Genomic DNA, 57671 nt, shown 5'->3' on the forward strand with positions numbered 1-57671 from the left:
GGTTCGGGCGCAGGCGGGGGTGTCCGCCTTTAACCCCACCATATCTGCCCCCCGGGCGCCGGCCGCGCCCACGGGTCCCGTAAACGGGGGGGGCGGCCCCGGCACTTCGCTGCCCGGGGCCGCCCCCCTGTGAAGCTGCGGCAGGCTCAGCTGTCCGCGCCCGCGGTCTGCTGCAGCGGCTCCCCCGCCGACTTCGGCTGGCCGAGGCCCATCTGACGCATGACGCCGCCGACGACGCCACCGAGGGCGATGATCACCATGCCCGCCCAGAAGCCGACCGGCTGGGCCATCACGGTGAAGGCGCCCGCGACGCAGAAACCGATGAAGGCGATGGTGACACCGGTCCAGGCGGCCGGGGTGTGACCGTGGCTGCTGCCCGCCATGACTTGCTCCTCGTTAGCTGTAAGTGCGTGGGTGAGCCGGAAGCTCGGCGCCCATTGTCCCGCACGCGTGCGTATGACGTGAGCGCGGGGTCGCTCGAAGTGAGCGCGGCGTCGCGTGTGGGGGGTGGTCAGGCTCCCGTGGGGTCCTCACCACGGTCGAGGGCCTTCCACAGGTCCTCGGGGCGGTCCGGGTCGACGGGCTTCGCCTTGCGCGGCCGGGGCGTGCCGTCGCGCTCGTAGCGGCCGGACATCGCGGGCCACAGCCGGCCGTAGCGCAGCGCCAGCAGTCCGGCGAGGAGGATCAGCGCGCCGCCCAGGGCCGCGACGTACGGCCAGGCGGTGTGCGTGAGCGAGACGGCGGTCGCGGAGGTGTCTCCGGCCGCCTGGGCCGCCTTCTCGTCAAGTGCCGAGCTGTCGGTGGCGCCGAGGAGCGCCGCAGCGACAGTGCCCGCGCCGGAGAGCGCGAGCAGTCCGGAGACGAGGAGGCGCCCGCTCCTGCGGACGGCGAAGACGGCGACGAGCGCGGCGAGGCCCACTATCGCAAGGGCCGCGGGCACGCCGGTGACCTCGCTGCCCTTGGCGGTCAGCGGGAAGTCACCGCCTGCCACGGTGACGGTCCCCGCCGACCAGCCCTGCCGGGAGGAGAGCAGTGCCACGGCCGCGCCGACCGCCCCGCACAGCAGGGCGAGCGCGAGGCTGCGGCGGCCTGACCGGACGGGGGCGGCGGCCTCGGATCGGGGGTGAGGTACGGCAGTCACGTACTCCACTATCGCCCGAACCCCGGGCGATCCGTCACCCGGGGCCCCTTTTCGGCTCGGTGGCTCAGCGGCCCAGCCGGTTGGCCGTGTGGACCGCGCGCAGGACGGCAGCCGCCTTGTTGCGGCACTCGTTGTCCTCGGCGACCGGGTCGGAGTCGGCGACGATACCGGCGCCCGCCTGGACGTACGCCGTGCCGTCCCGCAGGAGGGCCGTGCGGATGGCGATGGCCGTGTCCGAGTCGCCCGCGAAGTCGAGGTAGCCGACGCAGCCGCCGTACAACCCGCGCCGGGACGGCTCGAGTTCGTCGATGATCTGCATGGCGCGGGGCTTGGGGGCGCCGGAGAGCGTGCCCGCGGGGAAGCAGGCGGTCAGGACGTCGAAGGCCGTACGGCCCGCGGCGACCCGGCCCGTCACGGTCGAGACGATGTGCATCACATGCGAGTACCGCTCGATGGACATGAAGTCGACGACCTCGACCGAGCCGGGCTCGCAGACCCGTCCCAGGTCGTTGCGGCCCAGGTCGACGAGCATCAGATGCTCGGCGCGCTCCTTGGGGTCGGCGAGCAGTTCCTCGGCGAGGGCCTGGTCCTCCTGCGGGGTGGCGCCGCGGTGCCGGGTGCCCGCGATGGGGTGGACCATCGCCTGCCCGTCCTCGACCTTGACCAGCGCTTCCGGGCTGGAGCCGACGACGTCGAAGCCGTCGAAGCGGAACAGGTACATGTACGGGGACGGGTTGGTGGCCCGCAGCACCCGGTAGACGTCCAACGCGCTTGCCGTGCACGGCGTTTCGAAGCGCTGCGACGGGACGACCTGGAAGGCCTCGCCCGCGCGGATGCGCTCCTTGATGTCCTCGACGGCTTCCTGGAAGTCGGGGCCGCCCCACAGCGCGGTGTACTCGGGGAGTTCGGAGGGCGGGAGGTGCGCCGGGGGCTGGGCGACCGGGCGGGAGAGGTCCGCCTCCATGGCGTCCAGACGGGCCACCGCGTCCGCGTACGCCTCGTCGACGCCCGTGTCGAGGTCGTTGTGGTTGATCGCGTTGGCGATCAGCAGGACCGAGCCCTCCCAGTGATCCATCACGGCGAGGTCGCTGGTGAGGAGCATGGTCAGTTCGGGGAGCCGCAGGTCGTCCCGCTCCCCCGGGCCGATCTTCTCCAGGCGGCGCACGATGTCGTAGCCCAGATAGCCGACCATGCCTCCGGTGAAGGGCGGCAGACCGTCCTGGTGGGGGGTGTGCAGGGCCTCGATGGTGGCCCGGAGCGCGGCCAGCGGGTCGCCGTCGACCGGGACGCCGACGGGCGGGGCGCCCAGCCAGTGGGCCTGGCCGTCCTTCTCGGTGAGGGTGGCGGCGCTGCGGACGCCCACGAAGGAGTAACGAGACCATTGATACGCCGTCCGTCCGTTCTCCGCGGACTCCAGCAGGAAGGTGCCGGGGCGCTCCGCGGCGAGTTTGCGGTAGAGCGCGACCGGGGTGTCGCCGTCGGCGAGGAGCTTGCGCGTGACCGGGATGACGCGGCGGTCGGTGGCCAGCTTGCGGAACGTCTCGAGATCCATGGCGGCTGACCTTACTGATCCGCGGACGGTACGCCGGAATCGGCGTCCTTGAGCAGCACGTCGGCGTCGAAGCACGTCCGGTCGCCGGTGTGGCAGGCGGCGCCCACCTGGTCGACCTTGACCAGCAGGGTGTCGGCGTCGCAGTCGAGGGCGACCGACTTCACCCACTGGAAGTGACCGGAGGTGTCGCCCTTCACCCAGTACTCCCGGCGGCTGCGGGACCAGTATGTGCACCGGCCGGTCGTCAGGGTGCGGTGCAGCGCCTCGTCGTCCATCCAGCCGAGCATCAGCACCTCGCCGGTGTCGTACTGCTGGGCGATCGCGGGGAGCAGCCCGTCGGCGCTGCGCTTGAGGCGCGCCGCGATCTCGGGGTCCAGGCCGCTGGGCGTGCTGGGCGGAGGCGTGCTGGTCATGCCGACCATTGTGCCGCGCCGCACCGGCATCCCCGGCCGCCGTCCAGTGGGCGGACCGTCCCCCCGGTCGTAGGCTGACTGCATGTCGACCCATGCGAAGCGTGAACGACTTCTTCTCGCCGACCTGTTGGAGGCCACGGGCCCGGACGCACCCACGCTGTGCGAGGGCTGGAACACCCGTGACCTCGCCGCGCACGTGGTGGTGCGCGAGCGCCGCCCGGACGCCGCCGGGGGCATCCTGATCAAGCAGCTGGCGCCACGCCTGGAGAAGGTGATGGCGGAGTTCACCGAGAAACCGTACGAGGAGCTGATCCAGCTGATCCGTACGGGCCCGCCGCGGTTCTCGCCCTTCCAGCTGAAGCAGATCGACGAGATGTCGAACACCGTCGAGTTCTATGTCCACACCGAGGACGTACGCCGGGCGCAGCCCGACTGGACGCCGCGCGAGCTGGACCCGGTCTTCCAGGACGCGCTGTGGTCGCGGCTGGAGCGCACGGCCCGGCTGACCGGTCGCAGCGCGCCTACGGGCCTGGTGCTGCGCCGCCCCGACGGGCAGACAGCGGTCGCGCACCGGGGCACACCGGTGGTGACGGTGACGGGCGAGCCCTCGGAGCTGCTGATGTTCGCGATGGGGCGGCAGCGGGTGGCGGACGTGGAACTGGAGGGCGAGAAGGACGCCGTAGCGAAGATGCAGGAGGCGAAGCAGCTGGGGATCTGAGCCGCGTCCGCCGCCGTGCGGGTCAGCGGGGGAGTTCGGCGCGGCGCAGGACGCGGACGCAGAGGACGAGGACCCCGCCGAGCCCGCAGACCACTGCGCTGACGACGAACACCGGGCCGGTGCCCCAGGCTCCGACGGCGGCGGCGGACAGCGGCATGCTCAGCGGGGCCGGGCCGAGGCTGACCAGGCCCGCGACTGCGGACGCGCGGCCCAGGTGGGCGGGGTCGGCCTGGGTCTGCAGCAGAGCGCCGGACAGCGGCCCCGCCGAGCCCGGCCGGCAGCCCGACGAGCAGGGCGGCGCCGACGGCCGCAACGACGCCGGGAACCTTGGCGAGGGCGGCTCAAGCCGAGTGCGGCGTCACCGCACCGGGTGCCCCGCCTCCCGCAGCGTCTCCTTCACCTCGCCGATCCGCAGGTCACCGAAGTGGAACACGGACGCCGCCAGCACCGCGTCAGCGCCCGCGGCGATCGCCGGCGGGAAGTCGGCCAGCTTGCCCGCGCCGCCGGACGCGATGACGGGGACGGTCACGTGCTTGCGTACGGCCGCGATCATCTCCAGGTCGTAGCCGTCCTTCGTGCCGTCCGCGTCCATCGAGTTGAGCAGGATCTCGCCCGCGCCCAGCTCGGCGGCGCGGTGCGCCCACTCGACCGCGTCGATGCCGGTGCCGCGCCGGCCGCCGTGGGTCGTCACCTCGAAGCCCCCGGCCGGAGTCCGGCGCGCGTCCACCGAGAGGACCAGGACCTGCCGGCCGAAGCGCTCCGCGATCTCCCGGATCAGGTCCGGACGGGCGATCGCGGCCGTGTTGACGCCCACCTTGTCGGCGCCCGCCCGCAGCAGCTTGTCCACGTCCTCGGCCGTACGGACGCCCCCGCCGACCGTCAGCGGGATGAACACCTGCTCGGCGGTGCGGCGCACCACGTCGTACGTCGTCTCGCGGTCGCCCGAGGACGCGGTGATGTCCAGGAACGTCAGCTCGTCGGCGCCCTCGGCGTCGTACACCTTCGCCATTTCGACGGGGTCGCCCGCGTCACGCAGGTTCTGGAAGTTGACGCCCTTGACGACCCGGCCGTTGTCCACGTCCAGGCAGGGGATGACTCGGACCGCCAGGGTCATGAAGCCGGCTCCTTCAATGTCCTCTGAATGCTTCTATTTCCACTTCGACCAGGATGCGCGGGTCGACGAAGCCCTCCACGACCAGCAGGGTCGCGACCGGGCGCACGGCGTCGAAGATCTCCTTGTGGGCCCGGCCCACCTCGTCGACGTCGCGCAGATGGGTCAGGTACATCCGGGTCCGGAGCACCGACTCGGGGCCGAGCCCGAACTCGGCGATGGCCTCGAGAGCGCTGGTGAACGCCACCTTCGCCTGCTCGTACGGGTCGCCCTCGCCGTACAGCACACGGCCCCGGAAGGATGTCGTCCCGGCCACCAGCACACGGTCGCCCACCGCGACGGCGCGTGCGAAACCGAAGGACTCTTCCCAAGGACTTCCACTCTGCACGCGCCGTACGGCCTCGGACGTCATGACACTGCATCCCTTTTCAAGATGTGGCCTCCAGTGCTTCTTCCAGGGTGAACGCCTTCGCGTACAGGGCCTTCCCGACGATCGCGCCCTCGACACCGAGGGGTACCAGTTCGGCGATGGCGCGGAGGTCGTCCAGGGACGACACGCCGCCGGACGCCACGACCGGACGGTCCGTGGCCGCGCAGACGTTCTTCAGCAGCTCCAGGTTCGGGCCCTGGAGCGTGCCGTCCTTCGCGATGTCGGTGACGACGTACCGCGCGCAGCCCTCCTTGTCGAGGCGCTCCAGCGTCTCGTAGAGGTCGCCGCCGTCGCGGGTCCAGCCGCGGCCGCGCAGGGTCGTGCCGCGGACGTCGAGACCGACCGCGATCTTGTCGCCGTGCTCGGCGATGACCCTGGCGACCCACTCCGGGGTCTCCAGGGCCGCCGTGCCGAGGTTCACGCGCGTGCAGCCGGTGGCCAGGGCGGCGGCCAGGGTGTCGTCGTCGCGGATGCCACCGGACAGCTCCACCTTGATGTCCATCGCCTTCGTGACCTCGGCGATCAGCGCGCGGTTGTCGCCGGTACCGAACGCGGCGTCCAGGTCGACCAGGTGCAGCCACTCGGCGCCCGACCGCTGCCAGGCCAGGGCGGCCTCCAGCGGGGAGCCGTACGAGGTCTCCGTGCCGGACTCGCCGTGCACGAGGCGGACGGCCTGGCCGTCGCGGACGTCGACGGCGGGGAGGAGTTCGAGCTTGGCCATGGTCTACAGGATTCCGATCCAGTTGGTGAGCAGCTGCGCTCCGGCGTCGCCGGACTTCTCGGGGTGGAACTGTGTGGCCCACAGGGCGCCGTTCTCGACGGCCGCCACGAAGGGCTTGCCGTGCGTCGACCAGGTCACCTTCGGGGCGTGCAGCCTTGAGCTGAGCGTCTCCATGGTCCAGTCATGCACGGCGTAGGAGTGCACGAAGTAGAAGCGCGCGTCCGCGTCCAGACCGGCGAACAGCTCCGAGTCGGCCGGTGCCTCGACGGTGTTCCAGCCCATGTGGGGCACGATGTCGGCCTGGAGCGGCTCGACCGAGCCGGGCCACTCGTCGAGACCCTCGGTCTCCACACCGTGCTCGATGCCGCGTGCGAAAAGGATCTGCATGCCGACGCAGATGCCCATCACCGGACGGCCACCGGCGAGACGACGGCCGATGATCCAGTCGCCACGCGCTTCCTTCAGGCCCTGCATACAGGCGGCGAAGGCACCGACACCCGGCACCAGCAGGCCGTCCGCGTTCATGGCCTCGTCGTAGTCACGGGTGATCTCGACGTCGGCTCCCGCGCGTGCGAGGGCGCGCTCGGCGGAGCGGACGTTGCCGAAACCGTAGTCGAAGACGACTACCTTTCGCTTTTTGACCGGGTTGCTCAATTCCACACCTCCAGCCGGAGGATGCCCGCGACGAGGCACATCGCCGCGCCGATCGAGAGCAGCACGATGAGGCTCTTCGGCATCTGCTGCTTGACGAAGGAGATGATTCCGCCGACAAGGAAGAGGCCGACGACGATGAGGACGGTCGAGAGGCCGTTCATGGCTCTACAGCGCACCCTTCGTGGACGGGAGGATGCCGGCGGCCCGCGGGTCGCGCTCGCTGGCGTAGCGCAGCGCCCGTGCGAGCGCCTTGAACTGGCACTCCACGATGTGGTGGGCGTTGCGCCCGTACGGTACGTGCACGTGCAGCGCGATCTGGGCCTGGGCGACGAAGGACTCCAGTATGTGCCGGGTCATCGTGGTGTCGTACTCGCCGATCATCGGCGCCATGTTCTCGGGCTCGGTGTGCACGAGGTACGGGCGGCCGGACAGGTCGACGGTCACCTGGGCGAGGGACTCGTCCAGGGGGACCGTGCAGTTCCCGAAGCGGTAGATCCCCACCTTGTCGCCCAGCGCCTGCTTGAACGCGGCACCGAGTGCGAGGGCGGTGTCCTCGATGGTGTGGTGGGAGTCGATGTGCAGGTCACCGTCGGTCTTCACGGTCAGGTCGAACAGACCGTGCCGGCCGAGTTGGTCGAGCATGTGGTCGTAGAAGCCGACGCCGGTCGCGATGTCGGTCCTCCCGGTGCCGTCGAGGTCGATCTCGACGAGGACCGAGGTCTCCTTGGTCGTCCGCTCGATTCTTCCGAGGCGTCCCTCGCGAGTCATGCGCTCTGCTCCTTCGGGGGAGTGGGGGTGTCCCCCACAAAGCTCAGTAGTTCACGTACCGCGTCGAGGAACGCGTCGTTCTCCTCCGGGGTTCCTGCGGTGACCCGCAGCCACCCCGGTACACCGTTGTCCCGGACCAGGACACCCCGGTCGAGGATCTTCTGCCACGCCTCGTGGGCGTCGGCGAACCGCCCGAACTGCACGAAGTTCGCGTCGGACGCGGTGACCTCGTAGCCGATCGCGCGCAGTTCGGTGACCAGCCGGTCCCGCTCGGACTTCAGCTGCTCGACGTACTTCAGCAGCGTGTCGGTGTGCTCCAGGGCGGCCAGGGCGGTCGCCTGGGTGACCGCCGACAGGTGGTACGGCAGCCGTACGAGCTGGACGGCGTCCACGACGGCCGGATGCGCGGCCAGATAGCCGAGGCGGAGACCGGCGGCTCCGAACGCCTTCGACATCGTCCGCGAAACAACGAGATTCGGCCGACCTTCGAGCAGCGGCAGCAGCGAGTCGCCGTGGCTGAACTCGATGTACGCCTCGTCGACGACGACCATCGACGGCTTCGCCGCCTGTGCGGCCTCGTACAGCGCGAGGACCGTCTCGGGAGGAACCGCGTTGCCCGTGGGGTTGTTGGGGGTGGTGATGAAGACGACGTCCGGCCGGTGCTCGGCGATCGCCTTCCGGGCGGCGTCGAGGTCGACCGTGAAGTCCTCGTTGCGGGGGCCCGTGACCCAGCCGGTGCCCGTGCCGCGCGCGATGAGCGCGTGCATCGAGTACGACGGCTCGAAGCCGATCGCCGTACGGCCCGGTCCGCCGAAGGTCTGCAGAAGCTGCTGGATGACCTCGTTGGAGCCGTTGGCCGCCCAGACGTTCCCCGTGGCCACCTCGTACTTGCTGGATTTCGTCAGGTACTCGGCCAGCCTGGTGCGCAGCTCGACCGCGTCGCGGTCCGGGTAGCGGTTGAGGTCACGGGCGGCCTCGCGCACGCGCTCGGCGATCCGTTCGACCAGCGGCTCGGGCAGCGGGTACGGGTTCTCGTTCGTGTTCAGCCGTACGGGGACGTCCAGCTGGGGCGCGCCGTAGGGGGACTTGCCGCGCAGTTCGTCCCGTACGGGAAGATCGTCGATTCCGAAGCTCACTTGCTCGTCGGTACCTTCCACCCGAATCTTGCCTTGACCGCCGCGCCATGGGCCGGCAGGTCCTCCGCCTCCGCCAGCGTCACCACGTGGTGCGCGACCTCGGCCAGCGCGTCCCTCGTGTAGTCGACGATGTGGATGCCGCGCAGGAAGGACTGGACGGACAGGCCCGAGGAGTGGCATGCGCAGCCGCCGGTCGGGAGCACGTGGTTGGAGCCGGCCGCGTAGTCGCCGAGCGAGACCGGCGCCCAGGGGCCGACGAAGATCGCGCCGGCGTTGCGCACCCGGCCGGCGACCGCCGCGGCGTCCGCCGTCTGGATCTCCAGGTGCTCTGCGCCGTACGCGTCGACCACCCGGAGCCCCTCGTCGATGCCGTCCACGAGCACGATCGCGGACTGCTTGCCCTTCAGGGCCGGGACGATCCGGTCCTCGATGTGCCTGGTGGCCGCGACCTGTGGCTCCAGCTCCTTCTCCACCGCGTCGGCCAGCTCGACGGAGTCGGTGACCAGCACCGCGGCCGCCAGCGGGTCGTGCTCGGCCTGACTGATCAGGTCCGCGGCCACGTGCACCGGGTCGGCGGTTCCGTCCGCGAGGATCGCGATCTCGGTGGGGCCGGCCTCGGTGTCGATGCCGATCTTGCCGGTGAAGTAGCGCTTGGCGGCGGCGACCCAGATGTTGCCGGGGCCGGTGACCATATTGGCGGGCGGGCAGGACTCGGTGCCGTACGCGAACATCGCGACCGCGGTCGCGCCGCCCGCCGCGTACACCTCGTCGACGCCGAGCAGGGCGCACGCGGCGAGGATCGTCGGGTGCGGCAGGCCGTCGAACTCCGCCTGGGGCGGGGAGGCGAGGGCGATCGACTCGACACCGGCCTCCTGCGCGGGCACGACGTTCATGACCACGGAGGAGGGGTAGACGGACCGGCCGCCGGGCGCGTACAGACCGACGCGCTGCACGGGCAGCCACTTCTCGGTCACCGAACCGCCCGGCACGACCTGGGTGGTGTGCGCGGTGCGGCGCTGCTCGCGGTGGACGAGGCGGGCGCGGCGGATGGACTCCTCCAGGGCCGCGCGCACGGCCGGATCGAGCTGTTCCAGTGCCTTGTCGATCGCCTCGGCAGGCACCCGTACGGACGCAAGCCGTACACCGTCGAACTTCTCCGCGAAGTCGATCAGCGCCGCGTCGCCCCGATGATGCACGGCTTCACAGATCGGACGCACCTTCTCGAGGGCGGCCTGAACGTCGAAGTCGGCTCGGGGCAGCAGGTCACGCAGGGCGGGACCCTCGGGGAGGGCGTCGCCACGCAGATCGATTCGGGAGATCACGGGGCCAATTCTCTCAGACGGCGACGACCGGCCGGATGGTTGTATCAGTGACTGATACGGAGCGTGGGCGGGTGGACGGGTTCCGTGGCGGGGCAGCGGCAGGGTGGCCGGTTCATGCGGTTCGCGCGGCGCAGCCGTTGGCTGGATCCGGTGGCTGATACCAGACCCGGAAGATCACCTTCACCAGTAGCGTTCGGGTCGTCACACAGCGGGCATGAACGGTTGTACTAAACCCGCGAGTAGTTGGGGAGGAAGGAAGAACCGTGACCGAGGGTGCCGGCATCCGCGCCGGGGACCTGCCGGACGATCTGACCGCCGCCGAGGCCGGGATGTGGCAGGCCTTCCGCAACGGCAGCGTGTACGACCTGCGCAGCGGGGACGCCGCCGTGGACGATCCGCACGGCGGCCACCCCTGGGGGCCCGAGCGCAGCGTGCGGGCGCGGATAGTGGCGTGGCTGCTCCTGGACGGGCCGCACGCTCTGCCGGGGCGCGTCTCCTCGCTGAAGCTGACCGGCGTGCTGATCAGGGACACCCTGGATCTCGCGGGCGGCACGATCGTGCCGTACATGGAGCTGAAGGGCTGCCGGTTCGAGAAGGAGATCCTGCTGCCCGAGGCCCACTTCACGACCGTACGGCTGGTGGACTGCGCGGTGCCCCGCCTGGAGGCGGCCCGGGTGCGCACGGAGGGCGATCTGCATCTGCCGCGCTGCCGGTTCCAGGGCGGAGTACGGCTCACCGACGCACACATCGGCACCGACCTGCTGCTCAACCAGGCCATCGTCTACCGGGACCGCCGGGGCCGCTCGATCACCGCGGACGGGATGACGGTCGGGCAGGACCTGCAGGCGGAGATGCTGGAGTCGCACGGCGAGCTGAGCCTGCGCGGCGCCAAGGTCGGCGTCTCGCTGAGCCTGCGCGGCGCGCAGCTGAACAACCCGTACACCCGGCTGGCGCTGAACGCCCCCCAGCTGACGGTCGAGCGGACGCTGTACCTGACCCCTGCGGGCGTCGGCAATCCGCTGCTGACCAGTGGCACCACACCCGCGCGCGGGACGCGGATCCAGCGGTTCGAGTGCCGGGGCGGGATCCGGCTGGACGACGGGCGGTTCGGGGACGCGGTCGACCTGGAGGGGGCCCGGTTCGTCCTCGACGACGACCAGGGGCTGTCGCTGCTCCGGGTCCAGACGCCCGAGCTGCGCTTCCTGGGCGAGCGGCCCGAGCGCGGCAAGGTGACCCTCTCGGGCGCGCGGATCGTGAACCTGGTCGACCGGTGGGCGAGCTGGCCGAGCCCCGGCAATCTGCACATGGGCGGGTTCACCTACGAGAACCTCGTCCCGCAGGACGCCTTCCCGCTCGCCCGGCGTCTGGAGTGGGTGGCGGCGGCGACCGCCGAGTACAACCCGGAGCCCTACGAGCGGCTCGCGGCGGTGCTCCGCGGCTCCGGGGAGGACGAGGACGCGCGCGAGGTGCTGCTCGCCAAGCAGCGGCGGCGCCGCGAGACCCTGCCGCTCGCGGCCAAGCTGTGGGGGTACGCACAGGACTGGACCGTCGCCTACGGGTACCGGCCCGGCCGGGCGGCGGTGTGGATGGCGGTGCTGTGGGCGGCGTCGGCGATCGCGTTCTCGCACGCGAGCCATCCACCGGTCAACAAGGACGCGCACCCGCCGTGGAACCCTTCCCTGTTCGCCCTGGACCTGCTGCTGCCGGTCATCGACCTCGGCCAGCAGGGCCAGTGGCAGCTGAGCGGGGGCTGGCAGTGGGTGCAGGCGGTGGTGATCCTGCTGGGCTGGATCCTGGCGACGACGGTCGCGGCGGGGGCGACGAGGTTGCTGCGGCGCAGCTGATCCCCGCTTCCCAAGTGGTTGGCGCATAGGCGCCCAACAGCTACAAAACAGTCACATTTTACCCACTCTTGACTATTGAGCATACAACCAAATATGGGTTACGTTTTCGTGCTGGCGCCGCCCCGACCTGCGGCTTTTCAATGGTCGACACCATGTCACTGCTGCGCGCCTTCCTCCGTACGGCACGGATGGTTCGTCACTCCTCCTGCCTCGCCGACGGGCTGCCCGCGGACGACGAGGTCCTGCTCGACGCGCCCGACGAGCGCCTGGCGCCCGCACTGGTCGCGGCCGGCCGCGGCGACCACGGCCCGGCGGCCAAGCTGCTCGCGACCACACGGGAGGCCGCCGAGTGGGAGGACCGCGACCGGTACGTGCGGAGGCTCGCCGCCTTCGCGCGCTCGCGGGACGAGTGGTTCACACACTGGTGCGCCACCGCCCCGCACGATCCCGACGCGCTGCTGGTCAAGGCGGAGTTGGCGGTGACCCGCTGCTGGGAGTCCCCGGCCCGCACCGAACTCCTGCGCCAGGTCGGCCCGTTGATCACGGCGGCGGCCGAGGGCGAACCCCGCGACCCGGTGCCGTGGCGGGTGGCGCTCGACCACGCGCGCGGCACCAACGCGGGCCACACCCGGTTCGAGCGGCTGTGGGGCGAGGCGGTGCGCCGTTCCCCGCACCACTACGGCTGCCATGTCGCGGCCCTCAAGTACCTCTCGGGTTCCTGGTACGGATCGCACAACGAGTGCTTCGACTTCGCCGAGACCGCCGCACAGGACACGCTGCCCGGCTCTCTGGTGCAGGCGCTGCCGGTGCGCGCGGCCTTCGCGTATCTGACGGAGGGCGGCGGGGCCGCCGTGGGCCGCGTCCGGCTGGAGGCGGCGGCGGACCGGGCGATCTCCCTGTCGTCCCAGTACGCGTCCGCCGATCCGTGGCCCGCCGAGGTCCGCAACCTCCTGACCTACGTCCTGGTCGGACTGGAGCGCTGGGAGGACGCGTTGACACAACTGCGCATGATCGGCCCGTACGCCACGTCCTTCCCCTGGGACCGGATCTCCGACGACCCGCTGGGCCGGTTCCTGGAACTGCGGAACAGTGTTCGCATGGAGGTGGCGTCGGCGAGACCCCTCCATTCGGCACGGCCTCTTCTCCCACGAAGTGAGCACGCCGGACACGCGCCCTCCCGCGACCATTAGGCTTTCCCGTCGTGACCACCGTCCGGCTCCCCCTCTTCCCGCTGAACTCGGTACTGTTCCCGGGGCTCGTGCTCCCGCTGAACGTCTTCGAGGAGCGCTATCGCGCCCTGATGCGCGACCTGCTGAAGACCCCCGAGGACGAACCGCGCCGCTTCGCCGTCGTCGCCATCCGCGACGGCCACGAGGTGGCGCCGAGCGCGCCGGGCATGCCGGATCCGACGGCGCTGCCCGCGCGCGGGCCCGCCGCGGGCTTCGGCCCCGACCCGGCCAAGGCGTTCCACTCGGTGGGCTGCATCGCGGACGCGGCGACGATCCGGGAGCGGGCCGACGGCACCTTCGAGGTGCTGGCGACGGGCACGACCCGTGTGCGGGTGCTCTCCGTGGACACGTCGGGTGCGTATCTGACGGCCGAGCTGGAGGAACTGCCGGAGGAGCAGGGCGACGAGGCGGGCGCGCTCGCCGAGGGGGTGCTGCGCGCCTTTCGGCAGTACCAGAAGCGGCTGGCGGGCGCCCGGGAGAGGTCCCTGTCGACGGGCGCGGAACTGCCGGACGAACCGGCCGTGGTGTCGTACCTGGTGGCGGCCGCGGTGATGCTGGACACGCCGACGAAACAGCGGCTGCTCCAGGCGCCGGACACGGCCTCCCGCCTCCGCGACGAGCTGAAACTGCTTCGCACGGAGACGGCGATCATCCGTAATCTGCCGTCGTTGCCGGCGTCGGACCTGACGCGGGGCCCGACGAGTCTGAACTGAAGCGCGACGTTCGAGGAACAGGCCGGGATGGCGAAGAAGACGAAGAAGCAGCAGGCGGGCGGCACCCCGGCGACGGTGGCGCTTACGGCGGCCGGGGTGGAGTTCACGGTCCACTCCTACGACCACGATCCGTCGCACCCCTCCTACGGCGAGGAGGCCGCCGAGGCGATGGGGGTGTCCCCCGACCGGGTCTTCAAGACGCTGGTGGCGGACGTGGACGGCGCGCTGGTGGTCGGGGTGGTCCCGGTGGCGGGCTCACTGGATCTGAAGGCCCTGGCGACGGCGGTGGGCGGCAAGCGGGCGGCGATGGCGGACCCGGCTCTCGCCGAACGCACCACGGGGTACGTGCGCGGCGGCATCTCCCCCCTGGGCCAGCGCAAGCGGCTCCGCACGGTCCTGGACGAGTCGGCGTCGTCCCACACCACGATCTGTGTCTCGGCGGGCCGCCGGGGCCTGGAGGTGGAAGTGTCCCCCGAGGACCTGGCGAAACTCACGGAAGCGACGCTCGCGCCCATCGGCCGGGCCTGAGCACTCGACGAACGGCCCGTCCTCGGCTAGTACGGAAATATGTCGAAGAGGACACGCAAGCGCAAATGGCGCATGAAGAAGGGCCACGCGAACCACGGCCACCGTCCGGCGTAACCACGCCCTGCAACCACGGCCTGGGGGCTGCCCGCCCCCAGGCCCCCGCTTCGGCCTTGACGGCCTCGTCCTCAAACGCCGGACGGACTGGATCTTCCAGCCCGTCCGGCGTTGCCAATGAGCCCCGACCGGGGGAAACCAGCCCCTCCGGCGTTTGTGGAGCGGGGTCCGGGGGCGGGCCCCCTGAACGGGGTCCGAGGCGGAGCCCCAGCGGGGTGCAGGGGCGGAGCCCTGGGAGGGGTGCAGGGGACCAGTCCCTGTGGGGCACAGGGGGCGGAACCTCAGCGGGGTGCAGGGGCGGAGCCCTGGGAGGGGTGCAGGGGACCAGTCCCTGTGGGGCACAGGGGGCGGAACCTCAGCGGGGTGCAGGGGCAGAGCCCCGGAAGGGGTGCAGGGACACAGTCCCCACAGGGGCCAGTGGCGGAGCCCCGGAAGGGGGGTGCAGGGGACGCAGACCCCGTCAGGATCCAGGGGACGCAGCCCCAGCGGGGCCAGGGGGCAGAGCCCCGGGAGGCGTGCAGGGGACGCAGACCTCACAGGGGCCCAGGGGCAGAGCCCCGCAAGGGGCACAGGGGACGCAGACCCCGTCAGGATCCAAGGGACGCAGCCCCAGCGAGGCCAGGGGGCAGAGCCCCGGGAGGCGTGCAGGGGACGCAGACCCAGCGGGGCCAGGGGGCAGAGCCCCGGGAGGCGTGCAGGGGACGCAGACCCAGCGGGGCCAGGGGGCAGAGCCCCGGGAGGCGTGCAGGGGACGCAGACCTCACAGGGGCCCAGGGGCAGAGCCCCGGGCGGGGTGCAGGGGACGCAGACCCCGCCAGGATCCAGGGGACGCAGCCCCAGTGGGGGTCCAGGGGACGGAGCCCCGGGAGGGGTCGAGGGGCGGAGCCCCAGCGGGGTCAGGGGCGGAGCCCCGGAAGGGGCGCAGGGGACGCAGTCCCCGCCAGGGGCGCAGGGGACGGAGCCCCAGCAGGGTGCAGGGGCGGAGCCCCGGGAGGGGGCGAAGGGGCGGAGCCCCTGGGGAAGGGGCGGTGGGGGCGAGAAACCCTCGGCGCGCGCCCCCGCGGGCCCGCGCCCTACACGGCCGGCGGCGCAGCCGACCCGTACGGTGCCGCGTACGGATCCGGATCCCGCGGCCCGAACAGCGCCGTCAACCCCAGGTGCACCACCAGCGCGGCCACCGACCAGGCCAGCAACGCCCCCTTCGCCCCGAGCTTCAGCGGCGCGGAGAACGTCACTCCCTTGCCCACGGCCTTGGCATGCGCGATCACGTTCTGCGGGGGCCCCAGCCAGACCCCCACCCGCCACGCGAGCAGCGACCCGAGCAGCCCGCCCACGGCGAGCGCCACCACCAGCGGCACCCCGCCGCGCTTCCGCACCAGGAAGGCCACCAGCGCACTGACCACGCCGAACCCGAGCGCGAGCAGGGTGAACGTCCCGTCCACCCCGATGGCCTGCTCCCCCTCGGTGTCCTTCAGATAGACGACCCAGCTCTTGTCGACCACGTCCCCCACCAGCGGCACATGCGGCGCCAGCCAGGACCACAGCACCCCGAGCAGCACCCCGGCGAGCGCGACGGCCACCGTGATCACGGCGGCCTCCCGCACCTCGGTCTTCATCCCGGGCCCGTCCTCCCCGTACAGGGCGGTGGCCCCGTGCGGAGCGGGCCCGGCTCCCGGAGGGGCGGACACGGCTTGCCACGCGTCGTGCGAAGAGTGCGGGGACTGTTCATGCGGCGGCGGAGGCGGAGTCAACGGAGCGGTCACCTTCACATCCTGCCAGTCGTGTCCGTCGGCCGCGTCACCGGACGGCCGCCCGGCGGTAGGCCCAGGTCGCCATGGCCAGCGAGGCAACCCCGACGGCGGCGCACACACCCAGGTCACCGAGGACGAGCGCCCAGTCCGGATGCCCGCCGAAAGTCCGCGCGAACGCCTCGACCCCGTACGTGGACGGCAGCAGATCCCGGACGATCTGCACGGCCTCCGGCATCCGGTGGGCCGGCAGCACCCCCAGCAGCAGTGCCGCCGACATACCCAACTGCCCGAGCAGCGTGGCGAGTTCGGGCCGCGGTGCGAGCAGTCCGAGCGCGGCGCCGAGCCCGGAGAGCGCGGCCCCGGCGAGCGGGATCACCGCCACCAGCACCCACAGGTGGGCGAGCGGCAGCCCGAACAGCACGCACCCGAAGACGGCGGTCACCACGGTCCCCGGCACGGTGAAGGACGCATACGCCCCTGCCGCCCCCAGCACCACCGCGGCGGCCGGCACCGGCAGCGTCGCGTAGTGGTCGAGCCCGCCGCTGCCGCGCAGCTGACCGAAGTACTGGGCCAGCAGGTTCAGCCCGACGTAGGCGACCACCAGCACGGACGCGCCGGCGACCACGGACCGCGCGTCGGCGCCGCCGTCCACGACCCCGCGCATCATGACCATGATCCCGATCGACTGGAACGTCGCCACGAACAGCAGCGGAATCCGCGCGACCCGCCCCCGGGACAGCTGCGCCCGGTACACGGCGGCGAGCGACGGCCACAGCCGGGCCCGCGGCCCGAGGGCGGCCTCGTCCTCGAAGCCGCCGTCCGCCGCCCGGGCGCCGGGCAGAACCTCGACGGGTACGACACTCACGTCGCGCTGCTCCTCTTCGCTCCTGCCGCCGCGCCGTCCCCCGCGGACACGGCGCTTCTTGCGCTCCATACGGACACGACGATCCGCGCGCTCATGCCCTCACCAGCCCCTGGGTACTGCCACCGAGCGCCAGATAGACGTCCTCCAGGCTCGGCGTGGCGAGTGTGAAGTCGTCGAGGGCGGCGAAGGCGGCGCCCCCGGTGACGGTGGCGACGGCGGCGCGCGCCTCCTCGGGAGCCATCCGCAGCGACCAGCGGCGCCCGGACTCGACGGCGCGGGCGCGCAGCGCCGCGACCTCGGGCACCTCCAGCGGCGCATGCTCGCGCCACACGAGTTCGACGCGCACCTCGCCCGCGACCTGCTCCTTGAGTCCGGCCGGGGTGTCGCAGGCGATGACGCGGCCCCGGTCGAGGACGGCGACCCGGTCCAGGACGGTCTCCGCCTCGATGACGTTGTGGGTGACCAGCAGTACGGTCGTCCCGCGCTCGGCCCGCCGACGGTCCACGGCGGCCCACACGGCCCGCCGGGCGACGGGGTCCATGCCGGTGGTCGGCTCGTCGAGCACGAGCAGCGGCCGCTCCCCCACGAGCGCGGCGGCGAAGCAGGCGAGGCGGCGCTGGCCGCCGGAGAGCTTCTTGAGCGGGCGGGAGGCGATCGGAGTGAGCCCGAGCTCGTCGAGGGCGGCGTCCCTCTCCTGGCGCGCCTGACGCAGTTCGAGCCCGCGCAGCCGTCCGGTCGTCTCCGCGGCGAGGGCGACGGTCAGTTCGTCGAGGGCGGTGGACTCCTGACCGAGGTAGGCGAGGACCCGGGCGGCGCGCTCGGGACGGCGCACGATGTCGTGGCCGAGGATCTCGACGCTGCCGTGGTCGGGCCGCATCAGGCCGGTCAGTTGCCGTACGAGGGTGGACTTGCCGGCGCCGTTCGGCCCGAGCAGCCCGAAGATCTCCCCGCGCCGGATGTCCAGGTGGACGTCATCGGTGGCCCGCACCTCGGGCGTCCCGGGCGCGCCCCGCCGGCCCCGTACCGCCGGATAGGTCTTGGTCAGCCCGCGCACGGCGCACACGACATCGCGGTCCTGCGGTGTTGCCTGTGCGGTGCGCGTACTCACAAAGAACGAGGGTACGGGGTGCCGCGCGGTACCGAACCACCCGGCCCCGTCGGCTTACTCCCCCGCGGGCGCGTGCTCGGTCGCCGTGCGCTGATCGATCTCCCGCCAGAACCCCGCCCGGATCGCATACCGGTCGTGCTCGTCGATCTGGTCGTCCTTGTGCGCGAGCAGCCCGAACCGGGCCGCGTAGCGCAGCAGTTCACCGTCGATGCGGTGCGGCACCCGCGGATACATGGTCGACAGCTTCTGCAGATGCGCCTGGTCGGCGAGCCGTTCGATCCACCGCCGCGCGAACACCTGCCCCACCTCGTAGGGATCGCCACCGACGGTGGTGATGTCCTCCTCCCGGTCGGCCCACCGCTGCTCCGCGGTCGTCAGCTGCGCCAGCGTCGGCAGCGAGGCGGCCTCCGCCGACTCGGCGGCGACGGGCCGATCCACCCAGCCCTTGTCGGACGACCACCGCAGCGTCGCCCCGGCGGGCTGCTGCACGGCCTGTGTCCCGGGCGCCCGCAGCGCCGCGAGGTCCTTCGGCGTGGGTACGCCCTTGGAGGCCGGTCCCCGCTCCTGGGTGCCGTTCTGCGTCGCGGCGGCCGAGACGTGCTCCGGTTCCGCGGCGGGCCGGTCCGTCGCGGCCGTGAGCGCCGATTCGGGCAGCGGCGCCGACAGGATCGCGGCGATCTCCGGCCGCGGCGCCGGCGGGGGCGCACACACACCGCCCAGCTCCTTGGCCCGTACGGCCTTGGTGATCCACGCCCGGTCGAGCACCCGCCGCTCGTCGGCCTCGGCCACCAGGTCCTCGGACTGGTTGTAGTCGCCGTCCGCGGCCTGCACGGCCCACAGGTGTACGGCGACCCCGTGCTCCTTCGCGGCCATCATGCCCGGCAGCAGGTCCCCGTCGCCGGTGACGAGCACGACGTCCGAGCAGGCGCGGTTGCGGGCCAGCTCGGTCAGTTCGGCGTGCATCGCCGCGTCGACGCCCTTCTGCGCCCATCGCCCGTCACTGCGGGTCAGCGCGCCGAGGCGCACGGTCACCCGGGGCATCACACGCAGCCTGCGGTGCTCGGGCTGCGGGACGCGGTCGGGGGCGCCGTCGAACCAGTAGATGCGCAGCAGCGGCCGTTCCGTATCCGACTCGGCGCGTTCGCGCAGCCCCTGGATGAGGGCGGCGTGGTCGACGGTGATCCGGGACCTGGAGGGCTCCCCGGCGAGCAGGCTGGCGGCAGCCCCGAGCAGATACCCGGCGTCCACCAGGACGATGCAGCGGTCCACGCGATCCACCCTCTTTCCGGGAGGTTTGCTTCGGGCTTGCTTCGAGTCTGCCCGACCGCAGGGAGGTTAACGGCCCGAACTCGATCTTCGGCGTGGCGGATCGCAGTATTGCCCCCTACTGCCGTTATCACACACGGTAATTACCCGATATGCGTTCTTTGTCAGCCTATGTGAATCTGGTTCCGGCCCTGGCCCCTAGATCCCCCACAGGAGGCAGATCACCATGGCCAAGAACAAGAACCGCAAGCAGTCCGGCCCGCAGAACCGCTCCTCGCAGACCGAGCAGGCTCAGGAGCACGCGCAGAGGCCCACGGCGGAGGCGCACCAGTCTGCGACGACGCAGGCCCAGGGCAGCCCCACGGATGTTTCCCGTAAGAAGCAGAAGAGCTTCGGCCACAACTGAGGCCCGCACCAAGGCTCCTGAAGCCGGACGCGGCGGTTGAAGCCAAGGTATGCACAGAGGGGCGCACCCCGTCAGGGGTGCGCCCCTCGCATACGTTGCCGCTCCGAGTGATCAGCCCGCCAGGCAGGACGGGCCGAGCAGGACCTTCAGATCGCCGTAGAGCGCGGGATCCGGCTTGACCCGGTGCCGGTCCAGTCGCAGGACGGTCGTCTTGCGCGGCCCCTGGAGCTTGATCCGCACCTCGCTGTCGCCCTTGTGCTGGCTGAGGATCTCGCCGAGGCGGCTCACCATCGGCGGGGTGACCTTCACCGCCGGGATGGTGAGCACCACGGGCGCGTTGGTGCCCGCGGCCGACAGGTCCGGGACCATCAGTTCCATCGCGACCAGCCGCGGCACGTCCTCGCGCTTGTCGAGGCGGCCCTTGACGAACACCACGGCGTCCTCGACGAGTTGGGTCGACACCAGCTGGTAGGTCGCCGGGAAGAACATGCACTCGATCGAGCCCGCCAGGTCCTCGACCGTGGCGATGGCCCAGGCGTTGCCCTGCTTGGTCATCTTGCGCTGCAGGCCCGAGATGATGCCGCCGATGGTGACGACCGCACCGTCCGCGTGCTCACCTCCGGTGAGCTGGGCGATGCCCGCGTCGGCCTTGTCGGACAGCACGTGCTCCAGGCCGAAGAGCGGGTGGTCGGACACGTACAGACCGAGCATCTCCCGCTCCTGGGCGAGCAGATACGTCTTGTCCCACTCGTCATCGGTGAAGGTGACGTCGAGTCCGAAGCCGGGCTCGTTGTTCTCCTCCTCGCCCATGCCGCCGAAGAGGTCGAACTGGCCCTCGGCCTCCTTGCGTTTGACCGCGACCACGTTGTCGATCATCGGCTCGTACTGGGCGGTGAGCCCCTTGCGGGTGTGCCCCATCGAGTCGAAGGCACCCGCCTTGATGAGCGATTCCGTGGTGCGCTTGTTGCAGACCACCGCCTCGACCTTGTCGAGGTAGTCCGGGAAGGACGTGTACTTCCCCTTGGCCTTACGGGTCTTGATGACCGACTCGACCACGTTCGTACCGACGTTCCGCACCGCGGAGAGGCCGAAGAGGATCACGTCGTCGCCCTGGGCGGCGAAGTTCGACTCGGACTCGTTGACGTTCGGCGGGAGCACCTTGATGCCCATGCGGCGGCACTCGTTGAGGTAGACGGCCGACTTGTCCTTGTCGTCCTTGACGGAGGTCAGAAGCGCGGCCATGTACTCGGCGGGGTGGTTCGCCTTCAGGTAGGCCGTCCAGTAGGAGACCAGTCCGTACGCCGCCGAGTGCGCCTTGTTGAAGGCGTAGCCGGCGAACGGGACCAGCACGTCCCAGAGGGCCTGGATGGCTTCGTCGCTGAAGCCGTTCTTCTGGGCACCGGCCTGGAAGATGGTGAAGTTCTTCGCCAGTTCGTCGGGCTTCTTCTTACCCATCACCCGGCGGAGGATGTCGGCCTCGCCGAGCGAGTAGCCCGCGATGATCTGGGCCGCCTTCTGCACCTGCTCCTGGTAGACGATCAGGCCGTAGGTGACGTCCAGGACCTCCTTGAGCGGCTCCTCCAGCTCGGGGTGGATCGGCGTGATCTCCTGTTGCCCGTTCTTGCGGAGGGCGTAGTTCGTGTGGGAGTTCATGCCCATCGGGCCCGGGCGGTACAGGGCCGACACGGCGGAGATGTCTTCGAAGTTGTCCGGCTTCATCAGGCGCAGCAGGGAGCGCATGGGGCCGCCGTCGAACTGGAAGACGCCGAGGGTGTCGCCGCGCTGGAGCAGTTCGAAGGTCTTCGGGTCGTCCAGCGGGAGGGCGAGGAGATCGATGTCGATCCCCTTGTTGGACTTCACCATCTTGACGGCGTCGTCCATGATCGTCAGGTTGCGCAGGCCGAGGAAGTCCATCTTCAGCAGGCCGAGCGACTCACAACTCGGGTAGTCCCACTGGGTGATGGTCACGCCGTCGGTATGCCTGACCCACACAGGAACGTGCTCGGTAATGGTCTCGCTGGACATGATCACACCGGCGGCGTGCACACCCATCTGACGGACCAGGCCCTCGACGCCCTTGGCGGTGTCGATGACCTTCTTCACGTCCGGCTCGTTCTCGTACATCCCGCGGACCTCGCCCGCCTCCGAGTAGCGCGGGTGGCTGGGGTCGGTGATGCCGGACAGCGGGATGCCCTTGCCGAGGACGTCGGCGGGCATGGCCTTGGTGATGCGGTCGCCCATCGCGTACGGATAGCCCAGCACGCGCGCGGAGTCCTTGATCGCGTTCTTGGCCTTGATGGTGCCGTAGGTGCCGATCATGGCAACCTTGTCGGCGCCGTATTTCTCGGTCACGTACCTGATGACCTCGACGCGCCTGCGCTCGTCGAAGTCGATGTCGACATCGGGCATCGAGATGCGCTCGGGGTTCAGGAACCGCTCGAAGATCAGGCCGTGCGGAATCGGGTCGAGGTCGGTGATGCCCATCGCGTAGGCGACGATCGAGCCGGCCGCGGAGCCTCGGCCGGGGCCGACCGCGATGCCGTTGTTCTTGGCCCACATGATGAAGTCGGCGACCACGAGGAAGTAGCCGGGGAAGCCCATGGAGATGATGACGTCCATCTCGTAGTCGGCCTGCTTCTGGCGGTCCTCGGGGATGCCGCCCGGGAAGCGGCGCTCCATGCCGCGGCGGACCTCCTCCTTGAACCAGGTGACCTCGGTGTAGCCCTCGGGGATGTCGAACTTGGGCATGAGGTCGCGCTTCTCGAACATGCCCGTGGTGTCGATCTGCTCGGCGACCAGGATCGTGTTGCGGCAGCCCTCCTGCCAGGCGTCCGAGGAGTCGATGGCGTACATCTCGTCCGTGGACTTCAGGTAGTAGCCGGTGCCGTCGAACTTGAAGCGGTCCGGGTCGGAGAGGTTCTTGCCGGTCTGGATGCACAGAAGCGCGTCGTGGGCACCCGCCTCATGGGCGTACGTGTAGTGCGAGTCGTTCGTGACCAGCGGCGGGATGCCGAGCTTCTTGCCGATCTCCAACAGACCGTCGCGGACCCGGCGCTCGATCTCGATGCCGTGGTCCATCAGTTCCAGGAAGTAGCGGTCCTTACCGAAGATGTCCTGGTAGTCGGCGGCCGCCTTGAGAGCCTCGTCGTACTGGCCGAGGCGCAGCCGGGTCTGGAGCTCACCCGAGGGGCAGCCGGTGGAGGCGATGAGCCCCTCGGACCACTGGGAGATGGTCTCCTTGTCCATGCGGGGCCACTTCTGCAGCCAGCCCTCGGCGTACGCGTCCGAGGAGAGGCGGAAGAGGTTGTGCAGGCCCGTCGCGTTCGCCGCCCAGATCGTCTTGTGGGTGTAACCACCGGAACCGGAGACGTCGTCCTTCTTCTGGTGCGGCTGGCCCCACTGGATCTTGCGCTTGTTGCGCCGGGACTCGGGCGCGACATACGCCTCGATGCCGATGATCGGGGTGACTCCGGCCTTCTTCGCGGAGTGGAAGAAGTCGTACGCCCCATGGAGGTTGCCGTGGTCGGACATGGCGATGTGCGTCATGCCCATCTCGTTGCACGCGTTGAACATGTCCTTCAGCCGCGCGGCACCGTCCAGCAGCGAGTACTGGGTGTGGACGTGCAGGTGCGTGAACGGCGGCTTTGACACGGCTGGAGCCTCCAGGGGAAACGGTGTTCGACGGGGGTCCGACAGGCTGCGGACAGTCTGGGGGACAGCGTCGAAGTCTATGCCTCGGCACTGACACTCGGCGGGCTTCCCCGCGTACCTTCGTCCGGCGACACGCGGATCCGTGTACTCGTACCTTCGTGCGAGATCCCGGGCACTCCCGCGTACCGTCGTCCGTTGGAACGGGTCGGAGCCATCCGGCCCCGGCGGACGCCACACCTGTCCCACATGTCACGCACCACCTGCACCTGGAGGCACCCAGCGATGTCGGTTCCGCAGCTCAGCGCCGAGCAACGCGGCGAGGAGATCCTCACCGTCTTCGACACCGCCTTCGGCGAGTTGCTCGCCGCCGACCCGGCCGCGTTCCGCGTGAAGTTCCGCAAGATGGCGGCCTCCGCCTTCGCGTTCTACCGGGGCACGGCGTGCCTCTTCTACCACGACCTGGACGCAGAGAAGCGGGGCGGCCCGTACCTGGACGACCGCACGTCGCGCGTGTGGATCCACGGCGACCTGCACGCCGAGAACTTCGGCACGTACATGGACTCCACGGGCCGGCTGATCTTCAACGTGAACGACTTCGACGAGGCGTACGTCGGCCCCTTCACCTGGGACCTGAAGCGCTTCGCCGCCTCCATGGCGCTGGTCGGGTATGCGAAGGCGCTCAGTGACGAGCAGATCACCGAGCTTGTCCGGGTCTACGGGGCGGCCTACCGCGAGCGCATCCACGCCCTGGCGACCGGCGCCAAGAGCGACGAGGTGCCGCCCTTCACCCTGGACACCGCTCAGGGCCCGCTGCTGGACGCGCTGCGCGACGCCCGTTCGCTGACCCGCTTCGGACTGCTGGACTCGATGACCGAGATCCGGGACTTCGAGCGCCGCTTCGCGCCGGGCGGCGGCTCCATCGAGCTGGACGCGGCGACCCGCTACAAGGTGCTCGCGGCCTTCGACGGCTATCTGGAGACGCTGCCGGAGTCGTCCCTGGCCCGCCCGGACTCCTACCGGGTGAAGGACGTCGTAGGCCGCCGCGGCATCGGCATCGGCTCGGCGGGGCTGCCGTCGTACAACATCCTTCTCGAGGGCAACAGCGACGCCCTGGAGAACGACGTGGTGATCTACATCAAGCAGGCCCAGACCCCGGCCGTCTCGCGGCACATCACGGACCCGGCGATCCGCGCGTACTTCCAGCACGAGGGCCACCGCACGGTGATCTCCCAGCGCGCCCTGCAGGCCCATGCCGACCCGTGGCTGGGCTGGACCGAGCTGGACGGCGCGGGACAGCTGGTCGCAGAGGTGTCGCCGTACGCCGTGGACCTGGACTGGAGCGACATCGACGACCCGGAGGAGATCGCGGCGGTCGTCGCCGACCTGGGCCGCGCCACGGCCGCGATGCACGCGGCGGCGGACGACCAGTCCGGCGAGTCCCTGGTGCCCTTCTCCACGGAGCGGGCCATCGACGCGGCGATCGCGGCCGACGAGGAAGGCTTCACGGCCCTGCTGGTGGACTTCGCGCACGAGTACGGGGCACGCGCGCGTGCCGACCACCAGATCTTCGTGGACCTCTTCCGCAACGGCCGGATCCCCGGCCTGTAGGCCGCTTCGATCGCTCCCCCACAACGCTCCCGTAACTCATGGCAACCCTTTAAGGGGCCCTTACGGGAGCGCGTGGGACACTCTCTGCACTATGGACATATCCGGGACCCAGCTCAGAGCCGTACGCGCGGCGCTGTTCACGGCAGTCGTCGTGACGCTCAGCTCCGCGTCGCACGTGCTGCTGTCCGAGGTCCCGCTGCCGATGGGGACGGTGGCCGCGATTGCCGCCACCGTCTTCGTCGTCGCATACGCGCTGGCGAGCCGTGAGCGCGGGTTCGCGAAGATCGCCGCCCTGCTGGTCCCGCTGGAGCTGACCGCGGACACGGTGTTCACCACGGGCCAGCACGCCTGCTATGGCCCGGCGGGCGGCCCGGTCACCGGCCCGCTGCGTTCGGTCGGTCTTGACGTCCTGTGCCGCGGCGGCAGCGTGGGCACCCCGCTCACCCGGGTCACGGGCACCGGCACCGACCGGGTCGCGGCGCTGCTCGCGCACTCCGACCCGGCCACCGCCTGGCTGCTGCTCGCCGCGCATGTGAGCGTGGGGCTCCTCGCCGCCGCCTGGCTGCGCCGCGGCGAGCGGGCGCTGGGCCAGCTGCTGCGCGCGGTGGCGGCGACCACGTTCCGGCCGTTGCTGATCGCGGTCGCCGCGGGGACGGTACGGCTCGCCCCGGTCTGCCGGGCACCGCGCTTCGTCCACCGCGTCACCACCGCCCGTACCCACCTGTTCGTGCACTCCCTGGGACGGCGGGGTCCGCCGTGCTCGGTCGCCTTGGTCTAGAGGCACCGGAGGCACCTGGTCAATCCAGGGGCACCTGGTTCCTCCAGAACCACCCGAGCACCGGAAACCCCCCTATTACGTATCCCGTATTACGTATCCCGCGCACAGCGTGTGTGCGCGTCCCCATGGAGATCACCCACATGAGCAAGCGGAACAGCCAGACGGCAAAAACGGCGGCCCGTGAGCGGCTGCGTCAGGAACGCGAGCGGCAGGCCAAGCGCGACAAGGCGAAGCGGCAGATCATCGTCGCCTGCTCGGTCGTCGGCGTCCTCGCGATCGCCGGCGGCATAGGCTACGCCGTCGTACAGGGCAACAAGCCCAGTCACTGGGAGGCCGTGAAGAGCGACAAGGTCGTCGCCCCGGCCAACACCACAGGCACGAACGGCACCACCGTCGTCATCGGCAAGGACACCGCCAAGAAGACCCTCAAGGTCTACGAGGACCCGCGTTGCCCGGTCTGCGCCGCGTTCGAGCAGGCCGTCGGCTCGACGGTGAAGAAGGACATCGACGACGGCAAGTTCAAGTTCCAGTACGTCGGTGCCACGTTCATCGACAACAAGGACAACGGGCAGGGCTCCAAGAACGCACTGAGCGCCCTCGGCGCCGCGCTGAACGTCAGCCCCGAGGCGTTCCTGGAGTACAAGACCGCGCTGTACTCGACGAAGTGGCACCCGGACGAGACGACCGACAAGTTCAAGGACGACAGCTACCTCATCAAGGTGGCCGACACCGTCCCCGCGCTGAAGGACAACACCAAGTTCCAGGACGCGGTCAAGAAGGGCACCTACGACGCCTGGGCGATGGCCATGTCGAAGACCTTCGACGACAACAAGGAAGGTGTGACCGGAACCCCGGGCTTCGTCATGGACGGCAAGAAGCTCAGCGCCGACAGCCAGGGCAACCCGCCCCTGACGGTGGCCGACTTCAACAAGATGGTGGACGCGGCCATCAAGGGCTGACGCCAACTGGGAAACCGGCCTCCATATGAAGAGCGGGCGAACTCTCGGAGTTCGCCCGCTCTCGCACGTACCGATCAGTAACCTGATCGGTCGTGACCAGTCGATACAGAGCATCCAAGGCCTCCGAGCGCCTCAACTCCCTCTCGCCCCGCCGCCGTACGGTCGTCAAGGCCGCGGCGGCGACCGCTGTTCTGGCCGGCCCGCTCGCCGCCGCCCTCCCGGCCCGCGCCGCCACGGACAGCCCCGCCTTCCTGCACGGAGTGGCCTCCGGCGACCCGCTGCCCGAAGGCATCCTGCTGTGGACCCGGGTGACCCCCACCGCCGAGGCGACACCCGGCTCCGGGCTCGGCCCGGACACCGAGGTGAGCTGGGTCGTCGCCAAGGACAAGGCGCTCACCAACGTCGTCGCCAAGGGTTCGGTCACCGCGACCGCCGCCTCGGACCACACCGTCAAGGCGGACGTACGAGGCCTGGCCCCGGCCACGGACTACTGGTTCCGCTTCTCCGCGGGCGGTACCGACTCCCCCGTCGCCCGTACCCGCACGGCCCCGGCCGCCGACGCCGCCGTGTCCGGACTGCGCTTCGGCGTGGTCACCTGCGCCAACTGGGAGGCCGGCTACTTCTCGGCGTACCGCCACCTGGCCGCCCGTAATGACCTCGACGCCTGGCTCCACCTGGGCGACTACATCTACGAGTACAAGAGCGGCGAGTACGCGGCCCGCGGCACGGTCGTCCGCCCGCACTCACCGGCGAACGAGATCATCACACTCGCCGACTACCGCACCCGGCACGCCCGTTACAAGACCGACCCCGACCTCCAGGCCCTGCACCACAAGGCGCCGGTCATAGCGATCTGGGACGACCACGAGTTCGCCGACAACGCCTGGTCGGGCGGCGCGGTCAACCACACCGAGGGCGCCGAGGGCACCTGGACGGACCGCAAGGCGGCCGCGAAGCAGGCGTACTTCGAGTGGATGCCGGTCCGGCCGGCGATCGAGGGCACCACCTACCGTCGGCTGCGCTTCGGCAAACTCGCCGACCTCTCCCTGCTCGACCTGCGCTCCTTCCGCTCGCAGCAGGTGACCTCGGGCAGCGGCTCGGTCGACGACCCGAACCGTACGATCACGGGCCGCGCCCAGCTCGACTGGCTGAAGGCGGGCCTGAAGGCGTCCGACACCACCTGGCGGCTGGTCGGCAACTCGGTGATGATCGCCCCCTTCGTCATCGGCTCGCTCACCGCCGACCTGCTCAAGCCGCTGGCCAAGATGCTCGGGCTGCCGCAGGAAGGTATCGCCGTCAACACCGACCAGTGGGACGGCTACACGGACGACCGCCGGGAACTCCTGGCCCACCTGCGCTCGAACGCCATCGGCAACACCGTCTTCCTGACCGGCGACATCCATATGTCGTGGGCGAACGACGTGCCGGTGGACGCCGGCACGTACCCGCTGTCGCCGTCGGCCGCCACCGAGTTCGTCATCACCTCGGTGACCTCCGACAACCTCGACGACATCGTCAAGGTCCCCGAGGGCACCGTCTCGGCGGTGGCCTCGCCGATCATCCGCGCGGCCAACCGGCACGTCCACTGGGTGGACACGGACCGCCACGGCTACGGCGTGCTGGACATCACCGCACAGCGCGCGCAGATGGACTACTACGTGCTGTCCGACCGCACGGACGCCAACGCCACGTCGTCCTGGGAGCGTTCGTACCGCACCCTGAGCGGCACGCAGAAGGTCGAGCGGACCTACGACCCGGTGTAGCCGCGCCCTACAGGCTGTCGAGGAAGCCGAGCGCCACCCGCCAGGTGGCCTCGGCCGCCTCCTCGTCGTAGTCCGGCAGCTCGGGGTCGGTGTAGATGTGCCCGGCGCCCGCGTACCGGTAGATCTCCACGTCCGCGCCCGCTCTGCGCATCTGCAGGTACCACGAGCTCAGCCAGTCGTCCGTCTCGAACAGGTCGGGCTCGGCGACATGGAGCTGGACCGGCAGATCGTCCACCGAGGCGCTCGCCGCGATGTCCGACGTGCCGTGCAGCAGCAGGAGTCCACGCGCGTTCCTGTCGCCGAGCGCAAGGGTCTGCGCGATGGAGGCGCCCAGCGAGAATCCGGCGTACACGAGCCCTCTCCCCGAGTACGGAGCGGCGGCCAGGACGGCACGCTTGAGCAGCTCTTCCTTCCCGATCCCGTCCTTGAAGGTCATGCCCTCCTCGACCGTCTCGAAGGTCCGGCCGTCGAACAGGTCAGGAGTCCACACCTCGTGTCCGGCGGCGCGCAGCCGATCGGCGGCGGCGCGGACGGCGGGCCGCAGTCCGTAGGTGGAGTGGAAGAGCATGATGTTCATGAGCCCATGGTGCCAGCCGGGACCGACAACGCCGACGCAGCACGTCTCGGGGCGGATCGGGGCCGCACATGTTCATGATGGGCTCAGCCGGTTACGTTCGAAGGCATGGAGAACGTACTGCGCCCGGTGATCGTCGTCGGTGGCTCGGTCGTGCTCACACTGCTCATCGGGTGGGCCACGGACCTCCTGCTGCGCAAGGCGAACGGCCGGCATCCCGAGACGCCGCTGTGGGGCCTGCTCCGTCGCGGCCGTATCCCCTACCAGCTCGTCCTGTGCGCGGCCCTGCTGAGAGGCTCCTACGACCAGGCGAAACTCCTCCAGGAACACCGGGTCGGCGTCGGACGGATGCTGACGCTGGTGCTGATCGGTTCCGCCGCCTGGCTGGTGATCCGCATCGCGGCCGCGGTCGTCGAGACGTCGTACACCCGTTACGCCCGCGCCCACCGCGATCCGGCCCGGGTCCGGCGTGTGCGCACCCAGGTGTCGCTGATCATGCGGGTGGTGTCGGCGGTCGTCGGTGTGGTGGCGGTGGCCGCCATGCTGCTGACGTTCCCGGCGATGCGGGCGGCCGGCGCCTCGCTGCTTGCGTCGGCCGGCATCCTCGGCATCGTCGCCGGTGTCGCCGCGCAGTCCACGCTCGCGAACCTCTTCGCCGGGCTGCAGATCGCGTTCGGCGACATGGTGCGGCTCGGCGACACGGTCGTGGTGGACGGCGAGTGGGGCATCGTCGACGAGATCACGCTGACGTTCCTGACGGTACGGACATGGGACGAGCGCCGGATCACCATGCCGGTGTCGTACTTCACCTCGAAGCCGTTCGAGAACTGGTCGCGCGGCAGCGCCCAGATGACCGGCATCGTCTACTTCCATGTCGACCACTCCGCGCCCGTCGCGGCGATGCGCACGAGGCTCCGCGACATCCTGCGCGAGTGCCCGGCGTGGGACGGCCGCGACTACGGGCTCGTGGTCACCGACTCGACGCCCAACACCATGCAGGTGCGGGCGCTGGTGACCGCGAAGGACGCGGACGACATCTGGACGGTCAGGGTCACGGTCCGCGAGCAGATGATTCGCTGGCTGACCGAGGAGCACCCGTACGCGCTGCCCCGGGTCAACACGGCGGAAGCCGTGCCGCCGCCGCGCCGGAACGGCCGTGGGACGCCGGACGGACAGGGCCGCAGGGCGCACGAGCCGCCGCTGACGGACCGGGGGTGAGAGAGCCCCGGATTCAGTGCCCGCGCTCGGCCCCGCCGTTGACCTGGATGATCTGCGAGGTGATGTGCCCGGCGCCCGGGGAGGCGAGCCAATGCAGTGTCGCGGCGACGTCCCCCGGCGTACCGGCACGCCCGGTCGAGGTCTCGGCGATGAGCCGCTCGCGCCGCGCGTCATCCATCGCGTCGCCGAAGAACCCGGTGTCCTCGACATACCCGGGCGCGACCACGTTCACGGTGATACCGCGTGGCCCCAGCTGCCGCGCCAGATCGTGGGCGTACGGATGCAATGCGGCCTTGGCCGCCGCGTACGCCCCGCTCCCCGATCCCCGGAAGGCAGCGATGGAACCGATGAACAGCACCCGCCCGCCGGGCTCCGCGAGCCGGTCCTTCAGGGCCTCCGTGAGCAGTGCCGCGGTCAGGGTGTTGAGCCCGAAGTTGAGGGTCCAGCTGTGCAGGACGACATCGAGGGGCTCCTCGCTGTCCACCTTCGGTTCCAGGTGCCCGGCGCCTCCGGCGCTGTGGATCAGTACGTCCACGGTGCCGAACTCGGCGGCCACGAACCGCTCCACCCCTCGTACGCTGCGGGGCTTGCTGAGGTCTGCCGCGTAGGTGAGCGCACCGGGCACCCCGGCCTGCTCCAGCACCTCGGCGCGCCGCCCGAGCAGCAGCACCTGATCCCCGTCCGCGGCGAAGGCCTGCGCCGTCGCCAGCCCGATCCCCGTACCGCCACCACTGATCACCACGTTGCGCGCCATGATCCGATCGTACAAATGCGGTCCCCCACAGGGGTGTCAGCGCAGGCTGCGCACGTCCAGATGGCGCAGCACCCGATCGACGATCCCGGGTCCGCGCCTGGTTCGCTGCGCGCCGCCAGGACCTCGCGCCGTGCCGCGCTCAGCATCTCCCCTGGATGCTGCGCAGCCGCCTGAGGCGAGCGAGACGGTGCTCGTGCGCCTCGCGCCGCTCCTCGTCCCCCGGGTCCGGGCTGATGCGCGCGCCGATCACAAGCACTCTTCCCGTCGGCCCGTCAGGCACCCTGGGCACCCCTCGGTCACAGGGGGCACCCCTCGGTCACAGGGGGCACCCCTCGGTCACAGAGGGCGGCGCATCGCCCGATGCGGGATGCCCGCATCGGGGAACTCCGGCCCGTACGCCTCGTACCCCAGCCGTTCGTAGAACCCCAGCGCATGCATCTGCGCGTGCAGATCCACCGCCGCAAGCCCACGCGCACGTGCCGCGTCCTCGATCGCCCGCACCAGGGCCGCCCCGACGCCCAGCCCGCGCGCCTCCCGCGTCACCGCCAGCCGCCCCAGGGAGCCCACCGACGGGTCGCCGCCGGTCTTCGCCGCGGCTGCCTCGCCGTACAGCAGCCGGCCCGTTCCCAGGGGCACGCCGTCCTCGCGCACGGCCAGTACGTGCACGGCGCCGGCGTCGTACGCGTCGTACTCGATGTCCTCGGGCACGCCCTGCTCGCCGACGAAGACCTCCTTGCGGACCGCGAAGCACGCCTCGCGGTCGGCGGGGTCCTCGGCCACGCGCACCCCGTACGCGGCACTCATGCCCAGCTCTCCTCGCGCACCTTGTCCAGCGCCTTCTGCAGGTCGGCGGGGTAGTCGCTCTCGAACTCCACCCACTGTCCGTCCCCGGGGTGCTCGAAGCCGAGCCGTACGGCGTGCAGCCACTGGCGGGTCAGGCCGAGCCGCTTGGCGATGGTCGGGTCGGCTCCGTACGTCAGATCGCCGACGCACGGGTGACGGTGGGCGGCCATGTGCACACGGATCTGGTGGGTACGCCCGGTCTCCAGCTTGACGTCGAGCAGGGACGCCGAGCGGAACGCCTCGATCAGGTCGTAGTGCGTGACGGAGGGCTTGCCGTCGGCCGTGACCGCCCACTTGTAGTCATGGGTGGGGTGGCGGCCGATGGGCGCGTCGATGGTGCCGCTGGTCGGGTCGGGGTGGCCCTGGACGAGCGTGTGGTAGCGCTTGTCGACCGTGCGCTCCTTGAACTGGCGCTTGAGCGACGTGTACGCGTACTCCGACTTGGCCACGACCATCAGGCCGGACGTGCCCACGTCGAGGCGGTGCACGATGCCCTGGCGCTCGGAGGCGCCGGAAGTCGAGATCCGGTAGCCGGCGGCGGCGAGACCGCCGATGACGGTGGGGCCCGACCAGCCGGGCGACGGGTGCGCGGCCACGCCGATCGGTTTGACGATCACGACCACGTCCTCGTCGTCGTGCACGATGTCCATGCCCTCGACCGGCTCGGCGACCACCTGCACCGGAGCGGGCGCCTGCGGCATCTCGACCTCGAGCCAGGCGCCGCCGCGCACCCGCTCGGACTTGCCGACCACCGTGCCGTCGACCTGGACCTTGCCCGCGGCGGCCAGCTCCGCCGCCTTCGTACGGGAGAAGCCGAACATGCGGGAGATGGCGGCGTCGACGCGCTCGCCCTCCAGGCCGTCGGGCACGGGCAGGGTACGGATCTCGGGAAGGGTGTTCACCCATCGAGTATGCCGGACGGGTGAGACAGCCCCGTACGAGCCTCCCGGCGCTCAGTCCTTGTGGACCGTTCCGTCCGGGTCCAGGCCGCGGAAGGACAGCAGCACGATCAGGATGCCGCCGCAGACGATCGCCGAGTCGGCCAGGTTGAAGACGGCGAAGCCCTTGGGCGCGATGAAGTCGACGACCGCGCCCTCGAAGACGCCCGGCGAGCGGAAGATCCGGTCGGTGAGGTTGCCCAGCGCACCGCCGAGCAGCAGGCCGAGCGCAATCGCCCAGGGCAGGCTGTAGAGCTTGCGGGCCAGCCGGGCGATCACCACGATCACGGCGGCTGCGATCACCGTGAAGATCACGGTGAAGGCCTCGCCGAAGCCGAAGGCCGCGCCAGGGTTGCGGATCGCGTTGAACTGCAGCCAGTCCCCGATGATCCGGATCGGCGGGTGGTGCTCCAGTTTCGCGACCACCATCAGCTTGCTGACCAGGTCGAGGGCGTAGGCGAAGGCGGCGACCCCGAACAGGACCACGATGCGGCGCCCGCCCCGGGGACGCTCGGCCGCGCCCGAGGAGGCCTGCTCCTCGGACTGCTCGGGCCCGGCCCCCGCCGCGTCTGGGATATCCGGCGTACCGATGATGCGCTCCGCCTCTGCCACGTGAGTCCCTCAACCTAGGTGCCTGACTGAGGACGAGACTACGACACGACCCCGTCGGACCACGTGTTCAGGAGGGGATCATTACCGGCGTTCCTGCTTCTGCTTGCACTCGACGCACAGCGTGGCGCGGGGGAAGGCTTGCATACGGGCCTTGCCGATGGGGTTGCCGCAGTTCTCGCAGAGGCCGTAGGTGCCGGTGTCGAGGCGCTCCAGGGCGCGCTCGGTCTGTACGAGCATCTCGCGCGCGTTGGCGGCGAGCGCCATCTCGTGCTCGCGCGTGATGTTCTTGGTGCCGGTGTCCGCCTGATCGTCGCCGGCGCCGTCCCCGGAGTCTCGCATCAGGCCGACGATCGCCTGCTCGGAGGCGTCGATCTCACCGCGCAGCCGCATCGCGTCGGCCTGCAGTTCCGCGCGTGCCTCGGCCACCTCTTCGGGGGTCCACGGGTCCTCGCCGGGGCGCACGGCCAGTTCGCCGGGTTCCGCCGCGGCGATCCGTGCCTTGGGAACCGCGGTGGAGTCCGTCGCCGCCGTGGCCGTGCCAGGAGTCTTCTTCGCAACCACCGTCGTGGCTCCCGTCTGCTTCGCGGCCTCGACCCCGCCCGCCTTCTTGGCCGTGCTCTTCTTGGCCGCACTCTTTATGGGGGTGCTTTTCGTGGTGCCGCCCTTCTCGGCGGCGTTTTTCCCGGCAGCGGCCTTGGCAGGGGCCGTCTTCTTGGCTGTTGCCTTCTTGGCTGCCTTCTTGACTGCTGCCTTCTTGGCTGCTGCCTTCTTGGCGACGGGCTTCTTCGCCGCCGCGGTCTTCTCGGTGGTCTTGGTGGCGGGCTTGTTCGCCGCCTTCTTCACGACGGTGCTGGTCACCGCTGCCTCCTTGGCGACAGGCTTCTTCGCCGCCGCCTTCTTTGCACCGGTGCTGGTCACCGCTGCCTTCTTGCCGGTCGGAGCCTTCTTCGCCGCCGGTCGTCCGGGACCGCCTTCCTCCTGGGCCGCCTTCTTCGAGGGGACCGCCTTCCCGGCCGCCCTCTTCGAGGAGGCCGCCTTGGACGCCGCCGCCTTCTTGGCGACGGACTGCTTGGCGCCCGCCCTCTTCGAAGGGGTCGCTCTCCCGGCCGCCGCCTTCACGGCGGCCGTCGTCTCTCCAGCCCCCTTCGCCGGGGCAGCCTTCTTGGCGACCGCCCGCCCAGTGGCCACGTTCTTGTCAGCCGCCTTGCCAGAAGCAGCACCCTTCGTGGTCACCCCGACGGAGGCAGCCTTCTTGGCGACCGCCTTCGCTGGAGCGGTCTTCTTGGCGACCGCCTTCGCTGGAGCCGTGTTCTTGGCAGCAGCCTTCGCAGGGACTGTCTTCTTGCCGGTCGCCTTCACGGGGGATGTCTTCTTGGCAGTCGCCTTCACGGGGGCCGTCCTGGCGGCCGCCTTCGCAACAGCACTCTGCTTGGCGGCTGCCTTGTTCGCGAGCGCTGTGTCAGAGGCTGTCTTCTCGGTGGCCCCCGTTTTGCGGGCGCCTTCCGCGCGGTCCGCCTCCTTGGACACCGATTTCTTACCGGTGGCCCTCGGGGCAGCGGCGTCCCGGGAGGCGACCGTCCTGCCAGCCGCCGCCCCCGCAGAGACCGCCTCCTTGACGGTCACCTCCGCCGAAGCCGCCTCATCGGACGCCGCCTTCTTGGAATCAACCCTCTTCGCGGCCGCCCTCCCAGAAGCCGCCTCCCGGACTGCCGCCCTCCCAGAAGCCGCCTCCCGGACTGCCGCCCTCCCCGAAGCCACCTCCCCGGCAGCCGCCTCCATCGAAGCGACCCTCTTCGCGGCCACCCTCCCCGAAGCCGCCTCCCCGGACGCCGCCTCCGCCGAAGCGATCCTCCTGCCCGCCGTCCCCCCGGAGACTGCCTTCCCGGACCTCGCCGAAGCCGCGTCCCCAGAGACCGCCTTCCCGGCGGTCCCCCTCGCCGAAGCCGCCGCCCCGGAAACAACCCTCTTCGCGGCCCTCCCCCCAGAAGCCGCCTCCCTGGCTGCCGCCGCGGTCCTCCTCCCGGAGGCCGTCGTCCGGGCAGCCGTCGTCGCTGAAGCCTTCCTCACCATGCCCACCGCCTCCGTGGCGGTCGTTTGCTCGGGCGGCGTCTGCTGGGCCGCCGCCTCCCCGGTGACCGTCCTCTTCCGGCCGCCCCCTGGGGTCCTCCTGGTCGCCTCCCGGTTTGCGGTTGCCGCGCCCCTTCCGGTTGCCGCAGGCCCTGGCCTCGCGGTGGCCTCGGTCGGCGTCGGCCTCGTCGAGCCGACCACCGCCGCGCCCAGCCACCGCACCAGGCCGACCGTCCGGCTTGCCAGTGCGGCATGGGGGCTCCTACTCCCGCGCGCGTCCTTGGCCGCCGAACCGCCGGAGGCACCCGCACCCGTGGATCTGCCGGACGCCGACTGCTGTACGGCGGTCTTCTTCGCCACCATGGCCGCGGCCCCTTCACATATTGTGATCTTGCGCGCGATTCGTGCTGGGACGATAAATCGACTTCTGGCCCGCGGCAACGGGGCACGCCAACGATTTCGCCCACCGCGCGAGTGCCGCACGGCGAGCCTGCATCCGTTGTGCCCAGCTCTCCGCCGGGTAATCCGCAGGGCCCGGCGTCCCGGGATCCGGGGCGCCACCGCCTCGCCATTCGGGTCACCGAGCACCCCTCCGCGACGGAGGCCTCGGGAAGTGGAAAACCGGTCGGCCGCCGTCGGCGCGGCGCCGTACACTGGGCGGAGCGAAAAGCGTGGATGGGGACAAGTAGCGCCGTACGCAGCCATGAGCGATCCGGGGACGGTGGAAGCCCGGGGGCGAGCGCGACGCGAAGATCACCCCGGAGCCGCCGGAAGAACGCCCCAGGGCAGGACCAGGGGCCAGTAGAACCGGCATCGCGATCCCAATGAGGGGGTTCACCGGCGCGTACGCCGCACCGGGGAGCCAAGGAGGGTGGTACCGCGGGAGCGCGCCGCACACGGCGTACGGAGAATTCACGGAATTCCCGGCTCTCGTCCCTCCGACGGAAGGCAGTACGTCCGCCGGAGGAAGATCCATGACGCAGTACCGCCAGGTGCCCGCCCAGGTCGACCTGCCCGCGCTCGAGCACGCCGTGCTCGACTTCTGGCGCGAGCAGAAGATCTTTGCCAAGAGCCTGCAGCAGTCCGAGGGCCGCCCCGAATGGGTGTTCTACGAGGGCCCGCCCACGGCCAACGGTATGCCGGGCGCCCACCACATCGAGGCTCGCGTCTTCAAGGACGTCTTCCCGCGCTTCCGCACCATGCGCGGCTACCACGTGGCCCGCAAGGCCGGCTGGGACTGCCACGGCCTCCCGGTGGAACTCGCGGTGGAGAAGGAGCTCGGCTTCTCCGGCAAGAAGGACATCGAGGCGTACGGCATCGCCGAGTTCAACGCAAAGTGCCGCGAGTCCGTGCTCCGCCACACCGACGCCTTCTCCGAGCTGACGACCCGCATGGGCTACTGGGTCGACCTCGACGACGCGTACGTCACGATGGACCCCGAGTATGTCGAGTCGGTCTGGTGGTCGCTCAAGGAGATCTTCAACAAGGGGCTCCTGGTCCAGGACCACCGCGTCGCCCCCTGGTGTCCTCGCTGCGGCACGGGTCTGTCGGACCACGAGCTGGCGCAGGGCTACGAGACGGTCGTCGACCCGTCGGTCTATGTCCGTTTCCCGCTCACCTCCGGTCCGCTGGCCGGCGAGGCCGCGCTCCTGGTGTGGACCACGACCCCGTGGACGCTGGTCTCCAACACCGCGGTCGCCGCCCACCCCGAGGTCACCTACGTCGTCGCGACCAACGGCGAGGAGAAGCTCGTCGTCGCCGAGCCGCTCGTCGCCAAGGCGCTCGGCGAGGGCTGGGAGACCACCGGCCGGGCCTTCACCGGCGCCGAGATGGAGCGCTGGACGTATCAACGTCCGTTCGAGCTCGTCGAGTTCCCGGAGACCCCGGGCGGCACCCACTACGTGGTCAACGCCGAGTACGTCACGACCGAGGACGGTACGGGTCTGGTCCACCAGTCCCCCGCCTTCGGTGAGGACGACCTCAAGGTCTGCCGCTCGTACGGCCTCCCCGTGGTCAACCCCGTGCGCCCCGACGGCACCTTCGAGGAGGACGTCCCGCTGGTCGGCGGCGTCTTCTTCAAGAAGGCGGACGAACGGCTCACCGAGGACCTCCAGCAGCGCGGCCTGCTCTTCAAGCACATCCCGTACGAGCACAGCTACCCGCACTGCTGGCGCTGCCACACCGCGCTCCTCTATTACGCGCAGCCGTCCTGGTACATCCGCACCACGGCCGTCAAGAACCGTCTCCTCGAGGAGAACGAGAAGACGAACTGGTATCCGGAGACGGTCAAGCACGGCCGCTTCGGCGACTGGCTGAACAACAACATCGACTGGGCGCTGTCCCGCAGCCGCTACTGGGGCACGCCGCTGCCGATCTGGCGCTGCGAGGACGACCACCTCACTTGCGTCGGCTCCCGCGCGGAGCTGACCGAGCTGACCGGCACCGACCAGTCGGAGCTCGACCCGCACCGTCCCTACATCGACGACGTCACCTTCCCCTGCCCCGAGTGCCAGAAGACGGCCACGCGTGTACCGGAGGTCATCGACGCCTGGTACGACTCGGGTTCGATGCCGTTCGCACAGTGGGGCTACCCGTACAAGAACAAGGAACTGTTCGAGTCCCGCTACCCGGCGCAGTTCATCTCGGAGGCCATCGACCAGACCCGCGGCTGGTTCTACACGCTGATGGCGGTCGGCACGCTGGTCTTCGACAAGTCGTCGTACGAGAACGTGGTGTGCCTGGGCCACATCCTCGCCGAGGACGGCCGCAAGATGTCCAAGCATCTGGGCAACATCCTGCAGCCGATCCCGCTGATGGACCAGCACGGCGCGGACGCCGTGCGCTGGTTCATGGCGGCCGGCGGCTCCCCGTGGGCGGCGCGGCGCGTGGGCCACGGCACGATCCAGGAGGTCGTCCGCAAGACGCTGCTGACGTACTGGAACACGGTCGCCTTCCAGGCGCTGTACGCCCGTACGTCCCAATGGGCACCGAGCGAGGCGGACCCGGCCCCGGCCGACCGCCCGGTCCTGGACCGCTGGCTGCTGTCCGAGCTGCACGCGCTCACCGACCAGGTGACCCAGGCCCTGGAGGCGTACGACACCCAGCGCGCCGGCAAGCTGCTGTCGGCGTTCGTCGACGACCTGTCGAACTGGTACGTCCGCCGCTCCCGCCGCCGCTTCTGGCAGGGCGACAAGGCCGCGCTGCGCACGCTGCACGAGGTCCTCGAGACCGTCACGAAGCTGATGGCGCCGATCACCCCGTTCATCACCGAGCGAGTGTGGCAGGACCTGATCGCGCCGGTGACCCCGGGCGCCCCGGAGTCGGTGCACCTGGCGTCCTGGCCGGAGGCGGACCTGACCGCGATCGACCCCGAGCTGTCGAAGCAGATGGTGCTGGTGCGCCGGCTCGTCGAGCTCGGCCGTGCCACGCGCGCGGAGTCGGGCGTCAAGACGCGTCAGCCGCTGTCCCGCGCGCTGGTCGCGGCAGCCGGCTTCGAGACGCTGGATGTGGAGCTGCACACCCAGATCACCGACGAGCTGAACGTCGAGGCGCTCGCCTCGCTGAGCGAGGTCGGCGGCTCGCTGGTCGACACGACGGCCAAGGCGAACTTCCGCGCGCTGGGCAAGCGCTTCGGCAAGCGAGTCCAGGACGTGGCGAAGGCCATCGCGAACGCCGACGCGGCGGCGCTGTCCCTGGCACTGCGGGAGGGCACGGCGTCGGTGGAGGTCGACGGCGAGACCGTCGCCCTCGCCCCCGACGAGGTGATCATCACGGAGACCCCGCGCGAGGGCTGGTCGGTGGCGTCCGACTCCGGCGCGACGGTCGCCCTCGATCTGGAGATCACCGAGGAGCTGCGGCAGGCGGGTCTCGCGCGTGACGCGATCCGGCTGATCCAGGAGGCCCGCAAGAACAGCGGCCTGGACGTCGCCGACCGGATCGCGCTCCGCTGGACCGCGACGGACCCGGCGGTCGTCGCAGCCCTGACCGAGCACTCCGGTCTGATCGCCGACGAGGTCCTCGCGACGGACTTCGCCCAGGGCGAGGCGGACGAGACCTATGGCGAGCCGTTCACCGACGACTCGCTGACCCTGACGTTCCGCCTGCGCAAGGCGTAGCGGCACACGCGAAGGCCCGGGCCCGCCGAAAAAATCTTGGTGGGCCCGGGCCTTCGGCGTTGCGTGCGCACGTACAGCTGCACCCCCGTCCGAACAGAGACGGCAACAGACGGCACAAGGGGGCACAAGGGGGCACGAGCCCCGAACGCTCGTATCACAAGGGCGGGGCCCCGGATTCGAGAATCCGGGCCCCGCCCTGAACGCTGCCGACACCTACGGCGTATTCATCTCCGTCAGTTGTCGTCCTCGTCGATGAGGAACCCGCGCATCGGCGAGGGCGCCTGGCCCATCGGCGACGGGCCCTGCGGACGAACCGGTGCCATCGGCTGGGTCATCGCCGGGGACATCTGCTGCTGGCCGCCGTAGGACGGAGCAGCGGGGGCCGGGGCACCACCCATCGTCTGGTTGCCGCCGTACGACGGGGCGCTCGCGCCCGCCGGAGCCATCGACGGCGCCGACGGCGACGGCAGGGACGCCGTGGCCGGGGTGCGCGGCGGGGCCAGCGAGTCGTCGGCCTGGGTCTCCAGCTGGCGCAGCTGCGACTCCAGGTACGACTTCAGACGCGTGCGGTACTCGCGCTCGAAGCCGCGCAGGTCCTCGACCTTGCGCTCCAGCGTGGCGCGGGCGGACTCCAGGGAGCCCATCGCGACACGGTGCTTCTCCTGCGCGTCCCGCTCCAGGGCGTCGGCCTTGGCACGGGCGTCGCGCTCCAGACCCTCGGCGCGGCTGCGGGCCTCGCCGACGATCTTGTTGGCCTCGGAGCGGGCCTCGGCGATCGCCTGGTCGGCGGTCTGCTGGGCCAGCGAGAGGACACGCGCGGCGCTGTCGCCACCGGGACCCTGGCCGGGCATACCGCCCATGGGGCCACCCATCGGACCACCCATGGGGCCGCCCATCTGCTGCGGCATCTGTCCCATCGGGCCCTGACCCATGGGGCCCTGGCCCATCGGCCCCTGACCCATCGGGCCCTGTCCCATCGGACCCTGACCCATGGGGCCCTGGCCCATCGGACCCTGGCCCATCGGGCCGGGACCCTGCGGACCGCCCTGCCCACTGGGACCGGCGGGCAGCTGCGGTGCACCGCTCGGCAGCTGGGGCGGACCACCCATGGGGCCACCCATCTGCTGCTGCGGCGGGCCCGATATCCCGGCGGGCACCGGAGCCCCCGGACCTCGCATGCCCTGCGGCTGGTCCTGCGGCTCCGGAGGTTTGCGCATGTTCTGCTGGTTCTGCGCGGCGGCACGCGTGGCGGCGGCCAGCTTGGCGCGCAGATCCTCGTTCTCCCGGAGCAGGCGGGTCAGTTCGGCTTCGACCTCATCGAGGAAGGCATCGACCTCGTCCTCGTCATAGCCTTCTCGGAGGCGGACGGTCGTGAACTGCTTGTTCCGCACGTCCTCGGGGGTCAACGGCATCTCTTCACCTCAACGTAGTCATCGGCAGTCGGCAAGACCGTATCGTCCACAGTCACCTCGCGAGGTTGCCCACGATGGAGATCAGGATGTAGACGATGATCATCAGTACGAAGAAGGACAGGTCGAGCGCCACGCCCCCGAGACGCAACGGCGGGATGAACCGCCGCAGAAGCTTCAACGGTGGATCAGTGACAGTGTAGGTGGCCTCAAGAACGACCACCATCGCCTTGCCGGGTTGCCATGAGCGGGCGAACTGGAAGACGTAGTCCATGACCAATCGGAAAATCAGCACGACGAGGAAGCACATCAGCGCGATGTAGACAACCTCCAGGAACACGCCCATGATCCGTGCTTCCCTCTCCCCTGTTCCGTGCCTTTTCCGGTGGTGCGTCTCAGCTCTGGTTGAAGAACCCGCCCTCTGCGATGCGGGCCTTGTCCTCCGCCGTGACATCGACGTTAGCAGGAGACAGCAGGAACACCTTCTGCGTCACCCGCTCGATGCTTCCATGAAGACCAAACACCAAACCGGCCGCAAAGTCGACAAGTCGCTTCGCATCTGTGTCATCCATCTCAGTCAGATTCATGATCACCGGCGTGCCCTCACGGAAGTGTTCCCCGATGGTACGGGCCTCGTTGTAGGTCCGGGGGTGAAGCGTGGTGATCCGGTACGGCTCTCGTTCGGACACGACCTTGGGCATGATCACCGGTGCGTTCTTCTCCAGGCTCTGGCGTTCTTGTGTGATGGATGCCACGGGGGCGATGCGAGCCGGCCGCCCGGATTCCGCGACCGGCGAAGCGGAATGGGACACCGGATCGCGCTGCGCCGGCGGCTGTACAACTCGTACCGATTCGTCCCGTTGGGACTGAAGCGCCTGGTGCGGCTGGTGAGACGGCTCGTGCCGCCTGCGGTCCCGCTCCGGCTCCGGGTCGAGTTCGGGCTCGAATTCGTCGTCGGGGTCGAATCCCCTGCCGTCGTACCCATCGTCCTCCACGAGGCCGAGGTAGACCGCCATCTTGCGCATCGCGCCGGCCATGCTCTGAGTCCTCCGCTCTGTGGTGGATCGGCTGACGACCGCCAAGTGCCCGCGATCCACGAGGTCGTTATGCCCGCTATCAGCGGTAATGACCATATTTTCTGCTGTGGTCCGACTTCCTGGCGACGTTACCCGAGCCTGGGGCGGACTCCGAGTACCGCGGTGCCGACGCGCACATGTGTCGCTCCGGCGGCCACGGCCTGTTCGAGGTCCGCACTCATCCCTGCCGAGACCATGGTTGCAGCCGGGTGGGCTCGGCGCAGGTCAGTCGACAAATCCATCAACCGCTCGAACGCCGCCTGTTGGCGGCCCGCGTACTCTCCGCTCAGCGGCGCGACGGTCATCAGTCCGTCCAGCCGCAGCCCCGGAGCGCCCGCAACCAGGTCGCCCAACTCTTCGATTCCCTCGGGTGCTACACCTCCGCGCTCCCCGCGTCCGCTCTCGCCCGCGTCGAGCGCGACCTGGATGAGACACCCCACCTCGCGCCCGGCCCGCTCCGCCTCCCGCGAAAGTGCTGTGACGAGCTTGGAACGATCGACGGACTGCACGAAATCCGCATAACCGACCACGGATCGCACCTTGTTGGTCTGCAACTGACCGACAAAATGCCATGCAATCGGCAGATCCGAGCATGTCGCCGCCTTCGGCGCGGCGTCCTGGTCACGGTTCTCGGCGACGTTCCGCACACCGAGTTCCGACAGAATCCGCACGTCACTGGCGGGATAGGTCTTGGTGACCACGATCAGGGTCACCTCCTCCCGCTTGCGCCCGGCGGCCCGGCACGCATCCGCGATGCGGTCCTCGACCTTTGCGAGGTTCGCGGCGAGTTGATCCTTACGGTCCGTCATGCCCCATCAGTCCAGCCAGACATAGCCCGCGAGCCGCCCGGTGGTACGGTCGCGGCGGTACGAGAAGTGATCACCCGACTCGAGCGTGCACACCGGCGACTGCGCCCGGTCGCGCACCCCGAGCCGTTCGAGCTGTGCGTGCACACCGGCGGTCACATCGACCGCGGGAGTGCCCCAGCTCGTCTCGGCGTGCGCCGCCGGTTCGACGGCGGACACGTCGGCGCGCATCGCCTCCGGCACCTCGTAGCACCGGCCGCAGACGGCGGGTCCCGTGCGGGCGACGATCCTGGAGGGCTCGGCGCCCAGTTCCATCATCGCGCGGACGGCGGCGGGGACGACTCCGGCGACCATGCCGGGCCGGCCGGCGTGGACGGCGGCCGCGATCCCCGCGACGGGGTCGGCGAGCAGGACGGGCGTGCAGTCGGCGGTGAGCACGGCGAGGACGAGACCGCGCCGGGCGGTGACCATCGCGTCCACCTCGGGCACGGCCCGGGCGCCCCACGGTTCGTCGACCACGGCCGCGTCCGCCCCGTGCACCTGGTTCATCCAGACCACCCGGGCCGGGTCGAGCCCCAGCGACTTCGCGGCCAGCTCCCGGTTGGTGCGTACGGCGTCGGGGTCGTCACCGACCGCTCCGCCGAGGTTGAGCTCCTCGTACGGAGCGGCGCTCACCCCGCCCCACCGGTCGGTGAAGGCGAAGTGCGCGCCGCTCACGGTGTCGCGCTGTCCTATCACTTCAGAAAGTCCGGAACGTCCAGTTCCTCGGCCGCGCTGTCCGAGTAGGTCCGCGACGGCGGGACCACGGGCGGGGCGACCGGGAGGTCGTTCACCGGCTCCGGGGCGGGCTCCGGCGCCTCCTTCGGGGTGACGCTGCCGAGCGAGCCGAAGGTCGGGCGGCTCTCCACGGGTCGGGCCGGCTCCTCGCGCTGCTTGGCCGAGGACGACCCGAGGATGGTCTCCCGCTTGGCCGGGGGCTGTCCGCCGTCGAAGCCGGCGGCGATCACGGTGACCCGCACCTCGTCGCCGAGGGCGTCGTCGATGACGGCACCGAAGATGATGTTGGCCTCGGGGTGGGCTGCCTCGCTCACCAGCTGGGCGGCCTCGTTGATCTCGAACAGACCGAGGTCGGAGCCGCCGGAGATGGACAGCAGCACACCGCGGGCGCCGTCGATGGACGCCTCGAGGAGCGGCGAGGAGATCGCCATCTCGGCCGCGGCCACCGCGCGGTCGTCGCCGCGGGCCGAGCCGATGCCCATGAGAGCCGAACCGGCCTCGGACATCACGGACTTGACGTCGGCGAAGTCGAGGTTGATCAGACCGGGGGTGGTGATGAGGTCGGTGATGCCCTGAACACCGGAGAGCAGCACCTGGTCCGCCGACTTGAAGGCGTCGAGGACGGAGACCTGGCGGTCCGAGATGGACAGCAGCCGGTCGTTCGGGATGACGATGAGGGTGTCGACCTCTTCGCGGAGCTCGGCGATGCCGTCCTCGGCCTGGTTGGCGCGGCGCCGTCCCTCGAAGGTGAACGGGCGCGTGACCACGCCGATGGTGAGGGCACCGAGCGAGCGAGCGATGTTGGCCACGACGGGCGCGCCGCCGGTGCCGGTGCCGCCCCCTTCACCGGCCGTCACGAAGACCATGTCGGCCCCCTTGAGGACCTCCTCGATCTCCTCGCGGTGGTCCTCGGCGGCCTTGCGGCCGACGGCCGGGTTGGCTCCGGCGCCGAGTCCGCGGGTGAGTTCGCGGCCGACGTCGAGCTTGACGTCGGCGTCGCTCATCAACAGAGCTTGCGCGTCGGTGTTGATGGCGATGAACTCGACGCCCTTGAGACCGACCTCGATCATCCGGTTGATGGCATTGACACCACCGCCGCCGACACCGATGACCTTGATGACTGCGAGGTAGTTCTGCGGTGCTGCCACGTCGAAGGCCTCTCGCCTCGAATTACGTTGCCGTCGTCTCGCGGGTGCCCCGCGGTCCGACGGCTGATGCCGAATGGGACGGTCCGAACGCCGACCCGAACCCTAACCCTGAAGTTTAGGGTTACCAGTGTGTCTGTTCCTTGGACTCTTCCGAACAGGACACTAAGTCGACAAGTGGCGCACGTTCAACGAACACGCCGAACCTCCCGTTTTTCTTTTCACCCTATGTGATCAGCCATAGCAGTGCCCAACCAGGGTGCTGGCCTGCGCGGATGTGCGTCAACTCCCCGATGACGCAGGGGCGGTGGGAACGCTGACGTCGAAGTACCGGGCACGGGGTGCGGCTTTCATCAGTGCGCTCAGCGTGGCCGCCTTCGCGCGACCCTTCTCGCCGCTGCCCCACATCACGGTCCGACCGCCGCTCAGCTCCAGCGAGATGGAGTCGTACGAGCGGACCTTGACGGTTCGGGTGTCGCGCGCGACGGCGGCCGGGATGTCCCGGGCCACGAGGACCGCCTCCCGCACCAGCCGGTCGGTGCCGAAGCGGCGTGCGGCGGCCGAGTGGGACACCGTCAATTCCAGTGTGGGGACGGCCTGCGGAGGCTGCGAAACCGTGGCGAACCGTACGCCCTCGCTGTCCACTTCGATGAACTTTCCGCCGTTTCTGACAATCAGAACCGGAGTACGTTCGGTCACTTTCAGCCCGATTCCATGGGGCCAGGAACGGGTGACGTCAATCGAGGCGATTCGGGGCAATTTCCGGAGCAATCGCGCCTCAATCGCATCGGTGTCGAGGGAAATGAGGGGGGTTCCGGGCGAAACGCCGGCCGCCTCGCGCACCTGCTCCTCGGTCAGAACCCGCGTCCCGGAGACGGACACACGCTGCACGCGCAGCCACGGGGAGCCGTACAGCAGCCAGATGGAACCACCGCCCGCCAACACCGCGGCGAGCAAAAGGATGATGAGCATACGAGGGCGGAGCAACCGCCCGAGACGGGGCGGCCGGGGCGGGCCGGACCCCAGCTGCTGCCGTTCACCGCGCTCGGCGGTCGTGGGTCCGGCCACGCGCGCTCCTTCTTTCTGGCTCGGCTCTCCCCCAGCCTTCGGCCGGGGGCACCCCCACCGGGGCGCTCAAGCCGGTGTGGAGAGCGCGACCGTGCTCAGCCCTTCGGGCTTCCGCGCTCCCCCGAGCTCTTCGAGCAGGGGGGACCCCAGCGCTCTCGACACCGGCGCGCCCCTTCGGCTCACTCGCCGATGCGTTACTGGTGGTGGCGCGAGGCGATCGCCTCGTACACCATGCCGACGAGCAGGTCGTCGGCGTCCCGGCGGCCGAACTCGCCGGCGGCGCGGGACATCTGGTACAGCCGGTGCGGGTCGGCGAGCACGGGCAGGACGTTCTGCTGGACCCACTCGGGCGTGAGTTCCGCGTCGTCGACCAGCAGTCCGCCACCGGCCTTGACCACCGGCTGGGCGTTCAGCCGCTGTTCGCCGTTGCCGATGGGCAGCGGGACGTAAGCGGCCGGGAGCCCGACGGCGGAGAGCTCCGCGACGGTCATCGCGCCCGCGCGGCAGAGCATCATGTCGGCCGCGGCGTACGCGAGGTCCATTCGATCCACATACGATACCGGGATGTAAGGGGGCATTCCCGGCATATGGTGCACCTGCGGCAGTTCGTTCTTCGGGCCGACCGCGTGCAGGATCTGGATGCCGGCCTGCTGGAGGTAGGGCGCGACCTGCTGGACCACCTCGTTGAGCCGGCGGGCACCCTGCGAGCCCCCGGAGACCAGCAGCGTCGGCAGGTTCGGGTCCAGCCCGAATGCGGCGCGGGCCTCCGGGCGTACGGCGGCGCGGTCCAGGGTGGCGATGGAGCGGCGCAGCGGGATGCCGATGTAGCGGGCACCGCGCAGCTTGCTGTCCGGGGTGGAGACGGCGACCTGGGCCGCGTACCGCGAACCGATCTTGTTGGCGAGGCCCGGACGGGCGTTGGCCTCGTGGATGATGATCGGCACACCGAGGCGCTTGGCGGCGAGGTAGCCGGGCAGGGCGACATAGCCGCCGAAGCCGACGACGGCGTCCGCCTTGGTGCGCTCCAGGATCTGCTCGGCCGCCTTGATCGTGCCGCGCAACCGCCCGGGGACCGTGATCAGCTCGGGGGTCGGCTTGCGCGGCAGGGGGACGGCCGGGATCAGCGCGAGTTCATAGCCCCGCTCGGGTACGAGCCTGGTCTCCAGGCCGCGCTCCGTGCCCAGGGCCGTGATCCCCACGGTGGGGTCCTGCCTGCGCAGGGCGTCCGCGAGGGCGAGCGCGGGCTCGATGTGGCCGGCGGTCCCCCCACCGGCGAGTACGACATGCACCGAAATTCACCGCTCTCCGGACGAGCGCGCCTTCGGGGCACGCCGTCGCATCGTGTTCCATCTCCGAGGTCCCGGAGGTCCTCCCGCACGCTTTCTACCAAAGCGGGGTTGCCGCATGGCAAGCGCTGCCCGCGCAGCGGGCTCGTCGCGCGCGAAGGCGATCAGGAGCCCGACGGCGAACATGGTCGGCAACAGGGCGGATCCTCCGTAGGAGAACAGCGGGAGGGGGACGCCGGCGATCGGCAGCAGGCCGAGCACCGCACCGATGTTGATCACCGCCTGAGCGGTGATCCAGGTCGTCACGCCTCCCGCGGCATACCTCACGAAGGGGTCCTCCGTGCGTCCGGCCACGCGGATACCCGCATAGCCTAGAGCCGCGAAGAGGGCGACCACCGACAGCGTCCCCGCGAGGCCCAGTTCCTCACCGGTGACCGCGAAGATGAAGTCGGTGTGCGCTTCGGGGAGTTGACCCCATTTTTCCACACTCGCACCAAGGCCGGAACCGAAGATTCCGCCGGATGCGAGCGCGTAGATGCCGTGCACACCCTGCCAGCAGATGTCGTTCGGTCCGGGGTCGGTGGCGCCGATGCAGGCGAGCCGGTTCAGACGGTGCGGGCTGGTCTTGATCGCGATGGCGCCGAGCACCACGGCGACGCCCAGCACCCCGGCGAACAGCCGCGTGGGCGCCCCGGCCATCCACAGCAGCCCGAACAGGATGGCGGTCAGGATGATCGTCGTACCCATGTCGCCGCCGAGCATGATCAGCCCGAGCAGCAGGAACGCCACCGGGACCAGTGGCACCAGCATGTGCTTCCACTGGGTGAGCAGCCGCTTGTCCTGCTTGCGGGCGATCAGGTCGGCGCCCCACAGCACCAGCGCGAGCTTGCCGAACTCGCTGGGCTGGATCTGGAACGAGCCTCCGAGCGAGATCCAGTTCTGGTTGCCGTTGACCGCCATCCCTATCCCCGGCACCTGCACCAGGACCATCAGCAACACGGCGCCCGCCAGGATCGGATACGCCAGCGCCCGGTGCAGCTTCACGGGCATCCGCGAGGCGATGAGCAGCAGCAGCGCCCCGATCGAGGCCGCGAGGAACTGCTTCCGGAAGAAGAACGACCCCGGCAGCGACATCTGCAGCGCGGTGATCTGCGAGGCCGAGTAGACCATCACCAGCCCCAGCACGGTGATCAGCAGACTGCCGCCGAGGATCAGGTAGTAGGCGGTGAGGGGCCGGTCCCAGGCCCGCCGGGCACGGATGAGAAACCGGGCGAGGGGGTTGTCGCGCGGGGGGCGGAGACCGGAGGACCGCTTGGGGGCTCGCTGGACCGTACGGCTACTGGCCATCAACGGCTCCCGCCGCCGTGCACCCGGCGGAAAGCCACCGACGAGACACCGACCACATCCCTGTCACGCGTCCCTCCCAAAGGTTCCGGGCGCGCCCGGACGGACCGGGACCCGCCTCAGGCGCCCGCGCCGAGTTCGCGAACCGCTTCCGCGAAGGCGTCGCCGCGCTTGTTGTAGTTCGCGAACATGTCCATGGAGGCGCACGCCGGAGCCAGCAGCACCGTGTCCCCGGCCAGAGCCAGCGCCCGCGCCTCCCGCACAGCCGCACGCATCGCCCCAGTGTCGGTCCGGTCGAGGTCCACGACCGGTACTTCCGGCGCGTGTCGCGCAAGGGCTTCACGGATCAGCGCACGATCCGCACCGATGAGCACCACACCCCGAAGTCGCTTTGCCGACTTGGCGACCAGCTCGTCGAAGGTCGCGCCCTTGGCGAGCCCGCCCGCGACCCACACGATCGACTCGTAGGCCGCCAACGAGGCTTCGGCCGCATGCGTGTTGGTGGCCTTGGAGTCGTCGACGTACGCGACGCCGTCCACGTCCGCCACGTGCGCGATGCGGTGGGCGTCCGGAGTGAAGGCCCGCAGCCCGTCCCGTACGGCCGAGGCGGACACCCCGAAGGCGCGCGCAAGGGCCGCCGCGGCAAGTGCGTTGGCGATGTTGTGCGGAGCCGGCGGGTTGACGTCGGAGACCTCGGCCAGCTCCTGCGCGTTCTTCTGCCGGTTCTCGACGAAGGCGCGGTCGACCAGAATGCCGTCCACGACGCCGAGTTGGGACGGCGCGGGCGTGCCCAGCGTGAACCCGACGGCCCGGCAGCCCTCCTCGACGTCCGCCTCGCGCACCAGGTCCTCGGTCGCCTTGTCGGCCACGTTGTACACGCAGGCGACCCGATTGCCCTCATAGATACGGCCCTTGTCGGCGGCGTACGCCTCCATGGAGCCGTGCCAGTCGAGGTGGTCGGGCGCCAGGTTGAGCACGGCGGCGGAGTGGGCGCGCAGCGACGGCGCCCAGTGGAGCTGATAGCTCGACAGCTCCACCGCCAGCACGTCGTACTGCTCCTCGCCGAGGACGGCGTCCAGCAGCGAGACCCCGATGTTGCCGACGGCGGCCGTGCGCAGGCCCGCCGCCCGCAGGATCGAGGCGAGCATCTGCACCGTGGTGGTCTTGCCGTTGGTGCCGGTGACCGCGAGCCAGGGGGCCGCGTCGGGGCCCCTCAGCTGCCAGGCCAGCTCGACGTCGCCCCAGACCGGGACACCGGCCTTTTCGGCCGCGGCGAAGAGCGGCTTGTCCGGCTTCCAGCCGGGCGCCGTGACGATCAGCTCAGTGCCTTCGGGCAGGGTGCTGCATCCCATAGCGGCTGCGCCGCGGGCGTCACCGAGGCGCACGGTGATGCCGAGCGCCTCCAGCTCCGCGGCCTGCGCCCGGGCCCGCTCGTCGTCGCCGTCGTTGACGACCGTCACGACCGCGCCGAGCCCGTGCAGCACCTTGGCCGCCGGGACGCCGGAGACGCCGAGGCCGGCGACGGTGACGTGCTTGCCCTGCCAGTCGGTCACTTTTCCGCTGCCCATCCCGCGTAGAAGATGCCAAGTCCCACAATCACGCAAATGCCCTGAATGATCCAGAAGCGGACCACGACGAGCACCTCGGACCAGCCCTTGAGTTCGAAGTGGTGCTGGAGCGGTGCCATCCGGAAGACGCGCCGGCCGGTGAGGCGGAAGGAGCCGACCTGGATGACGACCGACATGGTGATCAGGACGAAGAGGCCGCCGAGGAGCGCGAGCAGCAGCTCGGTGCGGGAGCAGATCGCGAGACCCGCCAGCGCGCCGCCCAGGGCCAGCGAACCGGTGTCACCCATGAAGATCTTGGCGGGAGAGGTGTTCCACCACAGGAAGCCGAGGCAGGCGCCCATGAGCGCGGAGGCGACGACGGCCAGGTCGAGCGGATCGCGCACCTCGTAGCAGGCTGCCGGGTTGGTCAGGGTCTGCGAGTTGGCGCAGGACTCCTGGAACTGCCAGACGCCGATGAAGGTGTACGCGCCGAAGACCAGCACGGAGGCGCCGGTGGCGAGGCCGTCCAGACCGTCGGTGAGGTTCACGCCGTTCGACATCGCGAGGATCATGAACAGCGCCCAGACCACGAAGAGCACCGGGCCGATGGTCCAGCCGAAGTCCTGCACGAAGGAGAGCTTGGTGGAGGCCGGGGTGTTGCCGCGGGCGTCGGCGAACTGCAGGGCCAGTACCGCGAAGGCGATGCCGACGATCAGCTGGCCGGCCATCTTCGCCTTGGCCCGCAGACCGAGCGAACGCCGCTTGACGATCTTGATGTAGTCGTCCAGGAAACCGACCAGGCCCATGCCGCCCATGAGGCCGAGCACCAGCAGCCCGGAGAAGGTGGGCGGGTATCCCGTGATCACCTTCGACAGGAAGTACGCGGCGATCGTCGCCAGGATGAAGGCGATACCACCCATGGTCGGCGTACCGCGCTTGCTGGCGTGCTCGCGCGGTCCGTCGTCGCGGATGTACTGGCCGTAGCCCTTGCGGGCCAGCAGCTTGATCAGCAGCGGAGTGCCGATCAGGGTGAGGAAGAGGCCAATGACTCCTGCGAACAGGATCTGCTTCATCATCGGGCGGCAACCTCACCCTCGGCACCGGTCTCGAGCAGCGCCTGCGCCACGCTCTCCAGACCGACCGACCGGGACGCCTTCACGAGTACGACGTCTCCCGGGCGCAGCTCGCTGCGCAACAGGTCGATCGCCGCCTGTGCGTCGGACACGTGCACCGACTCCTCACCCCACGAACCCTCGTTATATGCGCCCAATTGCAGCCAGGACGCTTCCCTGCCCCCGACCGCGACGAGCTTGCTGACGTTGAGCCGGACGGCGAGCCGTCCGACCGCGTCGTGCTCGGCGAGCGCCTCGTCCCCGAGCTCGGCCATCTTGCCGAGCACCGCCCACGTGCGGCGCCCGTTGCCCATTGCCACGAGCGCGCGCAGGGCGGCTCGCATGGACTCGGGGTTCGCGTTGTAGGCGTCGTTGACGACCGTCACGCCGTCCGGGCGCTCGGTGACCTCCATCCGCCAGCGGGAGAGGGAGCCCGCCTCGGAGAGCGCGGTGGCGATCTCTTCCGCGGACATGCCCAGCTCATGGGCGACGGCGGCCGCGGCGAGCGCGTTCGACACGTGGTGCTCACCGTACAGGCGCATGGTCACGTCGCTGCACCCGGAGGGTGTGTGAAGGCTGAAGGAAGGCTTTCCGCTGTCCGTGAGTCTCACGTTCTCGGCGCGTACGTCCGCTTCGTCGGACTCTCCGAAAAGGATCACCTTCGCCTTCGTACGGGATGCCATGGCCCGTACGAGCGGATCGTCGGCGTTGAGGATCGCGGCGCCGCCCTCGTCCTTCGAGGGAAGGCTCTCGACGAGTTCGCCCTTCGCTTGCGCGATCTGCTCACGGCCGCCGAACTCGCCGATGTGGGCGGTGCCGACATTGAGCACGACGCCGATCTTCGGGGGGGTGAGGCCGGTGAGGTAGCGGATGTGGCCGATACCGCGGGCGCCCATTTCCAGGACGAGGAACCTGGTCTCCTCGGTGGCGCTGAGGGCGGTCAGCGGCAGACCGATCTCGTTGTTGAGCGAGCCCGGCGTGAACACGGTCGGTGCCTTGCGCTGGAGCACCTGGGCGATGAGGTCCTTGGTGCTGGTCTTGCCCGCGGACCCGGTGAGGGCCACGAGGGTCGTTCCCAGCCGCTGGACGACATGGCGCGCCAGGGCGCCGAGGGCGGCCTGGACGTCGTCCACGACGATCGCGGGCACGCCGACGGGGCGGGACGCCAGCACGGCGGCGGCACCCGCCTGAACGACCGCTGGTGCGAAGTCGTGTCCGTCCACGCGCTCTCCGACGAAGGCGACGAAGAGGGAGCCGGGCTCCACCTCGCGGGAGTCCCGGACGACCGGTCCGGTCACCTGGACGGACGGGTCCGGTATGTCGTGCGTCTGCCCGCCGACGACTGCTGCGATCTCGGCGAGGGAGAGGGCGATCACAAGTTCATCCCTGGGTCTTCTGGATAGCTTCGCGAAGCACCTGGCGGTCGTCGAAGGGACGGACCACTCCGGCGATGTCCTGGCCCTGCTCGTGGCCCTTGCCCGCGACCAGCACGGTGTCCCCTGGCTGCGCGCGGGCCACGGCGGCGGCGATGGCGGCCGCCCGGTCCTCGAAGACCTGCACCTCGCCGCGTTCGTGCGCGGGCACGGACGCCGCGCCCTCGAGCATGGTGGCGAGGATCGCGAGGGGGTCCTCGGAGCGGGGGTTGTCGGAGGTCAGCACGGCCGTGTCGGCGAGCCGGGCCACGGCGGCGCCCATCGGGGCGCGCTTCGTCCTGTCGCGGTCGCCGCCGCAGCCGAGCACGACGTGCAGCCTGCCCTCGGTGACCTTGCGCAGGGCGCGCAGCACCGATTCGACGGCGTCGGTCTTGTGGGCGTAGTCCACGACCGCGAGGTACGGCTGCCCGGCGTCCACGCGCTCCAGGCGGCCCGGGACTCCCGGCACGGCGGCGATGCCGTCGGCGGCGGTCTGCGGGTCGAGACCGGCGGCGGCGAGGGCAACGATCGCGGCGAGGGTGTTGGCGACGTTGAACGGGCCCGGCAGTGGCGACCTGGCGGCGATCCGCTCGCCTTCGGGGCCGATCACGGTGAACGTCGAGTCCATCGGGCTGATCCGGACGTCCTCGGCGCGCCAGTCGGCGTCGGGGTGGCCCTCGGCGGAATAGGTGACGACCGGGACGCCGGACTCCTTCACGAGCCTGCGGCCGTACTCGTCATCGTGGTTGATGACGCCGAACCGGCTCCGTTTCTCCGTGAAGAGCTGCGCCTTGGCCCGGTAGTAGTCCTCCATGTCGGAGTGGAACTCCATGTGCTCCGGGCTGAGGTTGGTGAAGACCGCGATGTCGAAGACGCAGCCGTCGACCCGCCCGAGGACCAGCGCATGGCTGGAGACCTCCATGGCGACCGCCTCGACCCCGCGCTCGCGCATGACGGCGAACAGGGCCTGCAGGTCGGTGGCCTCGGGGGTGGTGCGCTCGGACTTGATGCGCTCGTCGCCGATGCGCATCTCGACGGTGCCGATCAGTCCGGTGCTGCGGGTGGTCTTCAGACCGCCCTCGACGAGGTAGGCCGTGGTGGTCTTGCCGGAGGTGCCGGTGATGCCGATCTGAAGCAGGTCACGCCCGGGGCGGCCGTAGATCGTGGCCGCCAGCTCGCCCATGCGTCCGCGCGGATCGTCGGCCACCAGGACCGGAAGCCCCGTGGCGGCGGCGCGCTCGGCGCCCGTCGGGTCGGTCAGGACGGCGACCGCGCCGAGGCCGGCGGCCTGGGCGACGAAGTCGGCACCGTGCAGACGGGCCCCGGGCAGGGCGGCGTACAGGTCACCGGGGCGGACCGCGCGCGAGTCATGGGTGATGCCCGTGACCTCCGCGGCGTTCTCCGGAGCTGTGGCACCCAGCTGATCGGCGAGCTCCGCGAGGGGTGTGGCGGAGACGTGAGCCGGTCGCGGCGGTCCCGGATATGTCACGGAAGCGCCCTTCTGGGTGATGTGGGACTGATCAGCGTGTGGCACGGCGGTGAGCGTACCGGGCGCACCCCCGCCGGAGCTAAAAAGGAGCCCGCGCGAAGCGCGGTCCGGCAAGGGTGGTGCTGGGAGACGGGTGGGCGAGGGCGGAGGCGGGGTCTGGTTCCCGGGATCGGGAGTGATCGTTGTCACGAGCTGGTTCCTGGTCGGTCTTTCCCGTAGTGCTGATCATGGCGTGAACTCGACAGGGAGGTTCGCGGCCCCGGCCCCGGTGGGCGGGACCTGGAGGGTCTTCAGGGCGAACTCCATGACCTGCTTGAAGATGGGGCCGCAGATCTGGCCACCGAAATAGCTGCCTTTGGTGGCGTTCTGGATCGCGCAGTAGACGGTGATGCGGGGGTTGTCCGCGGGGGCGAACCCGGCGAAGGAGGACGTGTAACCCCGGTACTTTCCGGTGGCCGGATCCACACGGTTCGCCGTACCCGTCTTCCCCGCGACCCGGTATCCGGGGATCCGCGCCTTGGCACCGGTGCCCTGCTCGTCGTCCACGACGGACTCCAGCATCTGGGCGAGGGTCTTTGCCGTCCCGGCACTGACGACCCTGGTCTCCTTGGGCTTCGGGGCCGGTGTGAAGCGGCCGTCCGCGCCCTTCTCGCCGCGTACCAGGGTGGGCTCGACACGGACGCCGCCGTTGGCGATGGTCGAGTAGACGGACGCGGCCTGCATCGCGTTGATCGACACGCCCTGGCCGAAAGGAATCGTGTACTGCTGGGACGTCGACCATTTGTCGGGCGGCGCGAGGATGCCCTTCGTCTCGCCCGGGAACCCGAGTCCGGTGAGGCTGCCGATGCCGAACTTGCGCAGATACGAGTAGAGGACCCGGTTGGCCTCCGGCTGCGTCTTCCCGAGCTGTCCGGCGGCGAGGATGGTGCCGATGTTGCTGGACTTGGCGAGGACGCCGTTGAGCGTCAGGTACCAGGTCGCGTGGTCGATGTCGTCCGCGAACAGCCGGTCGCCGCGGTGCAGCCGGTTGGGCACGGTGACATGGGTCGTCGGGGTGGCGACGTTCTCCTGCAGCACGGCGGCCATCGTCATGACCTTGGCGGTGGAGCCGGGCTCGTAGGCGTCCTGGAGGGCCGCGTTGCCCAGGGCCGCCGCATTGGCCTTCGAGAGGTCGTTGGGGTCGAAGCCGGGTGAGTTCGCCAGGGCCAGGATCTGGCCGGTCCGGGTGTCCTGCACCACCACGTACCCGCGGTCCGCCTTGGACTGCTTCACCTGCTCGGTGATGGCGTTCTGGGCGGCCCACTGGATGTCGCGGTCGATGGTCAGCTCGACGTCGGAGCCGGCCACGGCGGGCGTCTCGGTGGAGCCCGCGGTCGGCACCAGACGGCCGCCGGACTGGGCGAAGCGGATCTTGCCGTCCTTGCCGGCCAGCTCCTTGTTCAGCTGCTGCTCGATGCCGCCCCCGCCCTTGCCGTCGGCGTTGACCCAGCCCAGTATCCCGGCGGCGAGGTCGCCGTTCGGGTACACGCGCTTGCTGGTGGGCTCGGCCAGGACGCCGGCGAGGACGTTGACCGTTTTCCCGTCGGTCCGGGCCTTGGCCGCGAGCGTGTTCTTCAGGTCCTTGATCTGCTTCCAGACCTGGGGGGTCTGCCGGTGGGCCAGCAGGACGTAGCGGGTGTGCGGGGTCCTGAGCCTCCCGGTGACCTTCGCGGTGTCCTGGCCGAGGATCGGGGCGAGGAGCGCGGCTGCCTGCTCGGGGGCGTCCGGCGTCTTGGTCGCCTCCGGGGTGAACAGCGTGGGGTCGGCCGTGATGTCGTACGCGTCCACACTGCTCGCCAGCTCGACGCCGTTGCGGTCCGTGATCTCGCCGCGCACGGCGGCCAGGGTGCGCCCGACGTACCGGTTCTGGTCCGCCTTGGCGGCGTACGCGCTCGCGTCCACGGCCTGCACCTGCAGCAGCCGTACGACGAAGGCGATCAGCACCAGGGTCAGGGCCAGGCTGACCATGCGCAGCCGGGGGCGGGGGCTGCCGAGCCGGATGGTACGGGCGGCGGCGCCCCGGGCCTGGACCGGGCGGCGCGCGGGGCGGGCGGGGCGGGCGGGGCGGGCGGGGCGGGCGCCGCCCGGTCCCGGGCGACGCCGCGCGTCGGGGCGCACGGGCCGGGCGGGGCCGGGCACGCGGCGGCGCGGCGGTTCCCTGTCGGACACTTCCGTCACCTGCCAGGGGTCGGGGACAAGGGTGCGGGCGAGGTGGGGGGCGCGGTCGTGGGGCCGGCCGCCGAGGGGCTGCTCGGGGACGGTGACGTCGGCGCCGTGGGGCTCGGAGAGAGGTTGAGCACCTCGGGCGGGCGCACGGCCGCGGCGCCGGCCACGGACTGCTCGGCGGCGGCCGAGGGGACGCCCCTGACGGTGCCGTCGGAGTTGAGGAAGGCCGGGTCGCCACCGGGGACCATGCCGAGTTCGCGGGCGCGGCGCTGGAGGGCATCGGGGGCCGAGTAGGCGTCCACGTCCCGCTGGAGGGCCTGCTCCTCGTCGGTGAGGCTCTTGGTCTGCCTCTGCAGGTCGTCCAGCTTGAACGCCCCCTCGCTGAGCGCGGAGTTCAGTACGAGGAGCCCGATGAGCCCGCCGCCGAGCAACAGGACGACGAGCAGCACGAAGGGGGTACGGGCGGCGCCGCCGCCGCGGCCCGCGGGGATCAGCCGCGCGAGCCGGGCAGCCCGGCCCTTGAGTTCGGGATTCCGGCTGCTCACACACCCTCCCGCCGCATTTCGACAGCGTCACGTCGTCTGTCCCCGTACCAGGACGCACGGGGCGGCCTGGTGGGGGTGGAGGGCTGCTTCGGCCGGGTCGGGGCGGGGCTGCCGGGCCGCGGCGGGCGCTCCTCGGCGGCCGGCGCACCTGCGGGCACCGCGCGTCCTCTGCTCACTGGCCCACCCCTTTCGTCCGGCTCACACGCCCACCCCCCGCCCGGCTCACTCGGCGTCCTCACGGATGCGCTCGGCGCCGCGCAGGCGCGCCGGGGCCGCTCGGCGGTTCTCGGCGACCTCCTCCTCGGTGGGAAGTTCGGCACCGCGCGTGAGGAGCTTGAGCCGGGGCTGGTAGCGCTCGGGGACGACCGGTAGTCCGGGAGGCGCAGTATTCGCGGCGCCCGCCGCGAACACCTGCTTGACCAGGCGGTCTTCGAGCGAGTGGTAGGAGAGGACGGCGATCCGGCCGCCGACGGCGAGTGCCTTCACCGCCGCCGGGATGGCCCTCTCCAGGACCGCGAGTTCGCCGTTGACCTCGATGCGCAGCGCCTGGAACGTGCGCTTGGCCGGGTTGCCGCCGGTCCGTTTGGCCGCCTGCGGCAGCGCGTCCCGGATCAGCTCCACGAGCCGCGCGCTGTTCGTGAACGGCTCCTTCTCGCGCTCGCGCACGATCGCGGACACGATCCGCTTGGCCTGCTTCTCCTCGCCGTACGTCCGCAGGATCCGCACGAGTTCCCCGGCCGGGTAGGTGTTGAGGACCTCGGCGGCGCTGACGCCCGTTGT

Annotated in this window: 52 protein-coding genes and 2 pseudogenes (1 of these 54 running past the window's edge); 13 read left to right on the forward strand and 41 right to left on the reverse strand. The window is 70.5% G+C overall.

The window, feature by feature from the left end; all coding sequences use genetic code 11:
- Positions 1-146: 146 nt before the first annotated feature.
- The 4 genes from ABT186_RS29530 to hisI form a co-directional block, all read right to left on the reverse strand.
- Positions 147-383, reverse strand: coding sequence for an HGxxPAAW family protein (locus ABT186_RS29530; RefSeq protein ID WP_351235484.1), 237 nt, complete (start codon positions 381-383; stop codon positions 147-149).
- A gap of 128 nt (positions 384-511) precedes the next feature.
- Positions 512-1150 (reverse strand): TIGR02234 family membrane protein, encoded by a 639-nt coding sequence (locus ABT186_RS29535; protein ID WP_351235486.1) that lies wholly within the window; start codon positions 1148-1150, stop codon positions 512-514.
- 55 nt (positions 1151-1205) lie between these two features.
- Positions 1206-2693, reverse strand: a complete 1488-nt coding sequence (locus ABT186_RS29540; protein WP_351235488.1) for an anthranilate synthase component I — start codon at positions 2691-2693, stop codon at positions 1206-1208.
- An 11-nt stretch (positions 2694-2704) separates the two neighbouring features.
- Positions 2705-3106: a phosphoribosyl-AMP cyclohydrolase gene (hisI, locus tag ABT186_RS29545; RefSeq protein WP_351235490.1), complete on the reverse strand. Its 402-nt coding sequence runs from the start codon at positions 3104-3106 to the stop codon at positions 2705-2707.
- Positions 3107-3188: 82 nt separating this feature from the next.
- Between hisI and ABT186_RS29550 the strand changes: the two genes are divergently transcribed.
- Positions 3189-3824, forward strand: a complete 636-nt coding sequence (locus tag ABT186_RS29550) for a TIGR03085 family metal-binding protein (protein WP_351235492.1) — start codon at positions 3189-3191, stop codon at positions 3822-3824.
- Positions 3825-3846: 22 nt separating this feature from the next.
- Here the strand turns inward: ABT186_RS29550 and ABT186_RS29555 are convergent.
- The 9 genes and pseudogenes from ABT186_RS29555 to hisD all read right to left on the reverse strand — a co-directional run.
- Positions 3847-4162 (reverse strand): annotated as a pseudogene (locus tag ABT186_RS29555) (MFS transporter); the annotation flags it as partial.
- A 20-nt stretch (positions 4163-4182) separates the two neighbouring features.
- A complete protein-coding gene (gene hisF / locus ABT186_RS29560) occupies positions 4183-4938 on the reverse strand; it encodes an imidazole glycerol phosphate synthase subunit HisF (RefSeq protein WP_351235494.1) in 756 nt (251 codons plus the stop codon).
- A 13-nt stretch (positions 4939-4951) separates the two neighbouring features.
- Positions 4952-5347 carry a RidA family protein gene (locus ABT186_RS29565; protein ID WP_351235496.1) on the reverse strand — a complete coding sequence of 132 codons (396 nt, stop codon included), beginning with the start codon at positions 5345-5347 and terminating at the stop codon, positions 4952-4954.
- Positions 5348-5363: 16 nt separating this feature from the next.
- The gene (priA, locus tag ABT186_RS29570; protein WP_351235498.1) at positions 5364-6086 is read right to left on the reverse strand and encodes a bifunctional 1-(5-phosphoribosyl)-5-((5-phosphoribosylamino)methylideneamino)imidazole-4-carboxamide isomerase/phosphoribosylanthranilate isomerase PriA; all 723 of its coding nucleotides are present in this window, start codon (positions 6084-6086) and stop codon (positions 5364-5366) included.
- A 3-nt stretch (positions 6087-6089) separates the two neighbouring features.
- Positions 6090-6740, reverse strand: a complete 651-nt coding sequence (gene hisH, locus ABT186_RS29575; protein WP_351235500.1) for an imidazole glycerol phosphate synthase subunit HisH — start codon at positions 6738-6740, stop codon at positions 6090-6092.
- Positions 6737-6901 (reverse strand): CG2302 family histidine operon protein, encoded by a 165-nt coding sequence (locus tag ABT186_RS29580; RefSeq protein ID WP_351235502.1) that lies wholly within the window; start codon positions 6899-6901, stop codon positions 6737-6739. The genes hisH and ABT186_RS29580 overlap by 4 nt, the downstream gene beginning before the upstream one ends.
- A 4-nt stretch (positions 6902-6905) precedes the next feature.
- Entirely contained in the window at positions 6906-7508 is a 603-nt protein-coding gene (hisB, locus tag ABT186_RS29585) for an imidazoleglycerol-phosphate dehydratase HisB (RefSeq protein ID WP_351235504.1), read from the reverse strand.
- Positions 7505-8644, reverse strand: a complete 1140-nt coding sequence (locus ABT186_RS29590) for a histidinol-phosphate transaminase (protein WP_351235506.1) — start codon at positions 8642-8644, stop codon at positions 7505-7507. The genes hisB and ABT186_RS29590 overlap by 4 nt, the downstream gene beginning before the upstream one ends.
- A complete protein-coding gene (hisD, locus tag ABT186_RS29595; RefSeq protein ID WP_351235508.1) occupies positions 8641-9966 on the reverse strand; it encodes a histidinol dehydrogenase in 1326 nt (441 codons plus the stop codon). The genes ABT186_RS29590 and hisD overlap by 4 nt, the downstream gene beginning before the upstream one ends.
- Before the next feature lie 263 nt (positions 9967-10229).
- On the opposite strand from hisD, the gene ABT186_RS29600 reads away from it, so the two are divergent.
- The 5 genes from ABT186_RS29600 to ABT186_RS48060 all read left to right on the forward strand — a co-directional run bounded on the left by ABT186_RS29600 (position 10230) and on the right by ABT186_RS48060 (position 14394).
- Positions 10230-11810 carry an oxidoreductase gene (locus ABT186_RS29600; RefSeq protein ID WP_351235510.1) on the forward strand — a complete coding sequence of 527 codons (1581 nt, stop codon included), beginning with the start codon at positions 10230-10232 and terminating at the stop codon, positions 11808-11810.
- A 152-nt stretch (positions 11811-11962) separates the two neighbouring features.
- Entirely contained in the window at positions 11963-13000 is a 1038-nt protein-coding gene (locus ABT186_RS29605; protein ID WP_351235512.1) for a hypothetical protein, read from the forward strand.
- Positions 13001-13011: 11 nt separating this feature from the next.
- On the forward strand, positions 13012-13752 hold the full coding sequence (locus ABT186_RS29610) for an LON peptidase substrate-binding domain-containing protein (RefSeq protein ID WP_351235514.1): 741 nt from the start codon (positions 13012-13014) through the stop codon (positions 13750-13752).
- A gap of 27 nt (positions 13753-13779) precedes the next feature.
- Complete coding sequence (ybaK, locus tag ABT186_RS29615; RefSeq protein WP_351927626.1) at positions 13780-14280, forward strand: Cys-tRNA(Pro) deacylase; 501 nt, start codon at positions 13780-13782, stop codon at positions 14278-14280.
- A gap of 39 nt (positions 14281-14319) precedes the next feature.
- On the forward strand, positions 14320-14394 hold the full coding sequence (locus ABT186_RS48060) for a hypothetical protein (RefSeq protein WP_465269763.1): 75 nt from the start codon (positions 14320-14322) through the stop codon (positions 14392-14394).
- Between the two features lie 1073 nt (positions 14395-15467).
- Here the strand turns inward: ABT186_RS48060 and ABT186_RS29620 are convergent.
- The 4 genes from ABT186_RS29620 to ABT186_RS29635 all read right to left on the reverse strand — a co-directional run bounded on the left by ABT186_RS29620 (position 15468) and on the right by ABT186_RS29635 (position 19387).
- Positions 15468-16157 carry an AAA family ATPase gene (locus ABT186_RS29620; RefSeq protein ID WP_351927628.1) on the reverse strand — a complete coding sequence of 230 codons (690 nt, stop codon included), beginning with the start codon at positions 16155-16157 and terminating at the stop codon, positions 15468-15470.
- Between the two features lie 34 nt (positions 16158-16191).
- The gene (locus ABT186_RS29625; protein WP_351237586.1) at positions 16192-17010 is read right to left on the reverse strand and encodes an ABC transporter permease; all 819 of its coding nucleotides are present in this window, start codon (positions 17008-17010) and stop codon (positions 16192-16194) included.
- 91 nt (positions 17011-17101) lie between these two features.
- Positions 17102-18073 carry an ABC transporter ATP-binding protein gene (locus ABT186_RS29630; protein WP_351237592.1) on the reverse strand — a complete coding sequence of 324 codons (972 nt, stop codon included), beginning with the start codon at positions 18071-18073 and terminating at the stop codon, positions 17102-17104.
- 99 nt (positions 18074-18172) lie between these two features.
- Complete coding sequence (locus tag ABT186_RS29635) at positions 18173-19387, reverse strand: NYN domain-containing protein (protein ID WP_351237588.1); 1215 nt, start codon at positions 19385-19387, stop codon at positions 18173-18175.
- Positions 19388-19610: 223 nt separating this feature from the next.
- Here ABT186_RS29635 and ABT186_RS29640 point away from each other — a divergent pair, with 223 nt between their 5' ends.
- The gene (locus tag ABT186_RS29640) at positions 19611-19790 is read left to right on the forward strand and encodes a hypothetical protein (protein WP_351237590.1); all 180 of its coding nucleotides are present in this window, start codon (positions 19611-19613) and stop codon (positions 19788-19790) included.
- A 111-nt stretch (positions 19791-19901) separates the two neighbouring features.
- On the opposite strand, the gene dnaE is transcribed toward ABT186_RS29640, so the two are convergent.
- Positions 19902-23441, reverse strand: a complete 3540-nt coding sequence (dnaE, locus tag ABT186_RS29645) for a DNA polymerase III subunit alpha (RefSeq protein ID WP_351233994.1) — start codon at positions 23439-23441, stop codon at positions 19902-19904.
- A 282-nt stretch (positions 23442-23723) separates the two neighbouring features.
- Here dnaE and ABT186_RS29650 point away from each other — a divergent pair, with 282 nt between their 5' ends.
- The 4 genes from ABT186_RS29650 to ABT186_RS29665 all read left to right on the forward strand — a co-directional run bounded on the left by ABT186_RS29650 (position 23724) and on the right by ABT186_RS29665 (position 28549).
- On the forward strand, positions 23724-25049 hold the full coding sequence (locus ABT186_RS29650) for a DUF2252 domain-containing protein (RefSeq protein WP_351233992.1): 1326 nt from the start codon (positions 23724-23726) through the stop codon (positions 25047-25049).
- 91 nt (positions 25050-25140) lie between these two features.
- A complete protein-coding gene (locus ABT186_RS29655; protein ID WP_351233990.1) occupies positions 25141-25827 on the forward strand; it encodes a hypothetical protein in 687 nt (228 codons plus the stop codon).
- 140 nt (positions 25828-25967) lie between these two features.
- The gene (locus ABT186_RS29660) at positions 25968-26786 is read left to right on the forward strand and encodes a thioredoxin domain-containing protein (RefSeq protein ID WP_351233988.1); all 819 of its coding nucleotides are present in this window, start codon (positions 25968-25970) and stop codon (positions 26784-26786) included.
- A 92-nt stretch (positions 26787-26878) separates the two neighbouring features.
- A complete protein-coding gene (locus tag ABT186_RS29665) occupies positions 26879-28549 on the forward strand; it encodes an alkaline phosphatase D family protein (RefSeq protein ID WP_351233986.1) in 1671 nt (556 codons plus the stop codon).
- A gap of 7 nt (positions 28550-28556) precedes the next feature.
- On the opposite strand, the gene ABT186_RS29670 is transcribed toward ABT186_RS29665, so the two are convergent.
- A complete protein-coding gene (locus tag ABT186_RS29670) occupies positions 28557-29126 on the reverse strand; it encodes a dienelactone hydrolase family protein (RefSeq protein ID WP_351233984.1) in 570 nt (189 codons plus the stop codon).
- 105 nt (positions 29127-29231) lie between these two features.
- On the opposite strand from ABT186_RS29670, the gene ABT186_RS29675 reads away from it, so the two are divergent.
- Positions 29232-30341 (forward strand): mechanosensitive ion channel family protein, encoded by a 1110-nt coding sequence (locus ABT186_RS29675; protein WP_351233982.1) that lies wholly within the window; start codon positions 29232-29234, stop codon positions 30339-30341.
- 13 nt (positions 30342-30354) lie between these two features.
- Here the strand turns inward: ABT186_RS29675 and ABT186_RS29680 are convergent, their stop codons facing one another.
- The 6 genes and pseudogenes from ABT186_RS29680 to ABT186_RS29705 form a co-directional block, all read right to left on the reverse strand.
- Positions 30355-31095 (reverse strand): SDR family NAD(P)-dependent oxidoreductase, encoded by a 741-nt coding sequence (locus ABT186_RS29680; protein WP_351233980.1) that lies wholly within the window; start codon positions 31093-31095, stop codon positions 30355-30357.
- A gap of 36 nt (positions 31096-31131) precedes the next feature.
- Positions 31132-31354: pseudogene (locus ABT186_RS29685) on the reverse strand (Na+/H+ antiporter); the annotation flags it as partial.
- 77 nt (positions 31355-31431) lie between these two features.
- Entirely contained in the window at positions 31432-31899 is a 468-nt protein-coding gene (locus ABT186_RS29690; RefSeq protein WP_351233978.1) for a GNAT family N-acetyltransferase, read from the reverse strand.
- Positions 31896-32840 carry an RluA family pseudouridine synthase gene (locus ABT186_RS29695; RefSeq protein WP_351233976.1) on the reverse strand — a complete coding sequence of 315 codons (945 nt, stop codon included), beginning with the start codon at positions 32838-32840 and terminating at the stop codon, positions 31896-31898. Before ABT186_RS29695 ends, ABT186_RS29690 begins: the two co-directional genes overlap by 4 nt.
- Before the next feature lie 51 nt (positions 32841-32891).
- Entirely contained in the window at positions 32892-33488 is a 597-nt protein-coding gene (gene lspA / locus ABT186_RS29700) for a signal peptidase II (RefSeq protein ID WP_351233974.1), read from the reverse strand.
- 81 nt (positions 33489-33569) lie between these two features.
- On the reverse strand, positions 33570-35918 hold the full coding sequence (locus tag ABT186_RS29705; protein WP_351927630.1) for a TraR/DksA C4-type zinc finger protein: 2349 nt from the start codon (positions 35916-35918) through the stop codon (positions 33570-33572).
- 611 nt (positions 35919-36529) lie between these two features.
- On the opposite strand from ABT186_RS29705, the gene ileS reads away from it, so the two are divergent.
- On the forward strand, positions 36530-39670 hold the full coding sequence (gene ileS, locus ABT186_RS29710; protein WP_351927632.1) for an isoleucine--tRNA ligase: 3141 nt from the start codon (positions 36530-36532) through the stop codon (positions 39668-39670).
- Positions 39671-39903: 233 nt separating this feature from the next.
- On the opposite strand, the gene ABT186_RS29715 is transcribed toward ileS, so the two are convergent.
- From ABT186_RS29715 to rsmH, 16 genes are all read right to left on the reverse strand, one after another.
- The gene (locus ABT186_RS29715; protein WP_351927634.1) at positions 39904-41082 is read right to left on the reverse strand and encodes a DivIVA domain-containing protein; all 1179 of its coding nucleotides are present in this window, start codon (positions 41080-41082) and stop codon (positions 39904-39906) included.
- A gap of 52 nt (positions 41083-41134) precedes the next feature.
- Positions 41135-41425 carry a YggT family protein gene (locus ABT186_RS29720; RefSeq protein WP_234515022.1) on the reverse strand — a complete coding sequence of 97 codons (291 nt, stop codon included), beginning with the start codon at positions 41423-41425 and terminating at the stop codon, positions 41135-41137.
- 49 nt (positions 41426-41474) lie between these two features.
- A complete protein-coding gene (locus ABT186_RS29725) occupies positions 41475-42116 on the reverse strand; it encodes a cell division protein SepF (protein WP_351226338.1) in 642 nt (213 codons plus the stop codon).
- A gap of 128 nt (positions 42117-42244) precedes the next feature.
- A complete protein-coding gene (locus tag ABT186_RS29730; RefSeq protein ID WP_351226340.1) occupies positions 42245-42964 on the reverse strand; it encodes a YggS family pyridoxal phosphate-dependent enzyme in 720 nt (239 codons plus the stop codon).
- A gap of 6 nt (positions 42965-42970) precedes the next feature.
- The gene (gene pgeF, locus ABT186_RS29735; protein ID WP_351927636.1) at positions 42971-43699 is read right to left on the reverse strand and encodes a peptidoglycan editing factor PgeF; all 729 of its coding nucleotides are present in this window, start codon (positions 43697-43699) and stop codon (positions 42971-42973) included.
- The gene (gene ftsZ, locus ABT186_RS29740; RefSeq protein ID WP_351226344.1) at positions 43696-44886 is read right to left on the reverse strand and encodes a cell division protein FtsZ; all 1191 of its coding nucleotides are present in this window, start codon (positions 44884-44886) and stop codon (positions 43696-43698) included. The genes pgeF and ftsZ overlap by 4 nt, the downstream gene beginning before the upstream one ends.
- Before the next feature lie 279 nt (positions 44887-45165).
- A complete protein-coding gene (locus ABT186_RS29745) occupies positions 45166-45951 on the reverse strand; it encodes a cell division protein FtsQ/DivIB (protein WP_351226346.1) in 786 nt (261 codons plus the stop codon).
- A gap of 194 nt (positions 45952-46145) precedes the next feature.
- Positions 46146-47240, reverse strand: a complete 1095-nt coding sequence (gene murG / locus ABT186_RS29750) for an undecaprenyldiphospho-muramoylpentapeptide beta-N-acetylglucosaminyltransferase (protein ID WP_351927638.1) — start codon at positions 47238-47240, stop codon at positions 46146-46148.
- A gap of 6 nt (positions 47241-47246) precedes the next feature.
- A complete protein-coding gene (ftsW, locus tag ABT186_RS29755) occupies positions 47247-48584 on the reverse strand; it encodes a putative lipid II flippase FtsW (protein ID WP_351226350.1) in 1338 nt (445 codons plus the stop codon).
- Between the two features lie 116 nt (positions 48585-48700).
- Positions 48701-50149: a UDP-N-acetylmuramoyl-L-alanine--D-glutamate ligase gene (gene murD, locus ABT186_RS29760; protein ID WP_351226352.1), complete on the reverse strand. Its 1449-nt coding sequence runs from the start codon at positions 50147-50149 to the stop codon at positions 48701-48703.
- Positions 50131-51204 carry a phospho-N-acetylmuramoyl-pentapeptide-transferase gene (gene mraY / locus ABT186_RS29765; RefSeq protein WP_351226354.1) on the reverse strand — a complete coding sequence of 358 codons (1074 nt, stop codon included), beginning with the start codon at positions 51202-51204 and terminating at the stop codon, positions 50131-50133. Before mraY ends, murD begins: the two co-directional genes overlap by 19 nt.
- Positions 51201-52616: a UDP-N-acetylmuramoyl-tripeptide--D-alanyl-D-alanine ligase gene (locus ABT186_RS29770; protein ID WP_351226356.1), complete on the reverse strand. Its 1416-nt coding sequence runs from the start codon at positions 52614-52616 to the stop codon at positions 51201-51203. Before ABT186_RS29770 ends, mraY begins: the two co-directional genes overlap by 4 nt.
- Positions 52617-52620: 4 nt before the next feature.
- A complete protein-coding gene (locus ABT186_RS29775; RefSeq protein WP_351927648.1) occupies positions 52621-54141 on the reverse strand; it encodes a UDP-N-acetylmuramoyl-L-alanyl-D-glutamate--2,6-diaminopimelate ligase in 1521 nt (506 codons plus the stop codon).
- 225 nt (positions 54142-54366) lie between these two features.
- The gene (locus tag ABT186_RS29780; RefSeq protein ID WP_351927640.1) at positions 54367-56349 is read right to left on the reverse strand and encodes a peptidoglycan D,D-transpeptidase FtsI family protein; all 1983 of its coding nucleotides are present in this window, start codon (positions 56347-56349) and stop codon (positions 54367-54369) included.
- A gap of 5 nt (positions 56350-56354) precedes the next feature.
- Complete coding sequence (gene ftsL / locus ABT186_RS29785) at positions 56355-56891, reverse strand: cell division protein FtsL (RefSeq protein WP_351927642.1); 537 nt, start codon at positions 56889-56891, stop codon at positions 56355-56357.
- Positions 56892-57113: 222 nt separating this feature from the next.
- Positions 57114-57671, reverse strand: the 3' portion of a protein-coding gene (rsmH, locus tag ABT186_RS29790; protein ID WP_351927644.1) for a 16S rRNA (cytosine(1402)-N(4))-methyltransferase RsmH. Its footprint extends 399 nt past the window's final position; 558 of the gene's 957 nt are visible here — the last part of the coding sequence; the start codon falls outside the window, past its right edge — the gene reads right to left on this strand; it ends in the stop codon at positions 57114-57116.

This window comes from Streptomyces sp. NPDC001634 (genome assembly GCF_040298185.1).
Taxonomy (GTDB): domain Bacteria; phylum Actinomycetota; class Actinomycetes; order Streptomycetales; family Streptomycetaceae; genus Streptomyces.

Coding starts and splice junctions, on each gene's coding strand:
- ABT186_RS29550 (WP_351235492.1), top strand. CDS start 3,189: ATGTCGACCCATGCGAAGCGTGAACGACTTCTTCTCGCCGACCTGTTG.
- ABT186_RS29605 (WP_351235512.1), top strand. CDS start 11,963: ATGTCACTGCTGCGCGCCTTCCTCCGTACGGCACGGATGGTTCGTCAC.
- ABT186_RS29655 (WP_351233990.1), top strand. CDS start 25,141: ATGGACATATCCGGGACCCAGCTCAGAGCCGTACGCGCGGCGCTGTTC.
- murD (WP_351226352.1), bottom strand. CDS start 50,149: ATGGGCAGCGGAAAAGTGACCGACTGGCAGGGCAAGCACGTCACCGTC.
- hisB (WP_351235504.1), bottom strand. CDS start 7,508: ATGACTCGCGAGGGACGCCTCGGAAGAATCGAGCGGACGACCAAGGAG.
- ABT186_RS29580 (WP_351235502.1), bottom strand. CDS start 6,901: ATGAACGGCCTCTCGACCGTCCTCATCGTCGTCGGCCTCTTCCTTGTC.
- ABT186_RS29670 (WP_351233984.1), bottom strand. CDS start 29,126: ATGAACATCATGCTCTTCCACTCCACCTACGGACTGCGGCCCGCCGTC.
- ABT186_RS29540 (WP_351235488.1), bottom strand. CDS start 2,693: ATGGATCTCGAGACGTTCCGCAAGCTGGCCACCGACCGCCGCGTCATC.
- hisI (WP_351235490.1), bottom strand. CDS start 3,106: ATGACCAGCACGCCTCCGCCCAGCACGCCCAGCGGCCTGGACCCCGAG.
- ABT186_RS29705 (WP_351927630.1), bottom strand. CDS start 35,918: ATGGTGGCGAAGAAGACCGCCGTACAGCAGTCGGCGTCCGGCAGATCC.
- priA (WP_351235498.1), bottom strand. CDS start 6,086: ATGGCCAAGCTCGAACTCCTCCCCGCCGTCGACGTCCGCGACGGCCAG.
- ABT186_RS29675 (WP_351233982.1), top strand. CDS start 29,232: ATGGAGAACGTACTGCGCCCGGTGATCGTCGTCGGTGGCTCGGTCGTG.
- ABT186_RS29680 (WP_351233980.1), bottom strand. CDS start 31,095: ATGGCGCGCAACGTGGTGATCAGTGGTGGCGGTACGGGGATCGGGCTG.
- ABT186_RS29730 (WP_351226340.1), bottom strand. CDS start 42,964: ATGACGGACCGTAAGGATCAACTCGCCGCGAACCTCGCAAAGGTCGAG.
- ABT186_RS29690 (WP_351233978.1), bottom strand. CDS start 31,899: ATGAGTGCCGCGTACGGGGTGCGCGTGGCCGAGGACCCCGCCGACCGC.
- mraY (WP_351226354.1), bottom strand. CDS start 51,204: ATGATGAAGCAGATCCTGTTCGCAGGAGTCATTGGCCTCTTCCTCACC.
- ileS (WP_351927632.1), top strand. CDS start 36,530: ATGACGCAGTACCGCCAGGTGCCCGCCCAGGTCGACCTGCCCGCGCTC.
- ABT186_RS29565 (WP_351235496.1), bottom strand. CDS start 5,347: ATGACGTCCGAGGCCGTACGGCGCGTGCAGAGTGGAAGTCCTTGGGAA.
- ABT186_RS29660 (WP_351233988.1), top strand. CDS start 25,968: ATGAGCAAGCGGAACAGCCAGACGGCAAAAACGGCGGCCCGTGAGCGG.
- ABT186_RS29650 (WP_351233992.1), top strand. CDS start 23,724: ATGTCGGTTCCGCAGCTCAGCGCCGAGCAACGCGGCGAGGAGATCCTC.
- ABT186_RS29640 (WP_351237590.1), top strand. CDS start 19,611: ATGGCCAAGAACAAGAACCGCAAGCAGTCCGGCCCGCAGAACCGCTCC.
- ybaK (WP_351927626.1), top strand. CDS start 13,780: ATGGCGAAGAAGACGAAGAAGCAGCAGGCGGGCGGCACCCCGGCGACG.
- ABT186_RS29715 (WP_351927634.1), bottom strand. CDS start 41,082: ATGCCGTTGACCCCCGAGGACGTGCGGAACAAGCAGTTCACGACCGTC.
- ABT186_RS29530 (WP_351235484.1), bottom strand. CDS start 383: ATGGCGGGCAGCAGCCACGGTCACACCCCGGCCGCCTGGACCGGTGTC.
- ftsW (WP_351226350.1), bottom strand. CDS start 48,584: ATGGCCAGTAGCCGTACGGTCCAGCGAGCCCCCAAGCGGTCCTCCGGT.
- ABT186_RS29720 (WP_234515022.1), bottom strand. CDS start 41,425: ATGGGCGTGTTCCTGGAGGTTGTCTACATCGCGCTGATGTGCTTCCTC.
- ABT186_RS29725 (WP_351226338.1), bottom strand. CDS start 42,116: ATGGCCGGCGCGATGCGCAAGATGGCGGTCTACCTCGGCCTCGTGGAG.
- hisF (WP_351235494.1), bottom strand. CDS start 4,938: ATGACCCTGGCGGTCCGAGTCATCCCCTGCCTGGACGTGGACAACGGC.